This window comes from Kribbella speibonae (genome assembly GCF_004331375.1).
Lineage (GTDB): Bacteria > Actinomycetota > Actinomycetes > Propionibacteriales > Kribbellaceae > Kribbella > Kribbella sindirgiensis.
This window is the reverse complement of the sequence record NZ_SJKC01000001.1, coordinates 109,000-163,085: the sequence shown is the minus strand read 5'-3', so window position 1 is coordinate 163,085 and position 54,086 is coordinate 109,000. Positions and strand designations below refer to the sequence as shown.

The following is a 54,086-nucleotide window of genomic DNA, read 5'->3' as shown; positions in this document are numbered from 1 at the left end:
TCTCTCACCAGCTGCGCGACATCCATGCGTCGAACCTACGAACTGCGTCCAGCGATTTTCGGTCGGTTTCAGTCGTCCAGGTCCGACCAGGTGTCGACGTCGTTGCCTGCGTGGGTCGGGTCGGTCCACGCGAGGTCGAGCCCGGCAAGCGTCCGGCGTACCGACTTGTCCCTCGGATCGCCGACGTCCTGGATCGCCTGCGCCAACGCAGTACGCCGGTACGCGGCCGCGAGCTGCTGCTCCTGCCCGTCCGTGTCACGCAGCCCGAACCCGTCGCGGTCCCCAAGCCCCGCAACAAGCGCCGTCACGTCCTCCTCGGTGATCCACGGCAGATCACAGCTCACCACCACGACCACCGACGCCGTCCCAAACGTCAGCCCAGCCGCCAGCCCCGCCACCGGCCCACCCGACGGCGGGTCCTCCACCGTCCAGTCCACGTCCCGGTACGTCTTACGCACCGGCCCCACCACCACCGTCGAGGCGGCTCCCGCCGTCGCCGTCAACACCCGATCCAGCAACGACATCCCGTCCAGCACGAGCATCGCCTTGTCCACCCCACCGAACCGAGTGGACCCGCCCCCCGCCAGCACCACCGCGTCAAACTCCACTCACGCAGTCTCTCAACTCTTCGGAAGCAGCGCCTCTCGTGCCTGACGCATCCTCTCGAGCTCCTCCGGGCCCTGACCCGGCTTGCCGCCGCCAGCTGCTCCTCAACCAGCTCGAGCTGCGTGCGGATCGACGGTAGGTCCTCACGTCGTGTGAGGTTCAAGTTGTTGGGTTCTGCGGCACCATGGGGAGATGAGGATTGCCGTGGTGCAGACCGCCAGTAGCTATGACAAGGCTGCCAACCGGGACGCGGTCAGCCGTCTGGTCGCGGAGGCCGCGCAGGGCGGGCCGGACCTGGTCGTGCTGCCGGAAGCGATGATGTCCGACTTCGCGGTCGAGGGGGAGTCGGTGGCGGAGGCTGCCGAGGCGCTGGACGGCGAGTTCGTGACGACCCTCCGGAAGGCTGCGGTCGAGCACAGCGTGGCGATCGTGGCGGGGATGTTCGAACGCAGCTGTGACGAGCGCCGTCCCTACAACACACTCCTGGCTGTCGGCGCTGACGGCGTACTGCTCGGCGCCTACCGCAAGATCCACCTGTACGACGCCTTCGGGTACAAGGAGTCCGACCAGCTGACACCTGGTGACGTAGCCCCTGTCGTAGTCCAGATCGGCGACCACTCGGTCGGTCTGATGACCTGCTACGACCTGCGCTTCCCAGAACTCTCCCGCGCCCTCATCGACGCTGGAGCCGAGGTACTGGTCGTTCCGGCCGCCTGGGTCCGCGGACCGCTCAAAGAGCACCACTGGACCACGCTGCTCACCGCCCGAGCCGTGGAGAACACCTGCTACGTCGCAGCGGCCGCCCAGAACGGCAAGAAGTACTGCGGTCTCAGCCAGGTCATCGACCCGCAGGGCATCGCACTGGCGTCCGTGGGTGAGGCAGACGGACGTGCGTTCGCTGAGATCTCCGCTGAGCGGCTGGCCGACGTACGCAAGCGCAACCCCTCCCTGCGGAACCGGCGGTACTCAGTCACGCCCAGCTGAGTCACGCTCTGCTGACCAGTGCGCGGACCGGGCGGTCCGTAAGAGTCGCTGACCCGTTAGCCTCCTGGGCGTGGCGGATGGGTTTGATCTGGAGCATCACGGCGATCTCGAGGTCGGTGAGGGGCTGGTCGACCTCGCCGTCAACGTCCGCGCGGGCACACCCCCGCCCTGGTTGCTGGACGCGATCACGGCGAGCCTGACCGATCTGGCGGCGTACCCACGGCAGGACGCGGCCGTTGCCGCGGTCGCACACCGGCACGGTGTCGCGCCGGAGCGGGTGCTGTTGACCGCGGGGGCGGCAGAGGCGTTCGTCCTGGTCGCACGGGCGTTCCGGCCGCGGCACCCGGTCGTGGTGCATCCACAGTTCACCGAGCCCGAGGCGGCGTTGCGTTCGGCCGGCCACCTGGTCGACCGGGTGATCCTGCGGCCCGAGGACGGGTTCACGCTGGACCCGTCCGCCGTACCGGCTGACGCTGATCTCGTTGTCATCGGTAATCCCACCAACCCGACGTCGGTGCTGCACCGCGCCGACGACCTGCGCGAACTGGCGCGACCCGATCGGATCCTGGTCGTCGACGAGGCGTTCATGGACGCCGTACCCGGTGAGCCTGAGTCGCTCGCCGGCGCGTCCATCCCCGGGCTCGTGGTGGTGCGGAGCCTGACGAAGACCTGGGGACTCGCCGGTTTGCGGGTCGGGTACGTCATCGCCGGCGCGGGTCTGATCGAGCAACTGGCCGCGGTCCAGCCGCACTGGCCGGTGTCCACTCCTGCACTCGCGGCAGCAATTGCCTGCAGCAACGAGCGTGCCGTCGCGGAAGCGACTCAGGCTGCCCTCGACATCGAACGCCACCGTGTCCATCTGCTTGACAGTCTCGGAACAGTGAACGGACTTTCGACGTACGGCGTGGCGCGCGCGCCGTTCGTCCTCGTGCATGTGCCGGGGGCGGCGGAGGTGCGGGAATCCCTGCGTACACAGGGGTTTGCGGTCCGGCGCGGGGACACGTTCCCGGGTCTCGGGCCGGACTGGTTGCGGGTCGCCGTACGGCCTGAGGACGTGACCGACGGGTTCGTGAAGGTGCTGGCGGATCTGCTGCCGCGCAATCGAGTTGGCGCTGTAACGCGCGAGGGGTTTAGCTGAGGTCCAGTTTGCGCACAGGATGGCCAGTGCCCCCGGTGGTATGCCCCGGGCAACTTCTGGCCGTTCGCGAAGGGAGCAGCACAATGGGTCTCAACGATGACGACATGAACACTTCGTCCGTAGGTGGCACCGGCGAGTACGGAGGCTCGGGCGAAGGTAACGACACCACGGCGGGCGGCTCGACTGCTGCTCCCGGCGGCGGGGGTTCCGGGTACGGCGGGGAGTCGTCGGACGGCGGCGCGGATGGTGGAGCCGATGGCGGCGCGGGCGGGGCCGGCGAAGGTACCGCGGACGGCGGTGCGAACCCCAGCGGAACCGACGGCGGAGCTGACGGCGGCGCCGGAAACTACGGCGAAGGCACTGCGGACGGCGGCGCGAACGCAGGCGGGACCGACGGTGGTGCTGACGGCGGTGCCGGCGGGTACGGCGAGGGCTCGGGGTCTGGTGGGTCTGAGGGCGGCGAAGGCACTGCGGACGGCGGTGCGAACCCCAGCGGGACCGACGGCGGTGCTGATGGTGGCGCCGGTGGTGAAGGCTCGGGTTCTGGTGGATCCGAGGGTGGCTCTGCGGGTGGCTCTGATGGTGGGGCAGATGGCGGTGCAGACGGTGGCGCCGGCGGGAACTCCGGAAGCTGGTGACCACCGTGCCGGAGGCCGGGCCGTTCCCGCAGAACAACCATCCGGCCGAGCAGTCGTCGGCCGATGGCGGTGAGCAGTTGCGAGACGACCGCCCGGCACTCCGGCGCTGTGTGGCGGGGGATCTGGACGAGTTCGCGAACACCTACTGGGGTTCGCGAGCACTCCTGTCCCACGGCCCCGACCTCCCCGCGCCGTACGACGACCTGTTCAGCCTCGACGCCGTCGACGAACTCCTGTCCCGCCGCGGCCTACGGACCCCGTTCCTCCGGATCGCAAAGAACGGGTCGGTGGTCGGAGACAGCCAGTTCACCGGACCAGCCGGTGCCGGCGCCGAGATCGCGGACCAGGTCCGTGACGACAAAGTAGCCGCGCTGTTCGCCAGCGGGCACACCGTAGTACTGCAGGCCCTGCACCGAACCTGGCCGGCCTTGGTCGACTTCTCCACCCAGTTGTCCGCAGACGCGGGTCATCCGGTGCAGATCAACGCCTACATCACTCCGGCCGAGTCGCAGGGGTTCTCCGCGCACTACGACGTACACGACGTGTTCGTACTGCAAGTAGCCGGCGAGAAGCACTGGACCGTGCACGAGCCGGTCCATCTGGACCCGCTCCGCAACCAGCCGTGGACCGACCACGCGCAGGCTGTTGGTGAAGCGGCACGCGATCAGGCACCGGTGATCGACGAGGTACTGCGGCCCGGCGATGCGCTGTACGTGCCCCGCGGTTTCCTGCACTCGGCCAAAGCACTAGGTGGCGTGAGCGCACACCTGACCGTCGGACTCCACACCCTGACGCGCTACCTGCTCGTCCAGGAGTTGGCCGCACTGGCTGCGGATCAAGTGTCTCTGCGGACCGCCCTGCCTCTCGGCTTCGACCCTGGCGACCCAGAGCAGCTAGCCCAGGTCCTGCCGCAGGTGGTCGAACTCTTCACGCACGAGCTCCGCACGGCGACCCCGGAGGCACTGGCCGACCGTCTCAGGCGCCGTACCTGGTCCAGCAACCGCCCAGCTCCGCTCCCACCGCTGGCGCACGCCGCGTCCATCACCTCTCTGGCCGTCGGTACGACGGTCCGCCTGCGCGCCGGCCTCCGCTGCCGCCTCGTCCCCGGCGACCCGCTCGTCCTCCAACTCCCCGACCGAACCATCACCTTCCCGCCGGCCACGACCGCAGCCGTCACAGAACTCGTCTCAGGCGCCGACTGCAAGGTAGGAAACCTCCCCGGCCTCGACGACGCCGACCAACTCGTCCTCGTCCGCCGCCTGCTCACGGAGGCAGTCGTAGTCGCCACCGCGCAGTGACCATCGGTAGTTGAAGTCGGCAACCGTATCGTGAGGTGGCGTGGACCTCGGTGACGTCAGATACCGCCCGGAGACCGGCTGCGCAGCACAAGCCGACCTCCGTCACGACTCCCTGACCGCAACCGCCCCACCCGCCGAACGCTGGCTCCTCATCGAATCCCGCACCCCCTGGCCCCGCCAGGCCCTAACCGCCCTCCGGCGCGGCTCATCTGATCTGGGTGAGGTGGTTGCGCGGAGATGTCGTGAGCTGGGGATTCGGCCGGTGCTGATCCGCCGGTTCGGCCGTGTTGATCGGAGCGGCCCTCGGCGGTGGGGACTGGTGGACTGCCGCCCCGGGCGCGAACTGGTCCGCTGGGGCGACCTACCGACCGACGAACACCTACTCGAGGTCCTCGCAGGCAACGACACCGGGCAGGTGAGCACCGCGCCGGTCTACCTCGTGTGCACCCACGGACGACACGACGCCTGCTGCGCCGTCCGCGGACGCCCGGTCGCGGCCACCCTCACCGCCGCCTACCCAGAACGCACCTGGGAATGCAGCCACATCGGCGGTGACCGCTTCGCCGCAAACGTCGTCCTACTCCCGCACAGCCTGTTCTACGGGCAGGTCACACCAGCCCGAGCCGTCGAACTCGCCAAGCAGTACGACGAGCGCGCCGTCGTACCCGATCTCCTCCGTGGATCGGGTGCGTTCATCCCGCCCGTCCAAGCCGCCCAGCACTTCGCCCGCGCCGCCGGTCACTCACCCGCGGTCGACAACCTCCTCCCGCACACCGTTGCAGTTCTCGCCGAGCACCGCTGGCGAATCCTCCTCGCATCCACCAACGGCCTGATCACCGTCGAAGTCTCGGCCCACCTAGACACCGTCGACGCCCGCCTGACCTGCGCAGGTTCCTCCCCCGCCCAGATCCGCCGCTTCGAACTCCACAACCTGACCCCAGCCTGACGGGTCAGGTCGGGTCCACCGGGCGGTCCGCAGCGTGTTCGCCGTAGAACGCTGACTGGCGCGCCATGATGTCGCGCATCGGCGTACCGCGAGGGACGCCGTACACCGTGCCCGGGAAGTCCAGGTCGCGCTGGATCTGCCACAGCTCCTCGTGCCGGTCGGGGGAGAAGAGCTGGGCGGGGTCGCCGACGGCGATCCATCCGATCGGGAGGACCGTGCCTGCTTCCAGCCGCGAGTTCACGTGCAGCACGCTGTTGATCCGGAGCTCCGCGCCTGCGCCGGCGACAGAACCTGGGAACAACGCGGCGCCCGTGGCGATGAAGACTTCGTCCTCGACCGTGGCGCCGTTGACATGTGCATGGGGACCTACCAGGACCGCGTCGCCGATGAGCGCGGGATGATCGGCCCGGCCGCGCACCAGGGCGTTCTCCATCACCACACTGTTCTCACCGAGCCGGATCTCGCCGTTCTCCGCTGTCAGCACCGCACCGTGCAGAACCCTGCTGCCTTCGCCGAGGACGACGGCGCCGCAGAGTACGGCCGATGGAGCGACATACGCGGATTCGGGCACGACCGGTCGACGGCCGCGGTGTTCCAGCAGCATCTGCTGTCCTCTCGTCGCGTGATCACCTCGCTCCAGCTTGTACCACGATGGGTAGTAGTGCGGACTCTCCACAGCCCGGGTCCTCACAACCCGGGCGGCGGTGTCCTCCGGGCCGTCCACATCGGAGGTGGCAGGCTCGGTCCGTCGGACAATCCCGGTGGAGAACCGCGAACTGTGCCAACATTAGAACAGATGTTCGATCGGATGCAACGCATCCTGACAGATCAGGAACCGACCGCTCAGATGCGCTCGGAGCTGAGCCGGGGAGCTACCCGGGCGAGGATGTAGATCGTCAGACTCGCCACCAGTGCGAGCGCCGCGAGCGCCACCCACGGCAGCTCGTGATGCACCTCGAACAGCTGCGCGAAGAACGCCGGCGCCAGCACGCTCGAGAAGGTGAACGAGTACTGCCAGTACGACAAGTACTTCCCTCGGCCGACCGCGGGTGAGATCTCTGCCGAGAGGGCGTTATTCGTCGCCGCGTGCAGTACGTCGGCGAACGCGTAGCAGGCCGTGGCGAGCACCAGCACCGGCACGACCCACCCAGCCGCGATATGCACCTGCAGCGCCATCAGCAACGCCCACACGGCGTACGTGATCCCAGCGACCACCATGACGTTCGTACGCCGCCGCTGCTCGGTGTGCCGTACGACGAGCGTCTGACCGGTCGCCAGCACGACGGCCGTCGCCGCGATCAGTACGCCGACCAGCCACTTGGGCACTGTCAGCGCTTCAGTGACGTACACCGGTACGCCGACGCCGAGCATCATCGTGCAGAGCGCCAGCAAGGTGTTGGCGCCGATCAAGGCAAGGAACGTCTTGTCCTTGCGCAGCAAGGGCGCTGGGCCGCTGTCCTGGTTGGTCCGCTCGTGGTGCGACGGGTGGAGCCGCAGGAGGAGCAGCCCGGCGAGGTAGAACGTCACCGCGTTGAGTGCCATCGCGAACAGGAACGGTGCGTCCCCGCCGATTGCCAGCAGCCAGCCGGCCACCAGGGCGCCCAGAGCGAGGCCGCCGGCCTGCATCATCCCGCCCAGGCCGAACCACTTGTCCCGCTCGCCCTCGTCGGCGACGTCCGCGAGGAGGCTGAAGATCGCCGACCAGAACACCCGCTGGCCGGTTGTCATGACCAGTGCACACAGAAACAGCAGCCACATCGACCGCCCGAAGAAGAAGCCGGTGAACGCCAGACCCTGAGCGAACTGCGCACCTACGACAAGGTTCCGCGGACCGACGCGATCGACCACCAGACCCACTGCGGCGGGCGCCGCGATGGAGAACAGGGTCGCGACGGTCAGCATCACGCCGGCGGTCCCCAGTGGGATGCCGGCGACCTTGTTGAAGAACAGCAACAGGAGTGGTCCGGCGCAGCCGCCACCGAACGAGTCGATCGCCAGGCCGGCCAGGAGTGGGACCCGGCCGCGGACGTTCGGGAGGCCGAGTGACGCGGCTGCGGGCATGGCGGAGCGCTCCCATCGGGTCTTTTCGGCGGCTGGCGAACCGTAGCAAGCGCTCGCCAGCCGATTCCATCCGATTTCAGTCAGTTGCGCGCACTCGACGTACCGACACGTTCCGCAGGGGGCGCCAGGCGACCGCTGTCATCACCACCATTGCCACGAAGGCGATCGCGAACGGTGCAGCCAGACCGTACTGCTGCGCCAGTACGCCGCCAAGCGCGGAGCCGATCGCGGCGCCACCTACTGAGGCCAGTAGGTACACGCTGTTCACCCTGCCCATCAGAGCGTCCGGTGTGGCCAGCTGACGCGCTGTAGTCGACACGATGCCCCACACCACCGCGTGAACCCCGAACACCGCCATGGTCGCGCCGGCGACCCATGGGTTCTTGGTGAGCGCCAGTATGAGGTGGACCGTCGTCTCGATGACCAGGCCGGCGCGGAGCAGGGTCACGGGCCCTACGCGTGGCTCCAGGAAGTGGTACGTCGGCATACCGAGCACACCGCCCACGGCACCGACCGACACGAGCAGACCGAACTGTGTCTCGCTCAGTCCCAGCTGCTCGCGCGCGAACAGCACCCAGGTCGCGAAGGCCGCGCAAAAGGTGATGTTCATGACCAGGATCGACAGAGCGAGCGTCCGTACGCCGGTGTGGTGCCAGAGCCACCGGACTCCCTCGCGCACCTCGTGCAGTACGGCTGAGCGACTGGTGTGGTCGGGCAGCGGCGGCCGTACGGCGACGCGGGCGATCAGGGTCGCTGCGGCGGCGAAGGTGATGGCATTGAAGACCAGTGGAATGCCGGCGCCCGCAGCGAACAGCAGTGCGCCCAGTGGAGGCCCGCCGAGCTGCTGCAGCACGGTGCCGCTGGCGAACAGTCGAGCGTTGGCCTTGCCTAGGTGGTCCTTCGGTACGGCGCTCACCAGCAGCGCGCCGGATGCGTTATCTGCAAGCGTTTCCGCCGTACCGAGGAGGAACAGTGCGACGTAGACCGCCCAGAGCGGCGCAGTGTCGAGCAGTACGGCGAGACCGAGCGCGGCCAGGACGATCGCGCGAAAGGTGTCCGCGGCAACGATCATCAGCCGGCGGTCGAGCCGGTCGACGAGAACGCCGCTGAACAGAGCGAAGAGCAGCCACGGCAGTTGCTGCACGAACGCGGCGGCACCGACCGCCGCGGGTTCGGTGGTGATGGAGGCGACGAGCAACGGGCCGGCGGCGATCAGGGCGCCGTCGCCGAGGTTGGAGATGATCGCGGCCGGGAAGATCTTGCGGAAATCAGGTCCGAGTTCGGACGGGAACGCGTACGCACCGAGGGAACGCATGGGAACTCCTGAGGGCATGACGAAGCGATGGACGCCGGCTGTCCAGCCGGCCGGTTCGCCCGGTCAGAGCGTCAGCGCGCTGACCGGCCGGCGTGTGCGATGCCCTCGAACGACCGAGACATTGCTCCCACCTCCGTCCGTACCCTCCGCGGCAACCCGCCGCTGCGCCGACCCTACCGGCCCCTCCCCACCCCCGCACTCGGTTTCCACCCGGTATCCTCAACCCGCGGCGACAACCGCCAGGAGGGTTCGCATAGCGGCCGAGTGCGCTGGTCTTGAAAACCGGTATGGCGGGTGACCGTCATCGTGGGTTCGAATCCCACACCCTCCGCCAAACTCGGCGCAGAATCGTGCGCTGAGCTGCGGAAACACCATCCGCGACGGATCGGGACCGTGTCCGGCCGTCAGTGACTGTGTCCGACCAACACCGGCCATATCCGGCCATCTGTGCCCGTATCGTGCCCGCGCTGGACGAGGTAGTTTCGTCCCTCCGCGTGGGCGAAGCCGCTTGCTTGAGCCCCGCCGCCCCCCGTGTTTCAGCCCGTCCTGCCGTGCGAGGGCTGAAACACGGGGGGCTTGGACTCGGGACAGCTGGGACAGCCCTCGTCTGCTGCCGTCCCAGACATATCCGCAGGTCAGCACCGCTTCTGCGACAGTGGGACACCTGGGACAGCCTTGCGGGCCGGGGCAACATCGAAGTGCGTCACGTCCTACCGCTGCATATCTCCCGCACAACGACGCGCCCTTGTGACCTCGCGCTGGTGTGCGCGAACAGCCATCGGATGAGTTCATCGTGGCGTGGACTACTCCTCCAGCGCGCCGAACTTCTGCAAGCAAACGCCCGGCGACACGCCCGAATCTGCCACGTGAGATCGACCAGAGGAGGATTCAGTTAGCAGTCGGCATGCGCGATCGGCCACCCACGCCGTACGCCCACCGAATCGCGCGCTTCCGAGCGCGTCACTTCCGTGATAGGAAACGGTATGCAGATTGACTCGCTAGCCTTTGCTTCAATCAAGGGCTTCGATGCGCGCCAAGAGATAGGTTTGAAGAACCTGAATCTGATATACGGCGCCAACTCATCAGGTAAGAGCTCGATCTTTCAGGCGCTGCTCCTGCTGCAACAGAGTGCGCAACGAGCATACGGGGCTGACCGTGGTGTCCTAGAGTTCCGCGGAAGTTCCGTCGACCTCGGGGGGTATCGAACATTCGTTCATCGCCACGAGACCAAGCGGCCCTTTACAATTGAATTCGGTCTTAGTGATCAAGTTCGTCGACCCGACAACCATGGAACGATGTTCTTCACAGGCGAGATCCGGGTCGCCCTCACGTTCGGTATTCTGGGCGATGATCCGGAACCGGATGTAGTTGCTGTCCGAATCTCGGATGCGAAGAATGCCGTGTCGTTTAATCATGCCGGAGAACCCGGCATCCTTCGCCTGGCTGACAGCAGTTCCGCTCAGTCGATGATTCAGATATGGGCAAATAGTTGGGCGGAACGAGATAAGAACCCGTACGACCTTCCATCTCGCTACCGCAGATCTATAGGTGATTGGCTCATGAGGCAGGAGTTCAGCCTGCATGGTTGGTTCCCTGTCTTGCCTCTGGCGTTGATTCGCGGCCCTAAGAAGCGTGAGTCTAGCAAGGGTGATTCGTTCCGCGATGATCTGATCGAAAATCTGATATACCGCTGGTATCAGTGGCAGACCGATTTTGCATACGAGCTTTTCGAAGTGTTGGGCCGAATGATCTACGTCGGTCCATTGCGGGAGTTCCCGCGTAGAGTCGTGACGGAAGCTAGTAATGTCGAGGGTGTCGGGGTTCGTGGTGAGCGACTTGTTCTTCACCTGGCGCGCCGGCAGGATCTCATCGAGAGAGTGAACGACGCGTTTCTCGCACTTGACATCAACTATGAGCTTACCGTCGAGCAACTGAAGGCCTACGGCACAGAAGATGCACTTGGCGACGTTGCGATTGCGGTTCTGAAAGACAAAGTGACGGGTGTGTCTGTCAGCCCAGCCGACGTGGGTTTCGGATTGTCCCAGATCTTGCCGGTCGTTGTTCAGCTCGTCGGGAATACCAACAAGATTATCCTTGTCGAGCAACCTGAGATCCATCTGCATCCGAAAGTGCAGAGCAGGCTCGCAGATTTGCTGATCGCCTCAAGTGTTGAGAACAACAACACGATTCTCGTGGAGACTCACTCCGAGCACTTGCTTCTCCGAGCGCAGCGTCGTTTGCGAGAACGGTCCGTAAAGGGATTCACTCCCGCGAAGTTGGGGATCCACTACGTCAGCGCCGCGCGTGGGAAGCGCCTCGTTCAGACCCTGAGGATCTCTGATAACGGGAGTCTTGTCGATCCATGGCCAGAGGGATTCTTCGATGAGCGCATGGACGACCTATTCGCAGGGGTGTGATGAATGTTCGCGTTGGTGGGGGTCGTCTCCTTAGGTGATGAGCAACCCGAACAGAACTACAAGGTCTGGGGCTCGTTAGCTGAAAAGCTAATGCAGACCGCTCTAATTGTGAAACCAGCAGTGGCCGCTCAGAAAGAACTTGTCGGCATCTTGCAGCAAATGCCGCTGGATGTTCAGAGTAAGTGGTCGGAGCTCATCAAGTGCCGTCTGGTGCAGAGCCTAACGTTTCCATGTCAAAAGTGCTCCAGCCCGGCGCAGGTCAGTCTGGCGCTGGCTGCCGCAATTTCAGTGCAGTGTTCGACCTGCGGCGGTGATCTGGAGATTCCGGAGGATCTTCTCCATAATTCTTTCTTGGATATGGTGAGGCGTGAACAAGCGTCGGGAATGGCGGAGGGTACACCTTGCGCGACGCAGATGGACAAGGCATTCGGACTGCTTTGTCATGCAGCAGATACGATCCTCGTGATTGATCGCTATGCTATCTCAGACGCCTTTCGCCTCTTCTCGAACGGGAGTAATCGGACCGGCCTGCAGAGATTTATTCGCCTGGCGGACCGGAATAACGTCCAAGAGCTTCGACTGGTGACGAGTTCGGGGATGCAGGTTAATGGATCGACTCTCGGGCCCCGCGACGTGGAGGCGCGGCTACGATCGATTCTTGCTGCTACGCCTAGAAAGGCGATTCAGATCAAGCTTGATATTGTCAAGAAGCGCGTCGCGATGCAGCACATGCATGATCGATGGATCGGGTTCTCCTGGGGCACGGGAGGTGACGTGTCTTGGACGCTGGGGAAAGGTCTTGCGCAGTTCAACGGTCCCCGAGCGCGTACGGAATGTGCGATGGCGCGGCAGAACGATTCCTCAGCAAGCAAGCTCGCGACGTTTGTAGCAGCCGACATCGAGCACTCGGCGACTCTTTAGCGACTGCGCGACCGAGAGGTGGAGCGGTCAGGTCGGCAAGGCGGGGGAATCACGGTCTTACATGCCGACCTGACCGGACCTAGGACAGCTCCCTGCGGAGCTGGGTGGCAAGTTCCTGCACCTCGCTGCGGGCGATCGTTGATCCGAAACGCTCGGACAGAAGATCGTCAACCTGGGTGACAGCCATCGAGACCCCGCAATCGAAACCTTCGTCGTAGCCGCGCCGCCAGGGCGAGTGACGATCGAGCGGGCGACGTACTTGTCGGCGCATCAGTCGTCCAGCCATTCTGCGCCGATCTCGTCTCGGTGGTAGCCCTGGTGGTGTCCAAGGGTGCAGCTCCGGCCGGTGGTGGGGTTCTTCCCGTCGCAGTCGATTTCCTGTGCAGACCGCAGGAGTGGCCATCCGGCGGCATCCCTCTCTGGCCCCCGCGTCGTTTCGGTCATGCCCGGATCATGACCCACGTGGGTGCGCCGGATCGATCATTCCCGTGTATCCCTCGGCATCGGGAGACAGGGATACAAAGCGTGGGTGACACTGGGGTTATGTCGTTCGGGAGCCGTCTCCGGGAGTACCGCGACCATCGCGGGTGGTCGCTGGCCGACCTGGCACGCGCGACGCACTTCAGCCGGTCCTACCTGTCGAACGTGGAGAACGGCCGGAAGCCTGCGACCGACGACATTGCACGGGCGTGTGACGCGGCTCTGCGGGCGAAGGGCGAGCTGATTGCGGCGGCCCGCCACGATGCGACCGCGAAGCTCAATGACACGCCATGGCAGACAGCCGAGCTGGTGTCCCGGCTGCAGTCGTCGGACACGACACCGAACACCATCGAGGCGCTGCACTCGACCGTCGAGGAGTTGTGCTGCCAGTACAACCGCAGAGATGCGCTAGAACTGCGCCACGAGGCGCACGACTGGCTTCAGTACGTCGGCACCCTCCTGCGACGTCCCGTTGGACTCAGGGCGCATACAGACCTGCTGGTGGCCGGCGGGTGGCTCGCGCTGCTCGCGGGATGCGTTGAGTACGACCTCGGCATGGGGACCGCTGCGGAGTCCACACGCGTGGCCGCCGCCCAGCTCGGGGCGGAGGCAGGTCACCCGGAGATTGTTGGGTGGGGGCACGAGATGACTGCGTGGTTCGCGCTGACGCAGGGCAGGTTCCGGCAGGCCGTCGACGCGTCGAGGCGCGGGCAGGCAGTTGCTCAGGGCACCAGTGTTCAGGTGCAGCTCATCGCCCAGGAGGCGAAAGCGAGGGCTCGTCTCGGTGAGTCTGGGTTGTCGACCCTGCTTGAGTCTGGCCGTCACCTGCTCGGTGAGTTGCCGTACCCAGATCGGCCGGACAACCATTTCAAGGTAGATCCGGCGAAGTGGGACTACTACGCGATGGACGTGCACCGCATGGCACAGGACGACGCCCAGGCGAGCGAGTACGCGACGTCCGTCATCGGCGACAACATCGCGCCCGACGGTACCGAGCTGAGTCCGATGCGAATCGCTGAGTGCAGGCTAACGTTGGCGTTCGTCGCCGGGCGCGACGGTGACCTAGAGCAGGCTGTCGGCCTCGGCGTCGATGGTCTGAAGGATGGTCGGCAGAGCAAGGTGCACTTGCGGATGATCGCGAGCGAGTTGGACCAGGAGTTGCGGCGGCGGTTTCCCGGAGAAGAGACGGTGATCGGCTTGGAGGATGCTCTCCGAGCCGTCTGAGGACATGACATGACGGCTGCGTTTGTCCGGCACCCCGAGTTCGGCGCGCACTGCGCTGCGCCACTCAAGGCCCGCATGGCGGGTGACCGTCATCGTGGGTTCGAATCCCACACCCCCGCTCAAGTGGCCTCGAAGGTTGCTCTGAGCTGCGAAAACACAAGGCCGTAGCTCTGGAGCATGGCTGTCCGGCTGGTTCAAGCACCCGTGTGTTCCAGCCCTCGGGACCTGCCCGTGACGGTTGAGGCATACGGGTTAGATCGCGACGGTTAGGTAGGTGGCGGCGCGCTCCACTCCTGAGCGGCCCGAAGTTTGCATATGCCTTCCTTCAGTCTTTCGCTGTTCTGGGTGGTGTCAGTGGGTGTCGAGGGTGTCGAGGTCTCGGGTGGCGAAGCGGTAGTGTTCCCAGCCTTCTCCGAGGATTACGCGTAGGCAGGAGCCTGTGGTTTCGGGGGAGGAGCTGTGGGGGTTCTTGCGGGGTGTGTCCAGTTCGGCCGGGGTGACTGTGGCGAGGAGGTCGCGGACCATGCCGAAGCGGCTGGCGTGGGCTTCGAGGACCTCGGCGTACGGCGGGTGCTCGGTCGAGCCCGCTACGCCGTAGCTCAGGCCGAGTGGGTGGAAGTCTTCCCGTTCTAGGACCGAGCGACCGAGCCAGAGGTCGATGGCGTGGACCAGGTGCCGCAGTGTCTGGGCGAACGACCATTCGCCGCCGACCGAGACGTCAGCCGTGCCCGCGGGCATGTTCGCGACGCGCTCGAGCGCTGCGGCCCAGGTCTGCTCGACCGCGGCCCAGGCGGCGCGGAGACCGTCAGGATCCTTGGCCAGCCGCTCCGATCGGCCGGGGAACCGGCGGTTCAGCTCGTCGTCGACATACCCCGCGATCTCGACACCGTTGACCGTCAGGCTGCCGCCGGGCTCGACGATCCACGGCGCGTCGATGTCCGCGCCCTGGATGTCGACGCCGCGCATCACCACACCTCGCAGATCCGATTCGACGAACCGGGCGCCGCGCAGATTCGCCTCCACGAACTCGGCCCCGACCAGGTCATCGGACTCCCCGAACTTCGCCATTCCCACTCCCTCGGTAGATGTCCCGGCGAGCCTAACCGTGACCTCGGACACAAAAGTCGTGCACGAGACCTGCGGCCCGTGGTGAGGTCGAGGGAATGACCGAGCGCGGCGGAAGGAACTGGTTGTGGACGTTCTGAGTGCGGCGGAACGAGTGGGCTTCGCGAAGCGGGACCAGACGCGGTTCGAGGGTCTGGACGGCAAGACGGACCTACGGCTACCCGAGGACGCGGAGGAGTTGCTGGCGTACTGCGGTGTGCACCCGGCTGATCGTGACGCGATGCTGGCGGCGCGTCCGGACCCGGACCGCGACCCGGAATGGTGGGCGATCACTGCAGCGCTCGCAGGGGAGGTCGAGCGGGACCTGGATCTGGCACTGCCTCCCACTGGTTTCAAAGGCTGGCCCGCGGTGCCGGGCGATGCGTCGCCGGTGGGACTGTTCGCAGCGGCGTGGGCGTTGCTGGCCAACCTGCAACGCGTGCGTGAGCTGCAGGCGCAGCGGGGTGTGCCGGAGCCGGTGACCGTGTCTACCGTGGCGGCGCTGGGCGGGGTGATGCAGACGCACCGGCACATCTTCGGCTGTGCTGGTGTCGGGCTGATGCCGCTGTGGAGTCCGCCGCTGCGCTTCCGCGGTACCGACTACGAGATCGGCCGGCACGCGTTCACCCGTACCCAGTTGGGCATGGGCGATGGTGTGTCCGGTTATGTGCTCTCGCTCCACATCCCACCGAGTGGTCGGCTGGACGCACAGGAGTCGGAGGAGTCGGTCGCTACGGCGGTTGAGTCGTTCAAGCGCTGGTACCCGGAGGAGCCGATCGCAGGTCTCGTCTGTCACTCCTGGCTGCTGGACCCGCAGTTGGCTGAGTACCTGCGCCCGGACTCGAACATCATGCGTTTCCAGAGCCGCTTCGACATCCTCCCGCAGCTGCCATCAGAGGACCCGGCCGAGGGTGACCGCGAGCTGATGCGGCTAGGACTGCACCTACCGGTACCTGAGGATCAGCTGACCGACGAGGACCTCGACAACGTCCCGCAGGACACCACACTGCAAAGAGCCTTCGTCAAGCACCTGCGAGCGGGCGGGCATTGGTACGGGCGGACGGGCATGCTGAAGACATGGAGCTGACGATCCCGGTTGGACAGGACACCGTTTGGGCTGAGCATCTCGCTGGCGACGGTGTGCCGATAGTCCTGCTGCATCCGGGCATCGGGGACTCACATGCGTGGGACCTCGTGATGCCCGGGCTCAGCGGGCATCGGGTCCTTCGGTACGACGTCCGCGGGTACGGGCGTTCGCCGCGGCCGACACAAGAGTTCTCGCTGACCGAAGACCTGGAAACAGTCTTGGACCAGCTGAACCTGGAGCACGTGCTGCTGGTGGGCTGCTCGATGGGCGGCGGTACGGCGCTCAGCTTCGCGCTGGCCCACCCGGAGCGGGTCCGCGGCCTGGTGCTGTTGTGTCCGGGCGTCCCCGGCTTCCCGATGCCCGAGGAGCCCGAGCTGGACGCAGCGTACGCCGTACTGGAAGCGAACCGGGATGTGGAGGGGTTGGTGCAGTTCGGGCTGCGCCACTGGGCTGCGGCGGGTGCTGACGAGGTTGCGGTCAGCCAGCTGCGCGCGTCTGTTCCAGCGTGGTTTGACCAGAGCGAGTACCTGAAGCCGGATCCTCCTGTTTACGACCGGCTCCACGAGATCCAAACGCCGTCTGTCGTCATGGTTGGGGACAAGGACCGGCCGATCCTCGCAGCTGTGGCCGGCGGCACGTTCGCACGCATCCCCGGCTGCGAGTTCGTCTGGCTGCCTGGCGTTGACCACTTCCCGAGTCTCCGCGAACCGCAGGTGGTGACCGACACCATCCTGCGGTTCGCCTAGGCGTTCACCCAGCGGTCCAGTACAGCTGCTGCTCGGCCACTGTCCACAGCCTCCTGACAGCGCTCGAAGCAATCAGGCAGCTGGTCCAGGCCGGCCTCCAGTGACAGTGTCGCCAGGGCCGCGGCAGCGTTGAGCAGTACGACGTCCCGCACCGGGCCGCGCGCTCCGTCGACCAGTCCTCGCAACTGCCGCCCGTTGAATGCAGCATCGCCACCACGCAGCTCAGCCAGGGACGAGGGTCGTAAGCCCAGTGAACGCGGGTCGAACACCACCTCCGAGGCAGAACCGCCATGCACTACCCAGAGCCGCGAATACCCAGTAGTGGTGAGCTTGTCGAGCCCGTCGTCGCCGCGTGCGACCAGCGCGGACCGGCCACGCCGAGCTAGGGCGCTGGCCAGCACAGGCAGCATGCGCGGGTTTGCTACGCCAACGAGTTGGTGCTGCGGGTCAGCCGGGTTCAGCAACGGTGCGAGCACGTTGAACGCGGTGGGGACCGCCAGCTCACGCCGTACCACCGCAACTTGCCGGAGGGCCGGGTTGAAGCGTGGAGCGAACAGGTAGGTCAGTCCGACATCAGCAGCCATCCGGGCGGCGTCCGCAGCGGTCAGGTCGAGTGGAACGCCCAGATGCTCGACCAGGTCGCCAGAACCGGCTGCTGACGACGATGCGGCGCGTCCACCGTGTTTGACCACCGTGACACCGGCAGCGGCGGCAACCACGGCTGCCATCGTGGAGATGTTCGCTGCGCCGGTCCGGTCGCCGCCTGTGCCGACGATGTCCACGAACGGTCCACCGATCCGCACCGGTGTCGCGTGCGAACGCAGTACGTCGGCCAGCCCGTTGAGCTCGTCGGCGGTCTCGCCTTTCGCGCGCAGGGCGATCAGGAACCCGGAGATCTGGGACGGCGACGCCTCGCCCAGGACCAGTTGGTCCATCGCCCAGCCGGTGTCCGCCGTCGACAGGTCGGAGCCGGCCAGAAGCGCGGAGATCAGACCGGACCACGTCCGGAGTGTTGTTGTTGCCATCGGCATTCCTCAGGGTGCTGGTCGCCCACGAGGAGAACATGACAACGGCCGCCTCGCAGGAGACGGCCGGGTGGGTACGCGCGGATTCAGGCCGTCAGGTCGACGGCCCACCACATACTCGCGCGCTGGAACATGCCACCGACCTTAGCGCACCCGGATGTGGTCGACGACAAAGCTCGGGATGTGGTCCCGCCCGGACTGCTCCGGGAAGTCGAAGACCGCGAGCATCAGCTGCAGCGGGTACGTCGGCGCGCCCGCGCAACTCCGGATCGCGGCGCCGTCGACGGAGAACGTCGCCGTACCGGCGGACCATTCGACCGCGTACGTGTGGAGCTCCCGTACGTCGATCGGCAGCCGCACCGCCTCGAAGTCCTGCGGTACGGCGGGGTCGCGGATGGTCTTGAGCCCCATGCCCACCGCAGTGGAGCCGGGAGCCAAGGCGTCGCCGAACACCTCCATCACACAGATCTCGCCGCAGCGGTCGGGCTCGTCCTCCAACCCGACCATCCAGAGCGACACCATGGAGCCTGGAGCGATGTCGGCGCGGGCGCGGAGCTCGACGTACCCACTGTCCGGTGTCAGTCCCCAGAACGGCTCCTGCTCTTCCTGGACGAGCAGACCGTCACGGTACGGCTGCTGGCCGACCGTGCTGCCGACAGGACCCGAGTAGTTGCCCGACTGCACCCCTGAGACCCGCAGGTCCGGGTGGTGGTCGCCGGCGCACCACAGGTCCTGCTCCACGGGGATGCTCAGCGTGAGGCAGGAGTCGGCCAGCTGGTACGTCGCAGCGGAGGCGGCGCGGGAGCTCCACTGCGGCAGGTAGTGCGGCGACCAGACCGAGAGGTCCAGGGCCGGCCCGTCGAAGTTGTCCGCGAAGGCAGTCATGCCCCTATGATCCGCTGGCTTGTCACATCATGGTGGGCTGATCCGTCAGGGCGTTGAGGAGGTACCGGTGAACGAGCATGAGCAGCTGGCGCGGCGGTTCGAGGAGAACCGCGGGCACCTGCGTGCGGTCGCGTACCGGATGCTCGGATCGTTGCCCGAGGCCGAGGACGCCGTACAGGAGGCCTGGCTGCGGCTGAGCCGTACCGACGTGAGTGACGTCGGCAATCTGGCGGGCTGGCTGACCACGGTGGTGTCGCGGGTGTGTCTGGACATGCTGCGCAGCCGCAAGTCGCGGCGGGAGGACTCCCTCGACACATACGTGCCGGATCCGATCATTGGTGCGCCAGGGCCCGAGGACGAAGCGGTCCAGGCGGACGCGATCGGGCTGGCGTTGCTCGTCGTACTGGAGACGCTGTCGCCGGCGGAGCGGCTGGCGTTCGTGCTGCACGACATGTTCGGGGTCGGATTCGACGAGATCGCCACGATTGTGGACAAGTCGCCGGCCGCGACCCGTCAGCTGGCGAGCCGGGCGCGGCGGCGCGTCCAGGGCGCGCCGGCCAGTGATGGGGACGTCAGCAGGCAGCGGGTCATCGTCGAGGCGTTCATGGCTGCCTCGCGGGGCGGCGACTTCGAGGCGCTGCTGGCACTGCTGGATCCGGACGTGCTGCTGCGCGCGGACGCGGGCACGGCGACCGCGGAGTTCGCCGGACCGGCTGTGTCGAAGCTGGTCCGCGGTGCGCGGGCCGTTGTCGAGCAGGCACTGCTCTTCAGCCGCATGGCGCCGTACACCCAGCTGGCTCTGGTCAACGGGCTGCCCGGAGCGATCACCATCGTCAACGACCGTTTGATGGGCGTCATGTCGATCACCGTGACCGACGGCAAGATCACCGAGATCGACATCCTCGCCGACCTCGACCGCCTCGAGGTCATCCCGCTACCAGCCTGAGCACCCGCTGCGCCTGCGCCTCCGCGGTCCCCGGTGGATTGCGGTGCGCGCTCGGCCCGCCAGGCCCGATCAGCGTCAGCCAGAACCCGGCCCACAGGCAGCGCGCCGCCCGGAAGCGTTCGGGGTCGACGGAGAACCGGCGTACCAACGGGGTCGGGTCGGCCTGCCGCCAGGACAGGTGTTCGACCAGGTTCGCCAGCTCGACCGTGCGATCGCCCGACCCAGTGTCCTCGAAGTCGACGATGCGAACCTGAACGCCGTCCCACAGGTAGTTGGCGAGGTTGGGGTCGCCGTGCGCAACAACCGGGTCTTGTACGACGCTCAGGTCGGGGGGCTCGTTGTCGAGCCAGGTACGGGCGGCGTCCGCGATCACGTCGCCGCGGTCGGCCAGTGCGGTGAGGCCGGCTCGGGTGCGGTCGACCAGAGCGGTGAGATCGATCGGCTGGAGGTCGCCGAAGGGGGCTGACCAGAGGGTCTCGAGGGCGTTGCCCAGAGCTGTGGTCTGGGTGAGCGGGGCCTCGAGGGGGCGGCCGGGGATGAGGGTCATCGTGATCCACGGAGGGTCGGCCGTGGAGGACGTGAGAGGGATCGGGGTCAGGTCGGGCGCCGTTCGGGACAGGAGGGCGAGGGCGGCCCATTCGCGGGCCGGCTCGTCGCGCACCCAGGATGTGTAGCGCTTGGTGAGGGTTTGTCCGGAGATGTCGACCGTGTGAGTCATCGAGAAAAGTTTGGCGGACGTGTCGAGTCCCGGCGATCTCCTTCGACGTATGAGCAGGAAGCGGATACGGCGAAGGAGCGGGATCAGATGTCTACGCAGGCGATTGCAGCGGTTGCCAGTGACCTCGTGGCGGGACTGCTCGGGGCGGGTTTCAACGGCGCCGTCCGGCTGCCCGGAGAGCCGGAGTACGACGAGCAGCGGCGTTCCGTGATCCCGTCGGTGGACTCGCGTCCCCTCGTCATCGCCGAGGCGTACGGGCGGACCGACGTCCAGGCCGCGGTGCGGACCGCTCGCGAGTACGGCGTACCGATCGCCGTGCAGGCGACGGGACACGGCACGCGGGTGCCTGCTGACGGCGGGATCCTGGTGAAGACCACCCAGATGACCGGCGTACTGATCGACCCGGAGCGCCGGATCGCCAAGGTCGCGCCGGGTGCCCGCTGGGGTGCGGTGCTGGACGCCGCGCGGCAGTTCGGGCTCGCGCCGCTGTCCGGGTCGCACCGCGACGTCGGCGTCACCGGGTACACGCTCGGCGGCGGAGTGGGCTGGCTGGCCCGCAAGTACGGGTTCGCGGCCGACAGCGTGATCCGCGCCGAGGTCGTCACCGCCGACGGCCGCGCCGTCACCGCGAGCGCCGAGCAGCACCCCGATCTGTTCTGGGCGATCCGCGGCGGCACCGGCAACTTCGGCATCGTCACCTCGCTGGAGTTCCGGCTGTACCCGGTCCGCGAGGTCCACGCCGGCATCGTGTACTACGGCATCGACCGCGCCGCCGAGATCCTCCGCCGGTACCGCGACTGGACCGCCGCGATCCCCAACGAACTCAGCACCGCGGTCGTCCTGACCCGCGTCCCCGGCACCGAGCAGCGCGCCGTCGCGATCAAGGTCCTGTACGCCGGCCCGGCCGACCTGGCCGAACACCTGCTGAAGCCACTGTTCGAGGTCGCCGGCCCGCGGCTCGCCGGTGAGCTGACGACGATCGAGTACGCCGACGCCGCGATGGGCGGCACGCCCGCTCGCCATCTCGACTTCCTGGACACGCTGACCGACGAGGTGATCGACGGCGTCACCGAACTCGAGGACGCGACGGTCGAGATCCGCCACTGGGGTGGCGCGATGGCCCACCCGGGTCCCGGCGCCGGACCGATCGGTCACCGCGAGGCGCCGTACTCACTGATCATCGACCGCGAGGTCGCAATACCCACGTCGGGCCGGACCTTCGTGAACTTCCTCGGTGACCCTGGTCGGGCGGAGACGGCGTACGGCGCCGCAGAACTGCAGCGGCTGCGCGAGGTGAAGCGGGCCTACGACCCGACCAACTTCTTCCACCTGAACGCCAACATCAAGCCATAGAAAAGCGGCCCGGGTCCCCGCCCCGGGCCGCTCTCCAAGACAAGACCTCAGACCGTGCCGGAGTTCCCGTAGACGCTCACGTGCACGTGGTCGTAGTGGTTCGCGGTCGCGCCGCCGCGGTCCTCCATCGCGCGCCAGCCCTCGCTGCTGCGCTGGACCGTCCAGATGTGCTGCTCCCAGATCAGCTGGCTGACGCCGAGCTTCTTGTAGTTGGCCTTCAGCCAGTCCGCGACTTCCTGGCCCTCGGAACCGCTGACCATGATGTCGAGCGCACGGCCGCTGGAGTGCTCCGAGCCGCTGTCGCCGGACCGCAGACCGCCGTACGACGAGATGTCCGGGAACTTCGCGCAGATCGCCCGGTGCACGCGGATCGCGTCCTGGGTCAGGCCGTCCTCGACCGCCGAACCGGACTTGCAGGCCGCCTGCGAGATCGCCCCGGAAACAGTGGCGACCGGCTTGGTGGCGGACAGGTACTGCGCCTTCACCCAGCGGGACTTGCCGTCGCTGACGACCTCGGCGTACAGGCCGTCGACCTTGCCGGTGACCGAGACCTTGGTGCCCTTCGGCAGCACGTCCAGCAGCAGGCCGGTCAGCGGCAGCGACCAGAGGTTCACGTCGGTGGTGGTGTACTTCGTGCCGGTGGCCTTCGGTGCCGCGGCAATCTTCTCGGCCGCCCGGGTCTTCGCCGACGTCGGCTTCGGGATCGGCGCCTGCTTCTTGAGGTGCTTGGCCGTCGGGCTCGCCTTGGGCTTGGGTGCCGCGGACGGGGTCGTCGTGGGGTTGATCGGCGGACGCAGGGCGTCCCGGCTGATCGTGGCGTCGCGCGACAGCTGCAGGGACGAGCTGGCGATCGACGGGTCGAGCTGAACGTGCTGGCTGGGAAGTGCGGCGGCGGAACCGGTGGCAACCATCGCCACTGCCGCGCCCGGAATCGCTACCTTCACGAGACCCGGCTGGATCATCTTGGTGCGCGATTGCCGGTGCCGCGCCTGTCTATGCCGTCCTGCAGCCACTTGTCGAACCCAATCTGCCGAGACCAAAACGTTATCGACCGGAGGAGTCAAGCACACTTCGCCGCGCCGGTTCGAATCGGCCCCTCGTCTTAACGCATTACGAACATCCACCGGCGGGCGGCAGGCGTGATCTGCCCGCTATCCGGATGTGACCGTTCCGAGATTAAACGCTTGGTCGGCAGATCGCCGTCGTGATCGCGGTCGCCAGGTGGTCGCCGTAACGCTCCGGAGTCCAGCCGCGGAGCAGGACGAGTAACTCGTAGAGCTCGACGGAGATGTACGTCCACAGGACGTCGGCGACCTCGTCGACGGTGATGCCGGGGCGGAGGTCGCCGGTCTCGACCAGGTGGCGGCCGAACATCGTCATCCCGAGCAGCCGCTCGTCGAGGAGCGTCTGCCAGGTCTCGCGGAGCGTTTCGTCGCCGTGCCGCCCGTCGCGGATCAGGATCTGTACCCGTGCCGACCGCTGCTGGCGTTCCACGAGGGCGTCGACGTACCGCCGGACCTTCCGCCGTACGTCGGGTTCGGCCTGGACCGCGAGTGTTTCGGGGCGTTCCGCGATCGGGACCGGCTCGTCGTCGCCGGCGATGACGAAGTCGAAGACCGCCTTCGCGAGGGCCGCTTTGGTGCCGAAGCCCTTGTAGATGCTCTCCGGTGAGACGCCGGCGCGGCGGGCGACGGCACTGATCGTGGTCGCCTGGAAGCCGTCCGCGTCGAACAGCTCCTGTGCCGCGACGACGACGTCACGCCGCCGCAGCCGGGCGCGCTCTCGGCGCGAGGTCGCGTCGTAGTTCCTCTTGACTTCCGCCATCACCGGTCCGATCCTTTTGAGTACAGTCACACTGTATCTAATTGGGGGAGCTCATGAGTACGACGCCGCATCCAACAGCACAGGCTGGTGACATCGCCGTCCGCAGCATCCAGATCATGGCCGACGGGGAACGGTCCGACTTCGACGCCCTGATCCACCCGGAGGCGCGGAACCTGGAGGACGTGGTGGGCCCGCCGGGTGGCCGGACGCGGGGACCGGCCGCCTTCTACGCGACCGCGCAGTGGCTGCGCACCGCCTTCGATGGCCTGTCGTACGAGATTCACCATGTGGTTGCTGATGGCAACCTCGTCGCGGTGAACTCCACGATGAAGGGCCGCCACGTGGCGCCGTTCGTCACGTACGCCGACGACGGTTCGGTGGACACGGTGTTCCCGCCGACCGGCAGGACCTTCGCGGCCACCCAGTCGCACTGGCTGCGGATCGAGGACGGCCTGGTCGTCGAGCACTGGGCGAACCGCGACGACCTCGGCCAGGCCAAGGAACTCGGCTGGGTCCCCCCGACCCCGGTCTACCTGTTCCGGATGGCCCGCGCGAAGAGCCATGCCAAGAAGAACAGCCGCGCCAAGAAGATGTGATCCAGGGCGCGGCGGAACCGCGGCGGTTGCTGGTTGACTGCCCGCGTGGGATTTCGGATCGAGGGCGGGGCGGTCGCGCGGCTGGTGATCGATCGCGCGGCGAAGCGGAACGCGCTCACCCGCGCGATGTGGGCGGCCCTGCCCGGGCTCCTCGCCGACCTGGCGAGCGACGACGAGGTCAAGGTCCTGCTGGTGACCGGCGACGGCGCGAGCTTCTCGGCCGGCGCCGACATCCGGGAGTTGATCTCAGGCGCCGACCCGGCCGATCCGATGGACGAGCTGCGGGCGTCCAACCTGCAGGCCCAGGCGGCGTTGCGGGAGTTCCCGAAGCCGACGATCGCGGTCGTCCGCGGGCACTGCATCGGCGGCGGCCTGGAGATCGCGGTGAACTGCGACTTCCGGTTCGCCGCCCGGGACGCGAGCTTCGGCGTGACGCCGGCCCGGATCGGCGTCGTCTACCCGCCCGCCGCGATCAAGGTGCTGCTCGACCTGGTCGGTCCCGCGACCACGAAGTACCTGCTCTTCAGCGGTGAGTTGCTGACCGCGGATCGCGCCGAGCTGAAGGGCCTGGTCGACCGCGTGGAGGACGACCCGATGGCGGCGGCCGAGGCGTTCGCGGACACGCTGGTGTCGCGGTCGCAGCTGACGATCCGCTCGGCCAAGGAGTCGGTCAACGCACTGCTGGCGGGCGAGGACGCGGACGCGGCCGCCGTACGGCGGTATCGCGAGACGATCGCCTCGGGTGAGCTCGCGGAAGGGATCGAGGCCTTCACCCAGAAACGCTCACCGAAGTTCGTCTGGCATCCCCTCTGAGATCAGGGTGCCGCGGAGCTCGACCCGATCGGCGACCGCGACCGAAACCCGGCCGGCGATCTCCTGTGCGCGTTGGTCGTCGAGCGTGTCGACCAGGAAGAACCCGGCCAGTTGCTCCTTGGCCTCGCCGAACGGGCCGTCGGTGACCACCTGCTGACCGTCCCGGATCTGCACGATCCGGCCGTCCTCCGGCGGTCGCAGTCCCTCCGAGCTGACCAGCTCGCCGGACTCGGCGAGTTCCTGTTCGAGCCGCATCAAGCGGTCCAGGGCCGCGTCGTCGTCCGCGGTCCACACCCGGTCGACGCTCCGAAAGATCATCACGACGTACTTCATGGGCCACACGGTAACCACCCGCGCCGACAGAACCCCGCGGACGGATCCGCGGGGTCCTTGTGCTCGCGTCGATCAGTACCAGTGCCTTCGGCCGCCGACCGCGCGGCCGGTGGCTCCCAGAAGCCACAGGACCGCTCCGACCAGGAGCAGCACGATGCCGATGGTCCACAGGATCGAGATGTTCAGCACGAACCCGAGGATCAGCAGAATCAGTCCGAGGACCAGCATGGAACCTCCTTCAACTGGGCCGCCTGACGGTGACGGCCACGGATGTCCGGTGCCCACGTCCGGTCGTCCGAACCTCCAACGGTCGTTTGACGAGGAGGCAGCCGACTACGCCGATCACGAGGAAGATCCACACCGTCGCGAACGCGATCCGATAGCCGTGGGTGAGGGCGGCCGGCGAGACCCCCGACGTACCGGCAGTGGCGACGGCGGAGACCACGGCCACGCCGACGGCACCGCCGATCTGGAAGCTCGCGTTCTGCAGGCCGGACGCGACTCCGGCGTCCTCGCCCGCGACGTCGCTCAGCGAGGCGATCGAGCCGGCGACCGTACCCGCGCCCAGACCGGCGCCGAAGATCGTCAGCCCCCAGAAGGCGAGCTCGAAGTACCCAGAGGTCACGGTGACCTGAGTCATCAGCGTCGTACCGAGTCCTGCGATCAGCAGCGACACCAAGGCGACCCGACGCGGTCCGACTCGAGTGACGAGGTGCTGACCGACGATGGACGCAACGACAGCGGCTGCGGCGAGTACGGCGGACATGAAGCCGTAGCGGATCGCTGACACGCCCAGTGCGAGCTGTGCGTACTGCGTGTAGACGAAGTTGAGTCCGAACGCCGCTAGACCCCAGCTGATCGTGATGAGGTTGCCGCCGACCAGTGCGCGCGAGTGGAAGATCCGGAGCGGTACGAGTGGTGCAGCCGACCGCTTCTCCACTGCTACGAACAGTACGAACAGAGCGGCGGAGGCGAGCAGCAGGAGTACGGTCCGCGTCGCCGACGACTCAGGTGCCTCAATGACGGCGTACACGAGGACCATCAGTGCGGCGGTGACGCTGGCGGCGCCAGCCACGTCGAACCCCCGGCGTCCCGGTCCGCGGCTGTCCAGCAGCAGTACGGGCGCCAGTACGACGACCAGTACGCAGACCGGCACGTTGATGAAGAAGATCCACTGCCAGCCGAGTCCTTCCGTGACAGGTCCGCCGACGAGCGAACCCGCCGTACCGCCGACCCCACTGGTCGCGCCCCAGATCCCCAGAGCCTTGTTGCGATCCGGACCGGACGGGAAGGTGGTCATGACGATCGACAACGCGCTCGGAGCCAGTACGGCGGCTGCCGCGCCCTGGAGCCCGCGTGCGAGGACCAGAGCGTCCCCACTCCACGCGAGCCCACAGAGAAGAGAGGACCCGGCGAACAGCAGCAGTCCGGTGATGAAGACGCGCCGGCGCCCCAGCAGGTCGGAGATCCGGCCGCCGAGCAGCAGGAGGCCGCCGAACATCAGCCCGTACCCGCTGGGCACCCACTGCGCCCCACCGGTCGAGAAGGTCAGGTCACGCTCGATCGACGGCACGGCGACCAGCACGATCGACGCGTCCAGGATGATCATGAACCCGGTCAGACAGAGCAACGCCAGCGCGAACCAACGCTTCGAATGCGAAACCATCAGTCATCTCCAGTACGGCGGGACGCCCCGGCTGAGCGTCACTCGCGGGAGACGTCGGCGCCGACCGGGTGCATTTCGACATTCCGGATCTGTCGAAGTGCGGCGTACCTGCTTCGACGTACCTGTTAACTGGGGGTCACAGCGGCCTCCACTCGGGACAGGATGGTGACTGTGAAGTACATGCTGCTGATCTACAGCAACGCCGAGAGCTGGGCGAGCCTGTCTCCGGAGCAACGTGACGGCCTGACCACAGCGCACGAGGAGCTGTCGCGGGAGCTGACCGAGCAAGGTCTGCTGGTCAGTGCGGCCGGTCTGGCCGACCCCATCACCACACGGACCGTGCAGGTGCGTGACGACACCACGACCACGACGGACGGGCCGTACGCCGAGGCGAAGGAGCACCTGGCCGGGTTCTACCTGGTGGAGTGCGACAACATCGACCAGGCGATCGGGTACGCGGCCCGGATGCCGGACGCGGAGTACGTCGCCGTGGAGGTACGACCGGTCATGGACATGTCTGGGCTGGAGATGTGAGCGAGCGTAGCGAGCGAACAGTCGGGCAGAGCACGGGCTTCGAGTTGTTGCTGCGGGAGCAGGCGCCGCAGGTGCTCAGTGCGCTGGTCCGGCACTACGGTCACTTCGACCTGGCCGAGGAAGCGGTCCAGGAGGCTCTGCTCGCGGCGGCGCAGCAGTGGCCGACCGAGGGCGTGCCGGACAACCCGCGTGGCTGGCTGATCCGGGTCGGGTCGCGCCGGCTCACCGACCTGTTGCGCAGCGAGTCGGCCAGGCGGCGACGTGAGGAGAACGCGGCACAACTGGCCGCTCCGGAGGAGTTCGTTGCGTCCGGCCCGGAGATCGACGACCCGGGTGGTCGGGACGACACGCTGACGTTGCTGTTCCTCTGCTGCCATCCGGCGTTGTCGGCGGCGTCCCAGATCGCACTGACGCTGCGTGCGGTCGGTGGTCTGACGACCGCGCAGATCGCGGCCGCGTTCCTGGTGCCGGAGGCAACCATGGCGCAGCGGATCAGCCGGGCGAAGCGAAGCATCAAGCAGGCGGGCAGTTCGTTCGAGATGCCGCCTGAGGCGGAGCGGGACGAGCGGATGGGCGCCGTACTGCATGTGCTCTACCTGATCTTCAACGAGGGCTACACGGCGTCGTCCGGTACGTCGTTGCACAGTGCGGAGCTGACGACCGAGGCGATCCGGCTGGTGCGTGGTGTGCGGAAGCTGCTGCCGGACGACGGTGAGGTGGCGGGGCTGCTGGCGCTGATGCTGCTGACCGACGCACGACGGGCGGCACGGACCGGTGCGGACGGGACACTGATCCCGCTGGCCGAGCAGGACCGGTCGAAGTGGAACCGCGCCGCCATCGTCGAGGGGGAGGCGATGGTGAGCGATGCGCTGTCGCGGACCCAGCTGGGGCCGTACCAGGTCCAGGCGGCGATCGCCGCGGTCCATGACACGGCGGAGCGTGCTGACGACACGGATTGGCGGCAGATCGTCGCGTTGTACGACGTACTCGAGCAACTGGTCGACAACCCGATGGTGAAGCTCAACCACGCGGTAGCCGTGGGCATGGCGGTCGGCCCGAAGGAGGGCCTCGCCGTACTCGAGCCGCTCGAGTCCGACGACCGCATGAACCACCGACTCGAAGCTGTCCGCGCGCATCTACTCGAGATGTCCGGCGACACGGCCGCGGCGCGGGAGAGCTACCTCCTGGCGGCCCGTCGCACGACAAGCATGCCGGAGCGCAACTACCTACAGTCGAAGGCCGACCGCCTCTAGGCCTCGACAGGCTCGATCGACGCCAGAAACTCATCCCAAGAGTCCGCCAGTCGCTCGCGCACCACGGGATGGGAGACCCCGTCGTCGTCCTCTTCCAGTTCGCTGCTCTGGTACCAGACGGAACCTCGATCCTGAGCGGTCACGACAAGCAGGAAAAGACCACCGCCGGCGTCCGTGCCCACGGGTATCCAGCCGCCGGGAATCACGTCGCGCTCCTGCCCGAGGAGGTACCACAGGCTCGACCACTTGGGGACCTCTCCGATCCCGAGGATGATCTCGATACCGTGGTTGTTGTAGCCCTCGAGCGCACCGCCGTCCTGGGCGGCGAGGTACACGCGATAGGGCTCAGGAAGCCGGGCGCCCAGTTGCTCCTCCAACTCCGTCAACCTGCTCTCGGGAACGGCGGGGTAGGGCTCCCTGTAGGCCGGTGACGTCACTCGCAGCCGTCCTTTCACGTCGTCGTACGCCGAGTATGCCGCTCGCGCTGGACCGGTGGATGTGTCAGGTTGGAGGTGTGGATCTCACCAGGGCCTCACTCCTCCGGGAGATGCTGAGCGGCACCGAGCTGGGTAGCCGGACCACCGAGTTCGGCTATGCGCTGCGACGCTTCACCACCAGACGCAGCGGCCTGATGCTGTTCGGACCGGTCGATGACGAGCCCTGGCACCTGACCGCGCACCTGGACGACGAGCTGCACCGAGCCGGCGTTGAGGACCTGCGGCCGTCGCTGGTCCGCTGGGCGCCCCCGCCGGACGCACCACCGCACCTGGCGATCGGCCTGGACCGCCTCAAGGACGCAGGTCGTGGCGAGTCGCTGCTGGTCGTTGCCGAGGACACACCAGCCGACACGTTGCTGGAACGCATCGGCGACGTACGACGACGCGGCACGACGATCTTCAGCATCGGCAACGGTGACAACGAGCTAACGTCACTCAGCCACGAAACACTCGTCCCCGAACTGCTCGTACCGGAAGGCTTCGGCTGGACCAGTCGCCAGGTCCCCGAACCGCAAGCCGCCCTGACAGAGGTGGAGCCGCAGACCGCCGAGGGCTTCGAAACGGCCCAGCACCTGGTCAGCCTCGCAGCCGCCGACGAGGAAGCCGGCCGCGCCGGGTGGCGCCGCCGCCTCCGCAACGCAATCGAACGGCTGAGCGGCGAACCGGCCTAGACGTTCAGGTAGAGCACGGACAGCCGGTGGGAACGCCCGGTCCACGGCACCCGCCTGATCCGCAGCGAACGCGCCGGATCGCCGACGGAGTCGCGTGATCCGCGGCCGCATCCGTCTGATGAGCAGGCGAACCGGTCTGATGAGCAGCCGAACCGGTCTGATGAGCAGCCGAACCGGTCTGATGAGCAGGCGAACCGGTCTGATGTGTCGGCGAACCGGTCTGATGTGTCGGCAGGCAGCGTGGGCTGGCTCATGCCAGGTCGGTGTCGACTTCGAAGGCTGCCCTCGAGGTGTTGGGTGTGGATCAGAACGGTGGCGGGTCGCCCGGGGGACTGCTGGGAGATTTGGGTGTGCCGTCCTCTGGGGCGACGGGGCCGCGGGCTGGTGGGACGGTGGTGTAGCGGTGGCCGGTGGGTGCGGTGAGGGTGACGGAGCCGTCGGGATGGCTGGTGCTCGTCCAGCCCCAGGCGGGGGTGTCTTTCACGACGTGGTGGTACTCGCAGTACGGCACCATCCCGGTCAGGCTTGTCTGGCCGGATTGTGCGAACGGTGTGACGTGGTCGCGGTCGCATTCGCGTGAGGCGCGGTTGCAGCCGGGCCAGGCGCAGACCGGATGGCGCGCCAGCAGAGTCTCGCTGACCAGTGCGCCCGGGTCGTGGCGGTGAGTGGATGCCTCGAGAACGCTGCCCTTGACGGGGTCGGTGAGTAGTCGGCGCCAGGTGCCGTCACGCGCGATCCGGCGCGCCATGTCCGCCGGTACGGGTCCGTATCCGGTCAGGTCGCAGGGGTTGTCGTCCACCCCGAGGAGGGTGGTTACCGGGATCAGGATTTCGATGTGGGGTCGTCGTCGGTGACGGTCGGGTAGTCGGCGGCCGAGCCAGTCGAGGCCGTTGTGCAGCATGTACTCGAACACATCGGCCACCACATCGGCCCGCCGCTGCTCCGCGGTCCGCTCGTCGTTGCTCGACTCACCTGTGGCTCGGCCGGCTGAGGTGCTCGCCGACGTCCCACCAGTTGCTCCTGCCGGCGCCCCATCGGCAGCCTCGACCGGGACGGCGTGGGCTGCTGCTGGCGAGACGGCGCCAGTTCCTGCTGGCGGGACGGCACTGGTTGCTGTTGTCTGGGCGGTGCTGGTTGCTGCTGCCTTGGCGGCATCGGTGGAGTCGCTCGCGGCGGTCGCGGCGGTCGCGGCGGTCGTGGTGGTGGTCGTGGTGGTGGTCGTGGTGGTGGGTTGTGGGGTGCCGCGTTTGGCGAGGTCGGCCATGGCTTGGACGACGACCCACATCTGCTGGATCTTGTCGGCGGTGTGCACGACCCACAGGCCGGCCATGCCATCGGCCAGCGGGACGATCTTGCAGGTGCGTTCGGCGACGGCGGCACGATGCCGCTCCGCATCGTCGTACGAGGTGTGTTTGGCGACCTGACGGCGCAGAGATGCGTTCAGGTTGGCGTGGGTCTGGCCTGGGGCGCGGCGCAGCACGTGCGCCTCGACGGCTTGCGCGGCCGCGTCCGGGAGAGCGCGGGTGGCCTCGGAGATGGCGAGCGCCTTGGCAAAGGGCAGGGCACCACAGCGCAGCGCGGTATGGGTGGCCGACAGAGCTCCGGTCAGATGGAGTGCGGTGTTGATCTGCCGGACCGCGGTGTTGGTGGACAGGCGCAGCGCAGCGCCTACTTCGGCGGCCCAGGACCGCTCCGGATCGACCGGCCGGCCTGAGGAGTCGACCTGGGTGGGGCGGGGGATCTCGCGCGCTTGGGCCTTACGTTGCCGGTGGAACGACGCCATCGCGGCAGTCTTGATGGCTGCGGCCCAGGCTTCCATGCGGGCCGCGGCTTTCATTGCCTCGATCAACGCGACCGGCGACTCGCATTGTGGCCGCAGCTCCTCCAAGGCCGCTGCCAGTTCGGCACCAGGCGGCAGGAAGACCCACGCCGGGGCCTTCAGCCGAAGCATCTCCCGTTCGGCCTCGTCCTGCTCGACCCCGGCCCACAGCTCCCACTCCAGCCCATCCACACGTGACATCGGCGGCAGGTCGTCGTACCAATCCTCCTCGCCCAGATAACGCGGAGGATGTGGGTTCTCAGGGTCAGGCCAATCGTCAGGCGGCATCAGCGCACCAGCTGGCTCCACCGCGATTGTCGTCATGAACTCATATTAGAACACCTGTTCGAGAGAAACAAATCGGCGCATCATCGCCGATGCGTCGCGAATCCGCTGTGAGAGAAGGGCTTTCGCGTTCGCGCGAACGCGACTAGACGTTCAGGTAGAGCGCCGACAGCCGCGGGAGGCGGGCTTCCAGGTCCTCTTCGTCGTCGAAGTCGATCTCTTTGCCTGCCGGTAGATCCGGGGTGTCCGGGGCGTCGCGGTCGACGGCCTTCCAGTACGCCGGCTCGTCGCCTGTCAGGTTCTTGTAGGCGTGACTGCCGACGTACAGCATGCCTTCCCCGTCGAACCCTTCGAACCCCTCCGGCCGGTCCTCGTCGACGACGTCGGCGAGCGAGTCCGGTTCGGCCAGCGCCGCTTCCCACACCTCCCGGCCCTGGGCGAGCAGCCAGCCCCGGAACGAGTCGAACCCGTCCTCCGAAGCGCCGGAATTGATCAGGTACGCCGCCGCCCACAGATCCCAGCGGAACGACTCGACCTGCAACCGCGCGAGCTCGGTCCCGAACCCGACGATCTCCTCGGCCTCCGCCGTACCCAGCACCTTGGTCAGCGCGTCCGCAACCCCGTCCGGATCGGCCACGGTGTCATCCACCGAGGCCCGCGCATCCTCGACCAGACCCCAGAACGAATCCCTGTCCACCCACAAACCATCTCACCGATCCCGGGTCGAACGGGAGGGTCAGAACTACCAGACCTCGTCGAGTTGGCGGTGTTGTTCTGGCGTGAGGGTGAGGTGGGCGGCGGCGAGGGCGGTGGTGAGGTAGGTGGGGGTGCTGATGCCGACGATGGGGGTGATGGCGGGGGTGCCTGCGGTGAGCCAGGCGAGGACTACTGCGGAGCGGGTGGTGTTGAGGGTGGTGGCGAGGTCGGTGAGGGCCTCTAGGCGGCGGGTGGTGCCGGGGTGGTCGAAGGCTGGGTCGATGGGGCGGTCGGCGCGGTTCTCGTAGGCGCCGGACATCAGCGGGCTGTAGGCGAACAGCTGCTGCTCCGGGTTGTTCTGGGCGTAGTCGAGGACCTCGTCGGTGATCCAGCCGAAGCGGTGGTCGTGGGCGTGGTCACGGACGAACGGCCGCGGCTGCAGGTACGAGTAGCGCAGCTGCAGCGCACTCGGCGCCATCACACCCAGCTCACCCGCCAGGCCGCGCATCCGCTCGGCCCGCCACAGTGCGTAGTTCGACAGCCCGAGGCGCCCGATGGTGCCGGCCGTGGCGTGCTTGCCGAACGCGGCGACAGTCTCCTCCTGCGGAGTGGACCTGTCGTCGCGGTGCGCCCAGTAGAGGTCGATGTGGTCGACACCGAGACGACGGAGCGATGTCTCGAGCGCAGCGTCGATTGCCTTCGCGCCAAGGCCTTCCGCGTGCTCGGGGTAGCTACCGGGCCAGAGCGGCTCGCACCCGACCTTGGTTGCCAGCTTGACCCGGTCCCGTACACCGGGCCGCTGTGCGAACCACCGCCCGAGCAGCTCCTCGCTCTGTCCACCGTGTCCGCTCGGGTCCTGCCAGAACGCGTAGCAGTTCGCGGTGTCGATCCACTCCCCGCCGGCGTCCACATACGCATCCAGCAACCGGAACGAGGTCTCTTCGTCGATCCGCGTCCCGTACTCCATCGCGCCCAGCGCAAGATTCAGCATGCGCATGATCCAACAATCTGGAGTGCGCTTCAGGTCAAGTCCGCGAACTCCCGCAATACCGGCGCTAGCGTCGCCGCCTCGGTCCCGTGGTTCTCGCCGGGGATCGCCCGCAACGTCGCGGTCGGCAGGTGCTTGGCCACGGCAATGGCGCCGGCGGACAGCGCGGGCCAGGTCTTGTCGCCGTACAGCACCAGGACGGGTACCTTCACGTCGGCCCAGCGGTCCGCAGGCAGCGGGTTGCCCGACATCGTGGTCCCCATGATGCGGCCGTCGTACGCGATCGTGTGCGCGATCTCCTCGACCGGCGCCCAGTACGGCGACTGCTTCATCCCCGGGATCGCTTCGGCGGGCATCATGGCGGCCGCGGTCATGAACAGCTCGGCGGCCTTGTCGCGACGCCCCTCGGCGACGAACGCGTCCAACTGCTCGACGTAGTCGGACGGCAGCGGCGGCCGTACGTCGTCGACGACGACCGGCGGCTCGAACAACACCAGCCCCGCGATCGGCAGCCCCGCGGCCGCGGCGTCCAGGGCCAGCAGACAACCCGACGACCAGCCGAAGAGGATGGCCGGCTGGCCGGCGTCGTCGATCAGGGCGGCGAGGTCCTCGATCTCCCGCTGGATCGCGTACGGCGCGGTGTCGGTGCTCGCGCCGCGGCCCCGCCGGTCGTACGCGTACGTCCGGAAGCTGTCCGTCAGCAGCTCGCCGACCTCGCCGTTCAGCGGGTTCACGGCGCGGTGCGCGGTCGCTCCGTCGATCAGGATCAGCGGTCTGCCCTCGCCGTATGCGTCGAAGTCGATGGTGGTGCCGTCGGCCGAAGTCACGGTGCTCATGGTCTTCTCCTCACTGGATGGGAACTAGACCGTACAGTACTAGCCAGAGAACTGGACTGTCTAGTATGATTTTCCGCATGGACCAGGAAGAGGGCAGGACTCCCCGCAAGCGCCGCGCGATCCTGACCGCGGCGACCGAGGTCTTCCTCAGCCACGGGTACCTCGGCGCGAGCATGGACGAGGTCGCGGCCAAGGCCGGCGTCTCCAAACAGACCGTCTACAAGCAGTTCGAGAACAAGGAGCGCCTGTTCGCCGAGATCGTCCTCGGCACCAGCGATCAGCTACTGGACGGCCTCCACCAGGCGTACGTCGACACGCTCGAAGGAGCCGCCGACGCGCGCGAAGCCCTGCGTGCGTTGGCGCATCGCCTGCTCCAAAGCCTCACGGCCGACAGTGTCCTGCAGCTCCGCCGGCTCGTGATCGCCGAGGCGGACCGGTTCCCCGAGGTGTGCGGCGCCTGGTTCAACAGCGGCTTCGAGAAGTCCCTCGACGCACTCGGGCAGGCGCTGACCCGCCTGAGCGACCGCGGTCTGCTGAAGCGGCTCGACGACCCGACGCTGGCGGCGTACCAGTTCGCCGGGCTGGTGATGTACAAGCCGATGAACCGCGCGATGTTCGCGGGCACCCGGCAGCGGCCGAAGCCTGGCGAGCTGGAGGACCTCGCCGACCGCGCGGTCGACGTCTTCTTGGCGGCGTACGGGTCAGAGAGTCCCGCGCGTTGACGTGCGGACCACCAGTTCCGGCGTGAACGTCACGCGCTGGTGCTCGTGGTCCGGGTTCGACGACTCGTCCAGCAGCAACTCGGCGGCCGTCCGGCCGAGCAGCTGCCGCGGCTGACGTACCGAGGTCAGCGGTACGGCGGCCGCCTCCGCGAACTCGATGTCGTCGTACCCGACGATCGCGAGATCCTCCGGTACGCGCAGCCCGAGGCTCACGCACTGCTGCAGTAATCCCAACGCCAGCAGGTCGTTCGCGCAGAACGCCGCCGTCGGCCGGCGATCCGCCGGGAGTCCCGCAAGTCGTTGCCCTGCGCCCCTACCTTCGGCGACCGTGAGCGCGCCGGTGGTCAACTCGATCAGGTCCGCGGTCGGCTTCCCGGCAGTCCGCAGGGCGCGCCGGGCACCGTCGCGACGGTCGATGACCTGTCCGATCGTGTTCGGTCCGCCGACGTACGCGATCCGCTCGTGGCCGAGCTCGAGCAGATGTGAGATCGCGAGCTCACCGCCGAGGATGTCGTTCACCGCGACCGAGCAGTGCGAGGCGTCGTCGAGCGCTCGGTCGACCACGACCACGGGCGTACCGCGGGAGGGCAGTTTGCGCAGCCGGGACGAGTTCTGGTCGATCGGCGTGATCAGGATGCCCTGGACGCGCTGCTGCTCGAGCAGATCGAGGTACGCCGCCTCGCGGTCGGCGTCCTCGCTGCTGGTACACAGGAACACCGACAGGCCGGCCGCCTGCGCCGCTTCCTCGACGCCCTTCGCGACATCGGTGAAGAACGGGTTGCCGGCGTCGAGCATCACGTACGCGAGGATCCGGCTGGAGCCGGCTCGCAGTTGGCGCGCCGATTCGTTCCGGACGAAGCCGAGCGAGGCCATCGCCGCCTCGACCTTCGCCCGGGTCAGCGGGCTGACCACCTCGGGACGGTTCAGGACGTTCGACACGGTCCCGAGCGAGACGCCGGCGGCCGCCGCGACCGCCTTCACCCCGGCCGCGTGCGGCTTCGGCGTACGGCGTCGCCGGGTGCGCTCGGGCAGGGCTTCCGCATCGTCGACCGACACGAGAACCTCCCTCCGCACCTGAAGCACGCTGGCAGCACTTGAAACGTCTTAGCGGCGGCAGAATACCCGCTCCGCGCGGATTCCCCGCAGCACGAGTCCAGGATCGGCCGCAAAACCTGGGCGGGCTCTTGACGGCCCCTGGGGTGCGAGCTTAGCGTCAGGGCACTCTCTTGAAACCTTTCATCCAAACTCCTGGCCCGGGACGGAGGTGACCATGCCCGACGGTTCCCCGATCTTGCGGGTGCGAGAGGTATCGAAGTCCTTCGGAGCGGTCGCCGCGGTCCGGGACGTCTCCTTCGACCTGTACGGCGGTGAGGCGCACGCCCTGGTCGGCGAGAACGGGGCCGGGAAGTCAACGATCGTGAACATGCTGGCCGGCGTGCACCGCCCGGACGCCGGCACGATCGAACTGGACGGCCACCCGCAGGACCTGAGCACCCCGGCCGCCGCCAAGGCCGCCGGGATCGCGGTCATCTACCAGGAGCCGACGCTCTTCCCGGACCTGTCCGTGGCCGAGAACATCGCGATGGGCCGCCATCCGCTGGGTCGTTTCAACACCATCGACCGGACCGCGATGGTCCAGCGGGCCGACCAGATGTTCGGCCGCCTCGGCGTGTCGATCGACCCGAACCGCCCCGCCCGCGGCCTGTCGATCGCCGACCAGCAGCTGGTCGAGATCGCGAAGGCGATCTCCGCCGACGCCCGGGTCGTGGTGATGGACGAGCCGACCGCGGCGCTCACCGCCGTCGAGGTCGAGCGGCTGTTCAAGGTCGCCCGCTCGCTGCGCGACGGCGGCGCCGCGGTGATGTTCATCTCGCACCGGTTCGAAGAGGTCACCGCGCTCTGCCAGCGGGTCACGATCATGCGCGACGGCCGGCACGTCTCGACCGATCTGCTGAGCGACCTGACCGTCGACGCGATGGTCCGCAAGATGGTCGGTCGCGACCTCGGCGCTCTCTTCCCCAAGCAGGACGTCGAGCCGGGCGAGGTCGCCGTCAGCGTCCGCAACCTGACCCGCGACCCGGTGTACGCCGACGTGTCGTTCGAGGTCCGCGCCGGCGAGATCGTGGCGCTGGCCGGTCTGGTCGGATCCGGCCGGTCCGAGGTCGTGCAGTCGATCTTCGGCGTCGATCCGCGGGACTCCGGCACGGTCGAGGTGGGCGGCCGGATCCTCCCGCCGGGTTCACCGAAGCGGGCGATGGCGGCCGGTGTCGCGCTCGTCCCGGAGGACCGTCGCCAGCAGGGTCTGCTGATGGAGCTGTCGATCGAGCGCAACGTCACGTTGCCCCGGTCGCGATCGCTGTCGCAGCTCGGTTTCCTGACCGGCAGCCGGGAACGACGGTCCGCGAAGGAATGGACCGAGCGGCTGAAGACGAAGTACGGACGACTCTCCGACGAGGTCGGGACGCTGTCGGGCGGTAACCAGCAGAAGGTCGTGCTGGCCAAGTGGCTCGCCACGAAGCCCAAGGTGCTGATCGTCGACGAGCCGACGCGGGGGATCGACGTCGGCACGAAGGCCGAGGTCCACCGGCTGATGTCGTCGCTGGCGGCCGACGGTGTCGCGGTGCTGATGGTGTCGTCCGAGCTGCCCGAGGTGCTCGGGATGGCGGATCGCGTCCTGGTGATGCGCGAGGGCCGCCTGGTCGCGGAGCTGAGCCGCGCCGAGGCCACCGAGGAAGCGGTCATGTTCGCCGCGACCGGGCAGGAGGCGGCCTCATGACCACTGTCGAACTGCCGGTCCCGCGGCGCTCTTCACTCGACGTCGTACTGCGTGCCCGTGAGCTCGGCATCGTCATCGCGCTGGTGGTTCTGGTCGCGGTGACGGCGATCTCCAACTCGCGCTTCCTGTCCGGGCAGAGTATCCGCGACATCCTGCTCAACACCGCGATCCTGGCCGTTCTGGCGGTCGGCCAGGCCGTGGTGGTGATCACCCGCAACATCGACCTCTCGGTCGGCTCGGTGCTCGGTCTGAGTGCATTCACGGTCGGCACGTTGCTGCAGAGCAACGACCTTCCGGTGGTGCTCGCCCTCCTGGTCGGCGCCGGAGTCGGTGTCGTGTGCGGCGGACTCAACGGGGTTCTGGTCCGGTACGGCAACGTCCCCGCGCTGGTCGTCACCCTCGGAACGCTCTATGTGATCCGCGGCGTGACGTACTTCTGGGCGGGCGGCAGCCAAATCAACGCCGACGAACTCCCGTCCGGGTTCCTCGACTTCGGCAACGCCACGGTGATCGGGATCCCGTACCTCGTGCTGCTGGCGGTGCTGGTGCTCGTGGTGACCGGCGTCGTCCTGCGCAGCTACCGGACAGGCCGCGAGCTGTACGCGATGGGCTCGAGCCCGCACGCCGCGCGGCTCGCCGGCATCCCGGTCGGCCGCCGTACGGTCGGCGCGTTCGTCGTGAGCGGCGGGCTCGCCGGACTCGCGGGCGTGCTGTTCGCCGCGCGGTTCGGCACGATCGACGCGGCGGCCGGCACTGGCTACGAGCTCAACGTCGTCGCGGCCGTCGTGGTGGGCGGTGTCGCGGTCTTCGGCGGCAGCGGGACCGTCTGGGGCACCGCGCTCGGGGCACTCCTGCTGACCACGATCAGCAGCGCGCTCGCGGTCCTCGAGATCAACCAGTTCTGGCAGCAGGCGATCGTCGGCGCGCTGATCCTGCTGGCGATCGGCGCCGACCGCCTGGTCGCCGTCCGGGTCGCGGCGAGCCTGAAGAAGCGGGGCTCCCATGTCAGCTGAGCTCACGGCTACCCGGGTCGCACGGTTCGCGAACTGGAACGTCGCGATCATCGCGATCACCGTCCTGGTGCTGATCGTCGCCGCCGCGACCGTCGACAACTTCGGCACCTCGCAGAACTTCGGCTTCCTGGTCCTCGACGTGCTGCCGATCGCGATCATCGCGCTGCCGATGACGCTGATCATCGTCACCGGCGAGATCGACCTGTCGGTCGCGAGCACGCTCGGCCTGTCGAGTGCGGTGCTCGGCTACCTGTGGAACGCGAACCAGCCGATCGAGACGATCATCCCGCTCTGCCTGCTGCTCGGCGCGGTCCTCGGGGCGGTCAACGGCTTCTTCGTCACGGTCCTCGGACTGCCGTCGCTCGCGGTCACGATCGGCACGCTCGCGCTGTACCGCGGCCTGGCCTTCGTCGTCCTCGGCGACAGTGCGGTGGCCGACTTCCCGCCGACGTACACCGACTGGGTGACCGGCACGATCGGGAGTACGCCGTTCCCGAACGTGCTGATCGTCATCGTGGTCCTGGCCGTCGTGTTCGGCGTGGTCCTGCACGCGACGCCGATCGGCCGGGCCGTGTTCGCGGTCGGCGCGAGTGAGCAGGCCGCCCGGTTCGCCGGGGTCAACCCGGGCCGGCTGAAGTTCTGGCTGTACGTCGCCTGCGGGCTCGTCTCGGGTCTCGCCGGGGTGCTGTGGACGCTGCGCTACTCCAGCGCCCGCGCCGACAACGGCGCCGGCCTGGAACTCGCCGTGGTCGCCGCTGTCCTGCTCGGCGGCGTCTCGATCTTCGGTGGCAAGGGCGCGCTCCCCGGCGTGATCGCCGGTGTCGTGCTCCTCGGCTCGCTGCAGAACGCACTGCGGCTGTCCGACGTGTCCAACGAGGCCCTCAACGTGGTGACCGGCGTACTGCTGATCGCCTCGGTCCTCGGTCCCAACCTCGCCAACCGACTGCGCCGTACCTGAAAGGACGAACCATGCGAAAGAAACTGGCAGTTCTGGCTGTTCTCGCCCTCGCGGTGACGGCATGCGGCGGTACGACGAAGTCGAGCACCGAGGGCCAGAACACGGCAGCCCCGGCGACCACCGCGGGCAAGGCGGATCCGAACGCCGCGCTCAAGGAGGGCCTGAAGATCGCCTATCTGCCCAAGCAGCTGAACAACCCGTACACCGACGTCGAGGTCGGCGGCGGCAAGGTCGCGGTCGGCGAGCTCAAGGGCGAGTACAAGCTGGTCGGCCCGAACGACGCCAGCGCCTCGTCGCAGGTCAGCTACATCAACACGCTCATCCAGCAGCAGCAGAACGTGATCGTGGTCGCGGCCAACGACCCGAACGCGGTCTGCCCGTCGCTGAACCAGGCCCGCAAGGCCGGGATCAAGGTCGTCACGTTCGACTCCGACGCCGCCAAGACCTGCCGGGACGCGTTCATCAACCAGGCCACCACGCAGGGCATCGGCGAGAGCCTGGTGAAGATGGCCAGCGAACTGGCCGGCGGTGCAGGTGAGATCGCCATCCTGTCCGCGACGCCGAACGCCACGAACCAGAACTCCTGGATCGAGGTGATGAAGACCGAGCTGGCCAAGCCGGAGAACGCCAAGCTCAAGCTGGTGAAGATCGCCTACGGCAACGACGACGACCAGAAGTCGTTCACCGAGGCGCAGGGCCTGCTGCAGTCGTACCCGAATCTCAAGGTGATCGTGTCGCCGACCACGGTCGGCATCGCGGCCGCCTCCCGCTACGTGAGCGCGTCGAACTACAAGGGCAAGGTGGCCATCACCGGTCTCGGCCTGCCGAACCAGATGCGCAAGTTCGTCAAGGACGGCACCGTGAAGAAGTTCGCGCTCTGGAACCCGGCCGATATCGGGTACCTGGCCGCGTACGCCGGCGCCGCGCTCAGCTCCGGTCAGATCACCGGCGCCCAGGGCGAGAAGTTCAAGGCCGGGAAGCTCGGCGAGTACACCGTCGGCGCCGACGGCGAGATCGTCCTGGGCCCGCCGACCGAGTTCACCGCCGCCAACATCGACCAGTTCAACTTCTGAGGGCTCCTTCGTGAATCGCTACTGCTTCTGCCTCCAGGTCCGCCCGGACCGCCTCGACGAGTACGTCGAACGGCACCGCGACGTCTGGCCCGACATGCAGGCCGCGCTGCGGGACTCGGGCTGGCACAACTACTCGCTCTTCCTCCGCGACGACGGCCTGCTGATCGGGTACGTCGAGTCCGCGGACCTGGAGGCGGCGCAGAAGGCAATGGCGGCGACCGACGTCAACACCCGCTGGCAAGCCCAGATGACCGAATTCTTCACCGGTATAGACGGCAGGCCGCCGGACGAGTCGTTCCTGCTCCTGCCCGAGATCTTCCATCTGAAAGAGGACCCCCAATGACGACCGAAGCCGTGAAGGCCGCCCTCAGCCGCCAGGAGATCGAGCTGCCCTCGTGGGCGTTCGGGAACTCCGGCACCCGGTTCAAGGTGTTCAGCCAGCCCGGGGTGCCGCGGTCGCCGGAGGAGAAGATCGCCGACGCGGCCGTCGTCCACAAATACACCGGCGTCGCGCCGAGCGTCGCGCTGCACATCCCCTGGGACAAGGTCGACGACTATGCGGCGCTGGCGGCGTACGCGAAGGAGCAGGGCGTCCGGCTCGGGGCGATCAACAGCAACGTGTTCCAGGACGACGACTACAAGCTGGGCAGCGTCACGAACCCGGATCCCGCGGTCCGCCGGAAGGCCACCGACCACCTGCTCGAATGTGTCGACATCATGGACGCGACCGGGTCCCGCGACCTGAAGCTGTGGTTCTCCGACGGCACCAACTACCCCGGCCAGGACGACATCCAGGACCGGCAGGACCGGCTCGCGACCGCGCTGAAAGAGGTCTACGACCGGCTCGGCGACGACCAGCGGATGCTGCTCGAGTACAAGCTGTTCGAGCCGGCCTTCTACACCACGGACGTGCCGGACTGGGGTACGTCGTATGCGCACTGTCTCGAACTGGGGCCGAAGGCAACCGTCTGTATCGACACCGGGCACCACGCGCCGGGGACGAACATCGAGTTCATCGTGGCGTTCCTGCTCCGGACCAAGAAGCTCGGCGCGTTCGACTTCAACAGCCGGTTCTACGCCGACGACGACCTGATGGTCGGGGCCGCGGATCCGTTCCAGCTGTTCCGGATCATGAACGAGATCGTCCGCGGCGACGCGCTCGACCCGGACCGCGGGATCGCGTTCATGCTCGACCAGTGCCACAACATCGAGGAGAAGATCCCCGCGATCATCCGCTCGGTGATGAACGTCCAGGAGGCCACCGCGAAGGCGCTGCTGGTCGACCGCGACGTCCTGCGGGCCGCTCAGCAGTCGGGCGACGTCCTCGGTGCGAACGCGGCGTTGATGGATGCGTACAACACCGACGTCCGTCCGTTGCTCGCCGAGTTGCGCGAAGCGCAGGGCCTGGATGCGGACCCGGTCGCGGCGTACAAGCGCAGCGGCTACTTCGAACAGATCACCAAGGACCGTGCCGACGGTCAGCAAGCCGGATGGGGAGCATGAGAGTGAGCGACACGTCAGCCGAGCTCGTTGCGCGTAGCAACCGACTGGGTGCCGATCCACGCAACACGAACTACGCGGGCGGGAACACGTCCGCGAAGGGCACGGAGACCGATCCGGTCACCCGGCAGTCCGTCGAACTGGTGTGGGTGAAGGGGTCCGGCGGCGACCTCGGTACGCTCACGTCCAAGGGTCTCGCAGTACTTCGGCTCGACCGGTTGAACGCTCTGGTCGACAGCTACCCGGGCGTGGACCGTGAGGACGAGATGGTCGCCGCGTTCGACTACTGCCTGCACGGGAAGGGCGGTGCGGCGCCGTCGATCGACACCGCGATGCACGGGCTGGTCGACGCCCCTCATGTCGACCATCTGCACCCGGACTCCGGGATCGCGCTGGCGACCGCGGCGGACGGCGAGAAGCTGACCGCGGAATGCTTCGGCGACCGTGTGGTGTGGGTGCCGTGGCGGCGGCCCGGTTTCCAGCTCGGGCTGGACATCGCTGCGGTCAAGCGAGAGAACCCTGCCGCGATCGGCTGCGTGCTCGGTGGCCACGGGATCACCGCGTGGGGCAACACGTCCGAGGAGTGCGAGGCCAACTCGCTCGAGATCATCCGCACGGCGGAACGCTTCCTCGCCGAGAACGGTAAGGCCGAACCGTTCGGCGCGGTCGTCGAAGGCTTCGAGGCACTGCCGGCCGACGAACGGCGCGCCCGGGCCGCTGCACTTGCGCCAGTCATCCGCGGTCTCGCGTCGACGGACAAGCCGCAGGTCGGGCACTTCAACGACTCCGACGTGGTGCTCGAGTTCACCGCCCGGGAGAAGCTGCATTCGCTCGCCCAGCTGGGCACTTCGTGCCCCGACCACTTCCTCCGTACGAAGGTCCGACCGCTCGTCCTAGATCTTCCGCCGTCGGCCTCGGTGGAGGACGCGGTGGCGCGGCTGAAGGAACTGCACGAGGCCTACCGCGAGGAGTACGCGGCGTACTACAACCGGCACGCCGAGCCGGACAGCCCGGCGATGCGGGGTGCCGACCCGGCGATCGTGCTGGTCCCGGGCGTTGGAATGTTCAGCTTCGGGAAGGACAAGCAGACCGCGCGGGTGGCCGGCGAGTTCTACGTGAACGCGATCAATGTGATGCGGGGCGCCGAGGCGGTGTCGACGTACGCGCCGATCGACGAGCGGGAGAAGTTCCGGATCGAGTACTGGGCGCTGGAGGAGGCGAAGCTGCAGCGGATGCCCAAGCCGAAGCCGCTCGCGACCCGCGTCGCCTTCGTGACCGGTGGCGGGTCGGGGATCGGCAAGGCTATCGCGCAGCGGCTGGCCGCCGAGGGTGCGTGCGTCGTCGTCGCGGACCTCGACCAGGCCGCGGCCGAGGCGGTGGCGAAGGAGATCGGATCCACCGACGTGGCCGTGGCAGTCGGCGCGGACGTGTCGTCGGCGGCGGCGGTCGAGGCCGCGCTGCGCGAGGCGGTGCTGGCGTTCGGCGGTGTCGACCTGATCGTCAACAACGCCGGGTTGTCGATCTCGAAGTCGTTGCTGGAGACAACGGATCGCGACTGGGACCTGCAGCACGACGTGATGGCGAAGGGCTCGTTCCTGGTCTCGCGGGCGGCCGCGAAGGTGCTCATCGACCAGGGCATGGGCGGCGACATCGTCTACATCTCCAGCAAGAACGCCGTGTTCGCCGGCCCGAACAACGTCGCGTACGGATCCGCCAAGGCCGACCAGGCGCACCAGGTCCGGCTGCTCGCGGCCGAGCTCGGCGAGTACGGCGTCCGCGTCAACGGCGTGAACCCCGACGGTGTCGTGCGCGGATCCGGGATCTTCGCCGGCGGCTGGGGCGCGAAGCGGGCCGCGGTGTACGGCGTACCGGAGGAGGAGCTCGGTGCGTACTACGCGCAGCGGACCCTGCTGAAGCGTGAGGTGCTGCCGGAGAACGTCGCCGCCGCGGTGTTCGCGCTGACCGGCGGGGACCTGACGCACACGACCGGTCTGCACGTCCCCGTCGACGCCGGCGTGGCCGCCGCCTTCCTGCGCTAGGAGACGCGGATGCTCGAGCGGATCGACTCACGCAAGACCAGGATCGGCCTGGTCGCGGGCGGCTTGGGTGCGTACTGGCCGCAGTTTCCCGACCTGCTGCCGCAGTTGCAGGCGTCCGCGCGGCGGGTGTCCGAGCGGTTCGCGGCGCTGGACTGCGAGGTGGTGGACGTCGGGTTCATCTCCGACGCGCAGGAAGGTGCGGCGGCCGCGGAGAAGCTGCGGGCCGCGGACTGCGATCTGATCGTCGGCTTCCTCACGACGTACATGACCGCGTCGATGCTGGTCCCCGTTGCCCAGCGGAGCGGGGCGCCGGTGCTGTTGCTGAACCTGCAGCCGACCGAGGCGATGGATCACGCGACGTTCGACACCGGCGCCTGGCTCGCGTACTGCGGCGCGTGCCCGCTGCCGGAGATGGCCAACGCGTTCGAACGGTGCGGCATCGACTTCCGGTCGGTATCCGGCTACCTGGAGGACGAGCGGGCCTGGGCGCGGATCGACCGGTGGATCCGCGCCGCCGGTGTCCGCGCGGTACTGCGGCACGGACGGCACGGCCTGCTCGGGCATCTGTACCCCGGCATGATGGACGTGATCACCGACCCGACGCAGGTGTCCGCGCAGCTCGGCGGACATGTCGAGATCCTGGAGATCGACGACCTCCGGGTCCGGGTGGAGAAGGTCACCGACGCGGAGACGGCGGCCAGGATGGAGCTGGCCCGGGAGATCTTCACCCTCGACGATTCGGTGAAGGAGGAAGACTTCCGGTGGGGCGCCACGGTGTCGGTCGCCCTGGACCGCCTCGTCGAGGACTTCTCCCTTGATTCGTTGGCCTACTACCACCGTGGCCTGGACGGCGAGACCCACGAGCGGGTCGCGGCCGGCATGATCCTCGGCGCTTCGTTGCTGACGGCAAGGGGTGTGCCGGCGGCCGGGGAGTACGAGCTGCGGACGTCGCTGGCGATGCTGGTGATGGACAAGCTCGGAGCCGGCGGGTCGTTCACCGAGCTGCAGGCGCTCAACTTCCGCGACAACGTCGTCGAGATGGGGCACGACGGGCCTGCGCATCTCGCGATCTCGGCGCGCAAGCCGTTGCTGCGCGGGCTCGGCGTGTACCACGGCAAGCGCGGGTGGGGCGTGTCGGTCGAGTTCGACGTACAGCAAGGGCCGGTGACGTTGTGCGGTCTGGGACAGCGGCGGGATGGGTCGTTCAACCTCATCGCTTCCGAGGGGACCGTCGTCCCTGGACCGCTGCTGCAGATCGGGAACACGACGTCGCGGGTGGACTTCGGCTGTGATCCCGGGGAGTGGACCGACGCGTGGTCGGCGTCCGGGGTCGCGCATCACTGGGCCCTCGGGACCGGGCACCGGGCCGCTGATCTGGCCGCGGTCGCCGATCTGATGCACCTCGACCTCACGGTGGTCGCGCCGTGAAGCGGGTCGCGGCAGTGGATCTCGGGGCCTCGAGCGGGCGGGTGATGCTCGGCGAGGTGGGCGCTGACGTCCTCGAACTGCGTGAGCTGAACCGCTTCTGGAACGGTCCGGTGCGCGCTCACGGCACGCTGTACTGGGACCTCCTGCACCTCTACCGCTCCACACTCGATGGTCTCGCCTTGGCGGGCCCGATCGACGGTATCGGCATCGACTCCTGGGCCGTCGACTACGGACTGCTTGACGACGCCGGCCGTTTGCTCGGCAACCCCGTCCACTACCGCGACTCCCGCACCGACGGCGTGATGGAACGCGTCCTGTCGACGATCCCCGCGGCCGAGCTGTACGCCGTCACGGGTCTCCAGCAGCTGCCCTTCAACACGATCTACCAGCTTGCCGCCGAGGAACTCCCGGTCGACGCCGCCACCTTGCTGATGATCCCTGACCTGCTGGCGTACTGGCTGACGGGCGAGATCGGGGTGGAGCGGACCAACGCCTCCACCACCCAGCTGTACGACGTGTTGGCCCGCGACTGGAGTGATGAGCTGATCGCGCGCGCCGGGCTGCCGCGGCCGGTGTTTCCTGCACTGCGCGAGCCCGGCGAGGTGATCGGGAGCGTGCCGCCCGATGAGACCGGGCTGGCGGCGGGGACTCCGGTGATCGCTGTCGGGTCGCATGACACGGCGTCGGCTGTAGTCGCTGTGCCCGCGGTGGGTGAGCGGTTCGCGTACATCTCCTCCGGCACGTGGTCGCTCGTCGGACTCGAACTCGACGCGCCCGTACTGACCGACGACGCGCGCGAGGCGAACTTCACCAACGAAGGCGGTGTCGACGGGCGGACCCGGTTCCTGCGGAACGTGATGGGACTGTGGATCCTCCAGGAGTGCCAACGGGTCTGGGGCGCCGACCTGGACGAGCTGCTCCGCGCGGGCGCCGATGCCCCGCCGTTCGCCGTCCTGATCGATCCCGACGCGCCCGAGTTCCTTGCTCCCGGCAACATGCCGGCGCGGATCGACGAACAGTGCCGCCGGACAGGTCAGGAGCCACCGCAGAACCGTGGCGCAGCGGTGCGTTGCATCCTCGAGAGCCTCGCGCTCGCGTATCGCCGGACATTGCGGGCCGCGCAGACGATCGCCGACCGAGAGGTCGACGTACTGCATGTGATCGGCGGTGGTTCGCAGAACGAGCTGCTGTGCCAGCTCACCGCCGACGCGTGCGGCGTACCGGTCTTCGCCGGGCCCGTCGAGGCGTCCGCGCTGGGCAATGTCCTCGTCCAGGCTCGCGCTCTCGGCGAGCCCCTATCGGACCTGAGCGCGATGCGCGCGCTGGTCCGATCCACACACTCTCCGCGGCGCTACGACCCGCAGGGAAAACCGGCCGACTGGGACGCCGCCGAGTCCCGGGTGTTCGGAACAAGGTGATCAGCATGACCGTCCTCCCCCAGGAACTTCGACCACTCGCGCGACGGGTGCCGCCGCGCGAGATCAGCCACGACGACCTGCAACTGCTCCGGTTGCTCGCCACCGGCCTCCCGGTCGACGGCGTCGCCCGGCGCCTCGATCTGTCCGAACGCACCGTCCGCCGGCGTACCCGGCTGATCTGCGACCGCCTCGGCTTCAGCACCGCCATCGAAGCCATCGTCTGGGCCGCCCGCCGCGGCCTGGTCTGAGAGGGCGTCTGCGGCGGAGTTAGGCGGCGACGGCTCCGGGTACCGGGGGTTCTGATCATCGAGCCGAGGAGGACCGATGGACGGAATGACCATTGTCTGGATCGTCGTCGCGATCGCCGTACTGGTCATCGTGGTCGCACTGATCGCGAGCGCGATGTCGCGCAAGTCGCAGCATCGGGCCGAGCAGGAGGCGTACGAGCACGAACAGCAGGCACGAGCCAGCGCGACCCAGGCCGAGAAGCAGCGCGCGGTCGCCGACGAGGTGGACGCGCGGGCCCGCAAGGCGCAGGCCGCCGCCGACGAGAAGACGGCCGAGGCGCGCCGGCTGTCGGCGGGTGCGACCGAACGCCGCGACGCCGCCCAGAACGCCCGTGCGGAATCGGACGAGCACCGCAGTCAGGCCCAGAATCTCTGGCCGGACGACGGTTCCCAGAACCGTGAGGGCCAGCCGGTCGATCCGGACTGGGACGACGGCCGGCATCCGCACGATCCGCGCAACCCGAAGCGCACGCGGGGTTGAGCAACGTCAGATCAGGTACCTGAATTCTGGTGAGTTCGGGTTGATGCGTTCGATGTCGAGCGGGGCGGCCTCCATGCGGGACAGCAGCAGCGGGAGGTCGTCCCGGGAACTGATCTCGATCCCGACCAGGGCGACACCGGTCTCCCGGTTGTTGCGCTTGACGTACTCGAACAGCGTGATGTCGTCGTCGGGGCCGAGCGTCTCGTCGAGGAACGCGCGCAGGGCGCCGGGCTCCTGCGGGAACGTCACCAGGAAGTAGTGCTTCAGGCCTTCGTACACCAGCGAGCGCTCGAGAATCTCGCCGTACCGGCTGACATCGTTGTTCCCGCCGGACAGCAGACAGACCACGGTCTCGCCCGGACGCACGTCGAGACCGTTGCCCAGGGCACTTGTCGACAAAGCGCCCGCCGGCTCCGCGATCAGGCCGTCGGTCTGGTAGAGCGCGAGCATCTCCGAGCACACGAGCCCTTCGGGCACGGACATCAGCTCGACGCCGGCCTCCTGCACGAGCGGCAGGGTCGCGTCACCGACCCGGCGTACGGCGGCACCGTCGACGAAGCTGTCCAGCTGCGGCAACGTCACCGGTTTGCCGGCCGCGATCGCCGCGGCCATGCTCGCCGCGCCGGCCGGCTCCACGCCGACGATGCGTACGCCGGGATGCCGCTCGGCGATCCAGGTTGCAACCCCTGCAACGAGACCGCCGCCGCCGACCGGAACCACGAGTACGTCGGGAGCGTGGCCGAGCTGCTCGACCAACTCGATCGCCACGGTGCCTTGGCCTGCAACGGTTCTGAGGTCGTCGAACGCCGGGACCATCGTCGCGCCGGTCGCGGTGCTTTCCGCGATCGCTGCGGCGGCCGCGTCGTCGTACGTGTCGCCGGTGACGATCACCTGGATCTGCTTGCCGCCGAGCGCCGCGATCCGGTCCCGCTTCTGGCGCGGCGTGGTCCGCGGCACGTACACCTTGCCGTGGACGCCGAGGATGTGGCACGAATACGCCAGCCCCTGCCCGTGGTTGCCGGCGCTCGCGCACACCACGCCGGCGGCCTTGGCCGCGTCGTCGAGCTGCGCGATCAGGTTGTACGCGCCGCGCAGCTTGTAGGAACGGCCGATCTGCAGGTCCTCCCGCTTCAGCCAGACCTGGGCGCCCGTGCGCTCCGAGAGACGGAGATTGCGCTGCAACGGTGTACGGACTGCGACGCCGTCCAAGCGCTTGATGGCGGCCTCGATCGCTTCGGCGTCAACCGTTGATCGAGTGCCTGAACCACTGCCGTGCATGACGTTCCTTCCCGTGCATTTGCACGATCTTCGCCGATTCGCTCGCTGCACAAGACGATTCGCGTCCACAGTCCGGACCGGCGGATACCCATTGCGTATCAGACTCTTGCACCATGCGTGAAACGGCTCTTCACTGGGCAGTCTAGTTTTCATACGCTCACTCGGTGTAACGGCCAGGGCCTTGAAAGGGATGAGCCGTGTAAAGCCGGTCAGTGAGGACTGGAGGGCACATGGAACTGATTCCGTTCAGTCTGTGGGGCGACGCATTGTGGTGCGGTCAGGAAGTCGTGCGGGAGGCCCCGCACGAGCAGGCGATCCGAAGCCTCTTCCCGGACCCCATCCCCGCGCGCGGCGCAGATCTGGACACCGAGGCGGACCTCGTCCCGGAACCGCACAACCGTTTCGACCCGCGGTCGATCGCCGTCCGGGTGCAGGGCAAGGTTGTCGGCTATCTGCCGAGGGACGACGCGCACCGGTACCACCCGGTGCTGTCAGAGCTGGTGGCACAGGGCCTGCAACCGCAGGTCCCCTGCCACCTGTGGGTCAGCGAGTGGGAGCCGGCGGACTGGGACGGTAAGGGCACCCAGGGCACCGAGTTCCACGCCAGTGTCGCGGTCGCCCTCGGGCAGCCGCACATGCTCATGCCGGTGAACCTGCCCCCGCCAGGCAGTTTTCACCTGCTCCCGCCCGGCAGCGGCATCGTCGTACCGGGCAGTGAAGTGCATCCCGACGTACTGGCGCCGTTCTTCCGCGCGGAAGGCGAGTGCTGGGCGTACGCCACCATGCACGCGATCGAGGAGGAGGACAGTTTTCAGGACCGGCACCGGATCGTGGTCGAGGTCCGGCTCGACGACGAACCCGTCGGCCGGCTCAGCGCGCGACTGAGCGCCGAGTTCCTGCCCGCCATCCATTACCTCGCCGACATGCGGGCCGAGACCGCCGCCCGGGTCGCCGTCCGCGGTGACCGTTGCGCATCGGAGGTGATCCTCTACGCGGCGCGGAGTCACGACCTGCCGGCCACCTGGCCGGACGGGCTGGCCCGCTCCCCAGTCGCTTCCCCGCAATGGCACTACTGGGCAACAAAAGAGGCCAATTAGGCGGCTGCGCAGTACTGACCATGCCTCACCAGGCCGGCACTGCGGAGCTACTTGGTTTCACGACGCCGGGCACCTCTCCTCGGAGAGCTGCCCGGCGTTCTCCGTGCACCACGCGGAAAACGTGTTCGGCGACCTTCCGGTAAGCCGCCGTACGACGTCTGTCCGGAGGCCGATCGTGTCGGCGCGCATGAGGGTCAGGCCCTCGATCAGCGCGGCCGCCAACTCCGCCGGAGCTCCTTCTGGATAACGGAACCGCACCGCCTCCTCGGGGGTCGCGATCGGACGTACGTCGAGTGCCCGCCCGATCGCCGCGCCGAGGATCGCGACCTGCTCGGCCACCGTGAACGCCTCGGATCCTGTCAGCGTGTACGCCTGGTTCCCGTGTCCGTCCTCCGTCAGCACCGTCGCCGCGACCGCCGCGATGTCGGCCGGGTCGATCGGCGCCATCCGTCCGGGACCGATCGGGTCGAGCACGTACCCGCCGGCGCGGATCGTCGGCAGCCAGTCGAGCGTGTTGGTCATGAACCCGGTCGGCCGCAAGAACGTTGCCGCAATCCCCGAATCCGCGATCAGCCGCTCACGCTCGTGGTGCCACCGTCCCATCGCGGGGATCGGGTCGCCGAGTACGGCGTACGACGACAGGTACACGATCTGCCGGACACCGGCCCGACGCGCGGCCGCGACGAGATTGGCCGTGTGCTCTAGACCGGTGCCGGGCACGAGCAGGAACACCTTGTCGACTCCGCGCAGGTCGAGCGGGCCGCCGAGGTCCCCGACGACCTGCTCGGCGGGCAGGTCAGGCCGCGCGCTGCGGACGAGGGCGCGAAACTCGGCGCCTCGCCGGCCGAGTTCGCCGACGAGCGCGCGGCCGACGTGTCCGGTGGCGCCGGTGATCAACAACATGGCAAACTCCTTTACCGGTTAATGAATTCTCGAAAACGTTAACCGGTAAACGATTTCATCGTCAAGGAGTCTGCCGATGCCCGAGTTCCTGGAGTTGCACAGCAAGACCTCCAAGTTGCTGCGGGCCGCCGCGGACGCCGCCGTCCAGCGGCACGGGCTCCGGCTCGGGCAGGACCATCTGCTCGCCGCGCTGTGGGCCGAGGACGGCCGGACGCCGGGCGAGATCGCCGCCGCGGTGAACGTCACCACGCCCGCAGTCACCAAACTCGCCACCCGCCTGGGCGAGTCAGGCCTGCTCGAACGCCGGCCCGATCCGCGCGACAACCGCCTCGTGCGGCTGTGGCTGACACCGGCCGGGCGCGCGCTGCAGGGTCCCATCGAGGCCGAGCGCCAGCAGCTCGAGGACCGCATCACCGCGACACTCACGCAGACCGAACGGACCCAGCTGATGAAGGCGCTCGCGAAGATCAATCAGGTGCTGGTGGACGGGGCGTGACGTACCTTGGCGGTATGGCGAATGTGCCGGTGTGTCCGGTTTGCGGGGAGCGGGGAGTGCCGATCCTCTACGGCCTGCCCACGCCCGTCGCGCGCGAAGCCGCCGCGGCCGGCCGGGTCCGCCTGTTCGGCTGCGTCATCCCACCCGAACCGGACAACTGGACCTGCGCACAGAACCACACCTGGCAGGCAGACGACGACCAGGTGCTGTCCGCCGCCATCGACGCCGCGCTGCACCGAGAATGAAGCAGGTCCACGCCGCAGACGCAGACCTGCTCGCACGTGCGGTGCGGACCTTCATGAACGCGGACGCCGACGCCGGCTACCTGGAAACACCAGGCACTCTGGCCTTCGTGGCCACCGCTGCCGACGACATCACCGGCTGGTGCTGGGGCTACCAGCTCGCGCGGCCCGACGGCGCTTGCATGCTCTATCTGCACCAGTTGGAGGTCGTTGAATCTCATCGTGGGCAGGGCATCGGGCGGGCTCTGATGGGTGCGTTCATGGCCGCGGGACGGTCCGCTGGGGCGGGGAAGATGTTTCTCACCACCGGGGCGGCGAATGCTCCTGCGCGGGCTCTGTACGACTCGCTCGGCGGTGGGCTTGCCACTCAAGGGGCGACGGTCAACTACTGGTTCCTCCTCTAGCTGCTGTTTCGGCGTCCCAGGTGGAGAGGCAGAAGGGGTGGCCGACGGGGTCGGCGTACACGAAGCAGTGGTCGGAGTTGGGTTGGTAGTCGAGGAGTTTGGCGCCGGCTTCGAGGACCCGGGCGCCGGTCGCCTCGAGGTCGTCGACGAGGAAGTCGAGGTGCATCTGCATGGGTACGTCGTTGCCGGGCCACTCCGGTGCCCGGAAATCCTCGACCTGCTGGAAGGACAGGACCCCGTTGGGACCCGTGACGGACGCCCAGTGTGATGTGCCGCTGGCGGTTCCGCCGGTGATCTCGGCGTAGAAGTGGGCGAGCTCGAGGGCATCGGGCGCGTTCACCGTGGTGCCCTCCAGCTTGATGCGGTCAGACATCGGTCTGCCGGTACGCCGGGGTGAGTTCGGTCCAGCGCGCGTGCCAGGCCGGGGCGGGTGTCTCCGCCGACCACCTGCTGTCGTGCGCGGGACCGTCGTTCGCCAGTGACCGGCCGAGGTCCTCCAGGTGGACCTGCCAGCCGGCGCCGTGGAAGTGCAGCGAGCCGACCGGCAGCCCGCGCTCTTCAACCACCAGCTTGGTCCGCGAGCCCACCGGGGTGAGCCAGGCCTCGAGTTGGCCTTCGTCCTCAGTGCCCGGCTCGGTCGTGAGCAGGAGATGGTGCGGCGCCTCGCAGACCTCGATCCGCACCGGACCGCTCCACGTGCTGGTGAAGACGGCGTCGACCGTCCCGCCTTCCTGCAGCGTGCCGGACACCTGCGCGAGCCAGCGCTCGAGTCGCTCGGGCGTTGTGCAAGCCGCCCACAGGTCCTCGATATCCGTGTCGTACACGTCCTCGACGCGCACCGCGCCCCGCGTCTCGTCGAGGGCCCGCATCGTCCCGAGAATCTTCATGACCGTGCCTTCTTTCCGCGAGCGACCTCTGTGTGCAGCGCGTCCAACCGGTTCCGCCACAGCGCGCGGTACCCCTCCAGCCACTCGTCCACCTCGACGAGCGCCTCCGGCCGCAAGCTGTAGATCCGCCGCTGCGCCTCCTGCCGTACGTCGACCAGCCCGGCCTCCCGCAACACCCGAAGATGCCGTGACACCCCCGGCCGCGCAATCGGCAACGCATCAGCCAACTCACCAGCCGTCGCAGGATGATCCCGCAAAATCCCCAACACCGTCCGCCGACTCCCATCCGCCAACGCCTGCAACACCACATCCATGACGCTGAATGTACCCAACTGGGTATGTAACCGCAAGGGTACGTAAGGCACCCGCTGGCGGGATATG

58 protein-coding genes, 1 tRNA gene and 1 pseudogene (1 of these 60 running past the window's edge) are annotated in these 54,086 nt (G+C 67.9%); 34 read left to right on the top strand and 26 right to left on the bottom strand.

Annotated elements, in window-relative coordinates; all coding sequences use genetic code 11:
* Window positions 1-26, bottom strand: the start of a protein-coding gene (locus E0H92_RS00875; protein WP_131495064.1) for a phosphotransferase family protein. The gene continues 835 nt to the left of window position 1, outside the view; the window shows 26 of its 861 coding nt (coding positions 1-26); the start codon lies at window positions 24-26; its stop codon lies beyond the left edge, outside the window.
* Between the two features lie 42 nt (window positions 27-68).
* Window positions 69-608 carry a molybdenum cofactor guanylyltransferase gene (gene mobA, locus E0H92_RS00870; RefSeq protein WP_131495063.1) on the bottom strand — a complete coding sequence of 180 codons (540 nt, stop codon included), beginning with the start codon at window positions 606-608 and terminating at the stop codon, window positions 69-71.
* Window positions 609-798: 190 nt separating this feature from the next.
* Between mobA and E0H92_RS00865 the strand changes: the two genes are divergently transcribed.
* The 5 genes and pseudogenes from E0H92_RS00865 to E0H92_RS00845 all read left to right on the top strand — a co-directional run bounded on the left by E0H92_RS00865 (window position 799) and on the right by E0H92_RS00845 (window position 5,610).
* Window positions 799-1,590 carry a carbon-nitrogen hydrolase family protein gene (locus tag E0H92_RS00865; RefSeq protein ID WP_131495062.1) on the top strand — a complete coding sequence of 264 codons (792 nt, stop codon included), beginning with the start codon at window positions 799-801 and terminating at the stop codon, window positions 1,588-1,590.
* An 85-nt stretch (window positions 1,591-1,675) separates the two neighbouring features.
* Window positions 1,676-2,728: pseudogene (gene cobC / locus E0H92_RS00860) on the top strand (Rv2231c family pyridoxal phosphate-dependent protein CobC); the annotation flags it as partial.
* A gap of 104 nt (window positions 2,729-2,832) precedes the next feature.
* The gene (locus tag E0H92_RS00855; RefSeq protein WP_202873486.1) at window positions 2,833-3,366 is read left to right on the top strand and encodes a hypothetical protein; all 534 of its coding nucleotides are present in this window, start codon (window positions 2,833-2,835) and stop codon (window positions 3,364-3,366) included.
* Window positions 3,363-4,664: a cupin domain-containing protein gene (locus tag E0H92_RS00850; protein WP_238153292.1), complete on the top strand. Its 1,302-nt coding sequence runs from the start codon at window positions 3,363-3,365 to the stop codon at window positions 4,662-4,664. The genes E0H92_RS00855 and E0H92_RS00850 overlap by 4 nt, the downstream gene beginning before the upstream one ends.
* A 40-nt stretch (window positions 4,665-4,704) precedes the next feature.
* Window positions 4,705-5,610 carry a sucrase ferredoxin gene (locus tag E0H92_RS00845; protein WP_131466843.1) on the top strand — a complete coding sequence of 302 codons (906 nt, stop codon included), beginning with the start codon at window positions 4,705-4,707 and terminating at the stop codon, window positions 5,608-5,610.
* Between the two features lie 4 nt (window positions 5,611-5,614).
* Here the strand turns inward: E0H92_RS00845 and E0H92_RS00840 are convergent, their stop codons facing one another.
* From E0H92_RS00840 to E0H92_RS00830, 3 genes are all read right to left on the bottom strand, one after another.
* Entirely contained in the window at window positions 5,615-6,214 is a 600-nt protein-coding gene (locus tag E0H92_RS00840) for a gamma carbonic anhydrase family protein (RefSeq protein WP_131466842.1), read from the bottom strand.
* A 239-nt stretch (window positions 6,215-6,453) separates the two neighbouring features.
* On the bottom strand, window positions 6,454-7,671 hold the full coding sequence (locus tag E0H92_RS00835; protein WP_131495060.1) for an MFS transporter: 1,218 nt from the start codon (window positions 7,669-7,671) through the stop codon (window positions 6,454-6,456).
* Window positions 7,672-7,747: 76 nt separating this feature from the next.
* Complete coding sequence (locus tag E0H92_RS00830; RefSeq protein WP_131495059.1) at window positions 7,748-8,986, bottom strand: MFS transporter; 1,239 nt, start codon at window positions 8,984-8,986, stop codon at window positions 7,748-7,750.
* A gap of 242 nt (window positions 8,987-9,228) precedes the next feature.
* Here E0H92_RS00830 and E0H92_RS00825 point away from each other — a divergent pair.
* The 3 genes from E0H92_RS00825 to E0H92_RS00815 all read left to right on the top strand — a co-directional run bounded on the left by E0H92_RS00825 (window position 9,229) and on the right by E0H92_RS00815 (window position 12,324).
* Window positions 9,229-9,320 (top strand) — tRNA-Ser (locus tag E0H92_RS00825).
* A 649-nt stretch (window positions 9,321-9,969) separates the two neighbouring features.
* A complete protein-coding gene (locus tag E0H92_RS00820; RefSeq protein WP_131495058.1) occupies window positions 9,970-11,403 on the top strand; it encodes a DUF3696 domain-containing protein in 1,434 nt (477 codons plus the stop codon).
* A gap of 3 nt (window positions 11,404-11,406) precedes the next feature.
* The gene (locus E0H92_RS00815) at window positions 11,407-12,324 is read left to right on the top strand and encodes a hypothetical protein (RefSeq protein ID WP_131495057.1); all 918 of its coding nucleotides are present in this window, start codon (window positions 11,407-11,409) and stop codon (window positions 12,322-12,324) included.
* Between the two features lie 79 nt (window positions 12,325-12,403).
* Here E0H92_RS00815 and E0H92_RS00810 read toward each other — a convergent pair whose 3' ends face one another.
* A complete protein-coding gene (locus tag E0H92_RS00810) occupies window positions 12,404-12,610 on the bottom strand; it encodes a hypothetical protein (protein ID WP_131495056.1) in 207 nt (68 codons plus the stop codon).
* A gap of 257 nt (window positions 12,611-12,867) precedes the next feature.
* Between E0H92_RS00810 and E0H92_RS00805 the strand changes: the two genes are divergently transcribed.
* Window positions 12,868-14,028, top strand: coding sequence for a helix-turn-helix domain-containing protein (locus E0H92_RS00805; protein ID WP_131495055.1), 1,161 nt, complete (start codon window positions 12,868-12,870; stop codon window positions 14,026-14,028).
* A gap of 351 nt (window positions 14,029-14,379) precedes the next feature.
* Here E0H92_RS00805 and E0H92_RS00800 read toward each other — a convergent pair whose 3' ends face one another.
* On the bottom strand, window positions 14,380-15,096 hold the full coding sequence (locus E0H92_RS00800) for a DinB family protein (protein ID WP_131495054.1): 717 nt from the start codon (window positions 15,094-15,096) through the stop codon (window positions 14,380-14,382).
* 124 nt (window positions 15,097-15,220) lie between these two features.
* Here E0H92_RS00800 and E0H92_RS00795 point away from each other — a divergent pair, with 124 nt between their 5' ends.
* Both E0H92_RS00795 and E0H92_RS00790 read left to right on the top strand, forming a co-directional pair.
* The gene (locus tag E0H92_RS00795) at window positions 15,221-16,219 is read left to right on the top strand and encodes an acyltransferase domain-containing protein (RefSeq protein ID WP_131495053.1); all 999 of its coding nucleotides are present in this window, start codon (window positions 15,221-15,223) and stop codon (window positions 16,217-16,219) included.
* A complete protein-coding gene (locus tag E0H92_RS00790; protein ID WP_131495052.1) occupies window positions 16,210-16,965 on the top strand; it encodes an alpha/beta fold hydrolase in 756 nt (251 codons plus the stop codon). Before E0H92_RS00795 ends, E0H92_RS00790 begins: the two co-directional genes overlap by 10 nt.
* Here the strand turns inward: E0H92_RS00790 and trpD are convergent.
* Window positions 16,962-17,990, bottom strand: coding sequence for an anthranilate phosphoribosyltransferase (gene trpD, locus E0H92_RS00785; protein WP_202873485.1), 1,029 nt, complete (start codon window positions 17,988-17,990; stop codon window positions 16,962-16,964). The genes E0H92_RS00790 and trpD overlap by 4 nt on opposite strands.
* 144 nt (window positions 17,991-18,134) lie before the next feature.
* Window positions 18,135-18,875, bottom strand: coding sequence for a glycoside hydrolase family 16 protein (locus E0H92_RS00780; protein WP_131495050.1), 741 nt, complete (start codon window positions 18,873-18,875; stop codon window positions 18,135-18,137).
* 67 nt (window positions 18,876-18,942) lie between these two features.
* On the opposite strand from E0H92_RS00780, the gene sigJ reads away from it, so the two are divergent.
* Window positions 18,943-19,821 (top strand): RNA polymerase sigma factor SigJ, encoded by an 879-nt coding sequence (gene sigJ / locus E0H92_RS00775; RefSeq protein WP_131495049.1) that lies wholly within the window; start codon window positions 18,943-18,945, stop codon window positions 19,819-19,821.
* Here the strand turns inward: sigJ and E0H92_RS00770 are convergent.
* The gene (locus tag E0H92_RS00770) at window positions 19,802-20,539 is read right to left on the bottom strand and encodes a phosphotransferase family protein (protein WP_131495048.1); all 738 of its coding nucleotides are present in this window, start codon (window positions 20,537-20,539) and stop codon (window positions 19,802-19,804) included. The genes sigJ and E0H92_RS00770 overlap by 20 nt on opposite strands.
* A gap of 87 nt (window positions 20,540-20,626) precedes the next feature.
* Here E0H92_RS00770 and E0H92_RS00765 point away from each other — a divergent pair, with 87 nt between their 5' ends.
* Complete coding sequence (locus E0H92_RS00765; RefSeq protein ID WP_131495047.1) at window positions 20,627-21,892, top strand: FAD-binding oxidoreductase; 1,266 nt, start codon at window positions 20,627-20,629, stop codon at window positions 21,890-21,892.
* A gap of 47 nt (window positions 21,893-21,939) precedes the next feature.
* On the opposite strand, the gene E0H92_RS00760 is transcribed toward E0H92_RS00765, so the two are convergent.
* Window positions 21,940-22,836: a VldE C-terminal domain-containing protein gene (locus E0H92_RS00760; protein WP_238153291.1), complete on the bottom strand. Its 897-nt coding sequence runs from the start codon at window positions 22,834-22,836 to the stop codon at window positions 21,940-21,942.
* Window positions 22,837-23,068: 232 nt separating this feature from the next.
* Window positions 23,069-23,716 carry a TetR/AcrR family transcriptional regulator gene (locus tag E0H92_RS00755; protein ID WP_131495046.1) on the bottom strand — a complete coding sequence of 216 codons (648 nt, stop codon included), beginning with the start codon at window positions 23,714-23,716 and terminating at the stop codon, window positions 23,069-23,071.
* Window positions 23,717-23,769: 53 nt separating this feature from the next.
* On the opposite strand from E0H92_RS00755, the gene E0H92_RS00750 reads away from it, so the two are divergent.
* Window positions 23,770-24,312 (top strand): ester cyclase, encoded by a 543-nt coding sequence (locus E0H92_RS00750; protein ID WP_131495045.1) that lies wholly within the window; start codon window positions 23,770-23,772, stop codon window positions 24,310-24,312.
* 45 nt (window positions 24,313-24,357) lie between these two features.
* Window positions 24,358-25,125, top strand: coding sequence for an enoyl-CoA hydratase/isomerase family protein (locus E0H92_RS00745; RefSeq protein WP_202873484.1), 768 nt, complete (start codon window positions 24,358-24,360; stop codon window positions 25,123-25,125).
* Here E0H92_RS00745 and E0H92_RS00740 read toward each other — a convergent pair.
* The 3 genes from E0H92_RS00740 to E0H92_RS00735 form a co-directional block, all read right to left on the bottom strand.
* Window positions 25,096-25,458 carry a YciI family protein gene (locus E0H92_RS00740; RefSeq protein ID WP_131495043.1) on the bottom strand — a complete coding sequence of 121 codons (363 nt, stop codon included), beginning with the start codon at window positions 25,456-25,458 and terminating at the stop codon, window positions 25,096-25,098. The two genes, E0H92_RS00745 and E0H92_RS00740, sit on opposite strands and share 30 nt — an antisense overlap.
* A gap of 72 nt (window positions 25,459-25,530) precedes the next feature.
* Entirely contained in the window at window positions 25,531-25,686 is a 156-nt protein-coding gene (locus E0H92_RS43980; RefSeq protein WP_165546417.1) for a DUF6131 family protein, read from the bottom strand.
* Window positions 25,687-25,696: 10 nt separating this feature from the next.
* A complete protein-coding gene (locus E0H92_RS00735; protein ID WP_131495042.1) occupies window positions 25,697-27,124 on the bottom strand; it encodes an MFS transporter in 1,428 nt (475 codons plus the stop codon).
* Between the two features lie 180 nt (window positions 27,125-27,304).
* On the opposite strand from E0H92_RS00735, the gene E0H92_RS00730 reads away from it, so the two are divergent.
* Both E0H92_RS00730 and E0H92_RS00725 read left to right on the top strand, forming a co-directional pair.
* Window positions 27,305-27,658, top strand: coding sequence for a YciI family protein (locus tag E0H92_RS00730; protein WP_238153358.1), 354 nt, complete (start codon window positions 27,305-27,307; stop codon window positions 27,656-27,658).
* The gene (locus E0H92_RS00725; RefSeq protein WP_131495041.1) at window positions 27,655-28,911 is read left to right on the top strand and encodes an RNA polymerase sigma factor; all 1,257 of its coding nucleotides are present in this window, start codon (window positions 27,655-27,657) and stop codon (window positions 28,909-28,911) included. The genes E0H92_RS00730 and E0H92_RS00725 overlap by 4 nt, the downstream gene beginning before the upstream one ends.
* Here the strand turns inward: E0H92_RS00725 and E0H92_RS00720 are convergent.
* Window positions 28,908-29,348: an SMI1/KNR4 family protein gene (locus E0H92_RS00720; protein ID WP_165549658.1), complete on the bottom strand. Its 441-nt coding sequence runs from the start codon at window positions 29,346-29,348 to the stop codon at window positions 28,908-28,910. The genes E0H92_RS00725 and E0H92_RS00720 overlap by 4 nt on opposite strands.
* A gap of 77 nt (window positions 29,349-29,425) precedes the next feature.
* Between E0H92_RS00720 and E0H92_RS00715 the strand changes: the two genes are divergently transcribed.
* Entirely contained in the window at window positions 29,426-30,079 is a 654-nt protein-coding gene (locus E0H92_RS00715) for a hypothetical protein (RefSeq protein ID WP_202873483.1), read from the top strand.
* 304 nt (window positions 30,080-30,383) lie between these two features.
* On the opposite strand, the gene E0H92_RS00710 is transcribed toward E0H92_RS00715, so the two are convergent.
* The 4 genes from E0H92_RS00710 to E0H92_RS00695 all read right to left on the bottom strand — a co-directional run bounded on the left by E0H92_RS00710 (window position 30,384) and on the right by E0H92_RS00695 (window position 34,703).
* Window positions 30,384-32,222, bottom strand: a complete 1,839-nt coding sequence (locus tag E0H92_RS00710; protein ID WP_131495039.1) for an HNH endonuclease signature motif containing protein — start codon at window positions 32,220-32,222, stop codon at window positions 30,384-30,386.
* 106 nt (window positions 32,223-32,328) lie between these two features.
* The gene (locus tag E0H92_RS00705; RefSeq protein ID WP_131468613.1) at window positions 32,329-32,880 is read right to left on the bottom strand and encodes a DUF4240 domain-containing protein; all 552 of its coding nucleotides are present in this window, start codon (window positions 32,878-32,880) and stop codon (window positions 32,329-32,331) included.
* A gap of 45 nt (window positions 32,881-32,925) precedes the next feature.
* Entirely contained in the window at window positions 32,926-33,870 is a 945-nt protein-coding gene (locus E0H92_RS00700; protein ID WP_238173254.1) for an aldo/keto reductase, read from the bottom strand.
* 29 nt (window positions 33,871-33,899) lie between these two features.
* A complete protein-coding gene (locus E0H92_RS00695) occupies window positions 33,900-34,703 on the bottom strand; it encodes an alpha/beta fold hydrolase (protein WP_131495037.1) in 804 nt (267 codons plus the stop codon).
* A gap of 77 nt (window positions 34,704-34,780) precedes the next feature.
* On the opposite strand from E0H92_RS00695, the gene E0H92_RS00690 reads away from it, so the two are divergent.
* The gene (locus tag E0H92_RS00690) at window positions 34,781-35,425 is read left to right on the top strand and encodes a TetR/AcrR family transcriptional regulator (protein ID WP_131495036.1); all 645 of its coding nucleotides are present in this window, start codon (window positions 34,781-34,783) and stop codon (window positions 35,423-35,425) included.
* Here the strand turns inward: E0H92_RS00690 and E0H92_RS00685 are convergent.
* Window positions 35,405-36,481: a LacI family DNA-binding transcriptional regulator gene (locus E0H92_RS00685; RefSeq protein ID WP_238151555.1), complete on the bottom strand. Its 1,077-nt coding sequence runs from the start codon at window positions 36,479-36,481 to the stop codon at window positions 35,405-35,407. The two genes, E0H92_RS00690 and E0H92_RS00685, sit on opposite strands and share 21 nt — an antisense overlap.
* Before the next feature lie 214 nt (window positions 36,482-36,695).
* Here E0H92_RS00685 and E0H92_RS00680 point away from each other — a divergent pair, with 214 nt between their 5' ends.
* From E0H92_RS00680 to E0H92_RS00630, 11 genes are all read left to right on the top strand, one after another.
* Window positions 36,696-38,201 carry a sugar ABC transporter ATP-binding protein gene (locus tag E0H92_RS00680; protein ID WP_131495035.1) on the top strand — a complete coding sequence of 502 codons (1,506 nt, stop codon included), beginning with the start codon at window positions 36,696-36,698 and terminating at the stop codon, window positions 38,199-38,201.
* Window positions 38,198-39,214, top strand: a complete 1,017-nt coding sequence (locus E0H92_RS00675) for an ABC transporter permease (RefSeq protein ID WP_131495034.1) — start codon at window positions 38,198-38,200, stop codon at window positions 39,212-39,214. The genes E0H92_RS00680 and E0H92_RS00675 overlap by 4 nt, the downstream gene beginning before the upstream one ends.
* A complete protein-coding gene (locus E0H92_RS00670) occupies window positions 39,204-40,172 on the top strand; it encodes an ABC transporter permease (RefSeq protein WP_131495033.1) in 969 nt (322 codons plus the stop codon). The genes E0H92_RS00675 and E0H92_RS00670 overlap by 11 nt, the downstream gene beginning before the upstream one ends.
* Window positions 40,173-40,183: 11 nt before the next feature.
* On the top strand, window positions 40,184-41,245 hold the full coding sequence (gene rhaS / locus E0H92_RS00665) for a rhamnose ABC transporter substrate-binding protein (RefSeq protein ID WP_131468627.1): 1,062 nt from the start codon (window positions 40,184-40,186) through the stop codon (window positions 41,243-41,245).
* 10 nt (window positions 41,246-41,255) lie between these two features.
* A complete protein-coding gene (locus E0H92_RS00660; protein ID WP_131468629.1) occupies window positions 41,256-41,588 on the top strand; it encodes an L-rhamnose mutarotase in 333 nt (110 codons plus the stop codon).
* Window positions 41,585-42,748, top strand: a complete 1,164-nt coding sequence (gene rhaI / locus E0H92_RS00655; RefSeq protein WP_131468631.1) for an L-rhamnose isomerase — start codon at window positions 41,585-41,587, stop codon at window positions 42,746-42,748. The genes E0H92_RS00660 and rhaI overlap by 4 nt, the downstream gene beginning before the upstream one ends.
* Window positions 42,745-44,784 (top strand): bifunctional aldolase/short-chain dehydrogenase, encoded by a 2,040-nt coding sequence (locus E0H92_RS00650; RefSeq protein WP_131495032.1) that lies wholly within the window; start codon window positions 42,745-42,747, stop codon window positions 44,782-44,784. Before rhaI ends, E0H92_RS00650 begins: the two co-directional genes overlap by 4 nt.
* Before the next feature lie 9 nt (window positions 44,785-44,793).
* Window positions 44,794-46,212, top strand: coding sequence for an L-fucose/L-arabinose isomerase family protein (locus E0H92_RS00645; protein ID WP_131468635.1), 1,419 nt, complete (start codon window positions 44,794-44,796; stop codon window positions 46,210-46,212).
* Window positions 46,209-47,630, top strand: coding sequence for a rhamnulokinase (locus E0H92_RS00640; RefSeq protein ID WP_238173253.1), 1,422 nt, complete (start codon window positions 46,209-46,211; stop codon window positions 47,628-47,630). The genes E0H92_RS00645 and E0H92_RS00640 overlap by 4 nt, the downstream gene beginning before the upstream one ends.
* Before the next feature lie 5 nt (window positions 47,631-47,635).
* Window positions 47,636-47,878 carry a helix-turn-helix domain-containing protein gene (locus E0H92_RS00635; RefSeq protein ID WP_130386717.1) on the top strand — a complete coding sequence of 81 codons (243 nt, stop codon included), beginning with the start codon at window positions 47,636-47,638 and terminating at the stop codon, window positions 47,876-47,878.
* Window positions 47,879-47,954: 76 nt separating this feature from the next.
* Window positions 47,955-48,398: a hypothetical protein gene (locus E0H92_RS00630; protein WP_131468637.1), complete on the top strand. Its 444-nt coding sequence runs from the start codon at window positions 47,955-47,957 to the stop codon at window positions 48,396-48,398.
* 6 nt (window positions 48,399-48,404) lie between these two features.
* Here E0H92_RS00630 and ilvA read toward each other — a convergent pair whose 3' ends face one another.
* The gene (gene ilvA, locus E0H92_RS00625) at window positions 48,405-49,676 is read right to left on the bottom strand and encodes a threonine ammonia-lyase IlvA (protein ID WP_131495031.1); all 1,272 of its coding nucleotides are present in this window, start codon (window positions 49,674-49,676) and stop codon (window positions 48,405-48,407) included.
* Between the two features lie 230 nt (window positions 49,677-49,906).
* Between ilvA and E0H92_RS00620 the strand changes: the two genes are divergently transcribed.
* Entirely contained in the window at window positions 49,907-50,773 is an 867-nt protein-coding gene (locus E0H92_RS00620; RefSeq protein ID WP_131495030.1) for an HIRAN domain-containing protein, read from the top strand.
* Between the two features lie 57 nt (window positions 50,774-50,830).
* Here the strand turns inward: E0H92_RS00620 and E0H92_RS00615 are convergent, their stop codons facing one another.
* The gene (locus E0H92_RS00615; protein ID WP_131495029.1) at window positions 50,831-51,676 is read right to left on the bottom strand and encodes an NAD(P)H-binding protein; all 846 of its coding nucleotides are present in this window, start codon (window positions 51,674-51,676) and stop codon (window positions 50,831-50,833) included.
* Between the two features lie 76 nt (window positions 51,677-51,752).
* On the opposite strand from E0H92_RS00615, the gene E0H92_RS00610 reads away from it, so the two are divergent.
* The 3 genes from E0H92_RS00610 to E0H92_RS00600 are packed head-to-tail and all read left to right on the top strand — an operon-like array spanning window position 51,753 to window position 52,818.
* Window positions 51,753-52,172: a MarR family winged helix-turn-helix transcriptional regulator gene (locus E0H92_RS00610; RefSeq protein ID WP_131495028.1), complete on the top strand. Its 420-nt coding sequence runs from the start codon at window positions 51,753-51,755 to the stop codon at window positions 52,170-52,172.
* Window positions 52,173-52,228: 56 nt separating this feature from the next.
* The gene (locus E0H92_RS00605; protein ID WP_202873482.1) at window positions 52,229-52,417 is read left to right on the top strand and encodes a hypothetical protein; all 189 of its coding nucleotides are present in this window, start codon (window positions 52,229-52,231) and stop codon (window positions 52,415-52,417) included.
* On the top strand, window positions 52,414-52,818 hold the full coding sequence (locus tag E0H92_RS00600; RefSeq protein WP_131495027.1) for a GNAT family N-acetyltransferase: 405 nt from the start codon (window positions 52,414-52,416) through the stop codon (window positions 52,816-52,818). The genes E0H92_RS00605 and E0H92_RS00600 overlap by 4 nt, the downstream gene beginning before the upstream one ends.
* Here the strand turns inward: E0H92_RS00600 and E0H92_RS00595 are convergent.
* From E0H92_RS00595 to E0H92_RS00585, 3 genes are read right to left on the bottom strand one after another with little or no spacing between them, the layout of a single operon-like run.
* Entirely contained in the window at window positions 52,796-53,191 is a 396-nt protein-coding gene (locus tag E0H92_RS00595; protein WP_131495026.1) for a VOC family protein, read from the bottom strand. The two genes, E0H92_RS00600 and E0H92_RS00595, sit on opposite strands and share 23 nt — an antisense overlap.
* On the bottom strand, window positions 53,184-53,705 hold the full coding sequence (locus E0H92_RS00590; RefSeq protein WP_131295092.1) for an SRPBCC domain-containing protein: 522 nt from the start codon (window positions 53,703-53,705) through the stop codon (window positions 53,184-53,186). The genes E0H92_RS00595 and E0H92_RS00590 overlap by 8 nt, the downstream gene beginning before the upstream one ends.
* Window positions 53,702-54,019 carry an ArsR/SmtB family transcription factor gene (locus E0H92_RS00585; protein ID WP_131295093.1) on the bottom strand — a complete coding sequence of 106 codons (318 nt, stop codon included), beginning with the start codon at window positions 54,017-54,019 and terminating at the stop codon, window positions 53,702-53,704. Before E0H92_RS00585 ends, E0H92_RS00590 begins: the two co-directional genes overlap by 4 nt.
* Between the last annotated feature and the right edge of the window lie 67 nt (window positions 54,020-54,086).

What these genes read in the sequence shown, in the direction of transcription:
- E0H92_RS00645 (WP_131468635.1), top strand. Translation starts at nt 44,794, where the DNA reads ATGCTCGAGCGGATCGACTCACGCAAGACCAGGATCGGCCTGGTCGCG.
- E0H92_RS00835 (WP_131495060.1), bottom strand. Translation starts at nt 7,671, where the DNA reads ATGCCCGCAGCCGCGTCACTCGGCCTCCCGAACGTCCGCGGCCGGGTC.
- trpD (WP_202873485.1), bottom strand. Translation starts at nt 17,990, where the DNA reads ATGGCAACAACAACACTCCGGACGTGGTCCGGTCTGATCTCCGCGCTT.
- E0H92_RS00610 (WP_131495028.1), top strand. Translation starts at nt 51,753, where the DNA reads ATGCCCGAGTTCCTGGAGTTGCACAGCAAGACCTCCAAGTTGCTGCGG.
- E0H92_RS00815 (WP_131495057.1), top strand. Translation starts at nt 11,407, where the DNA reads ATGTTCGCGTTGGTGGGGGTCGTCTCCTTAGGTGATGAGCAACCCGAA.
- E0H92_RS00780 (WP_131495050.1), bottom strand. Translation starts at nt 18,875, where the DNA reads ATGACTGCCTTCGCGGACAACTTCGACGGGCCGGCCCTGGACCTCTCG.
- E0H92_RS00600 (WP_131495027.1), top strand. Translation starts at nt 52,414, where the DNA reads ATGAAGCAGGTCCACGCCGCAGACGCAGACCTGCTCGCACGTGCGGTG.
- E0H92_RS00670 (WP_131495033.1), top strand. Translation starts at nt 39,204, where the DNA reads ATGTCAGCTGAGCTCACGGCTACCCGGGTCGCACGGTTCGCGAACTGG.
- rhaS (WP_131468627.1), top strand. Translation starts at nt 40,184, where the DNA reads ATGCGAAAGAAACTGGCAGTTCTGGCTGTTCTCGCCCTCGCGGTGACG.
- E0H92_RS00735 (WP_131495042.1), bottom strand. Translation starts at nt 27,124, where the DNA reads ATGGTTTCGCATTCGAAGCGTTGGTTCGCGCTGGCGTTGCTCTGTCTG.
- E0H92_RS00585 (WP_131295093.1), bottom strand. Translation starts at nt 54,019, where the DNA reads ATGGATGTGGTGTTGCAGGCGTTGGCGGATGGGAGTCGGCGGACGGTG.
- E0H92_RS00805 (WP_131495055.1), top strand. Translation starts at nt 12,868, where the DNA reads ATGTCGTTCGGGAGCCGTCTCCGGGAGTACCGCGACCATCGCGGGTGG.
- E0H92_RS00740 (WP_131495043.1), bottom strand. Translation starts at nt 25,458, where the DNA reads ATGAAGTACGTCGTGATGATCTTTCGGAGCGTCGACCGGGTGTGGACC.
- E0H92_RS00635 (WP_130386717.1), top strand. Translation starts at nt 47,636, where the DNA reads ATGACCGTCCTCCCCCAGGAACTTCGACCACTCGCGCGACGGGTGCCG.
- E0H92_RS00615 (WP_131495029.1), bottom strand. Translation starts at nt 51,676, where the DNA reads ATGTTGTTGATCACCGGCGCCACCGGACACGTCGGCCGCGCGCTCGTC.
- E0H92_RS00590 (WP_131295092.1), bottom strand. Translation starts at nt 53,705, where the DNA reads ATGAAGATTCTCGGGACGATGCGGGCCCTCGACGAGACGCGGGGCGCG.
- E0H92_RS00855 (WP_202873486.1), top strand. Translation starts at nt 2,833, where the DNA reads ATGAACACTTCGTCCGTAGGTGGCACCGGCGAGTACGGAGGCTCGGGC.
- E0H92_RS00755 (WP_131495046.1), bottom strand. Translation starts at nt 23,716, where the DNA reads ATGGCGGAAGTCAAGAGGAACTACGACGCGACCTCGCGCCGAGAGCGC.
- E0H92_RS00650 (WP_131495032.1), top strand. Translation starts at nt 42,745, where the DNA reads ATGAGAGTGAGCGACACGTCAGCCGAGCTCGTTGCGCGTAGCAACCGA.
- E0H92_RS00800 (WP_131495054.1), bottom strand. Translation starts at nt 15,096, where the DNA reads ATGGCGAAGTTCGGGGAGTCCGATGACCTGGTCGGGGCCGAGTTCGTG.
- E0H92_RS00820 (WP_131495058.1), top strand. Translation starts at nt 9,970, where the DNA reads ATGCAGATTGACTCGCTAGCCTTTGCTTCAATCAAGGGCTTCGATGCG.
- rhaI (WP_131468631.1), top strand. Translation starts at nt 41,585, where the DNA reads ATGACGACCGAAGCCGTGAAGGCCGCCCTCAGCCGCCAGGAGATCGAG.
- E0H92_RS00620 (WP_131495030.1), top strand. Translation starts at nt 49,907, where the DNA reads ATGGAACTGATTCCGTTCAGTCTGTGGGGCGACGCATTGTGGTGCGGT.
- E0H92_RS00790 (WP_131495052.1), top strand. Translation starts at nt 16,210, where the DNA reads ATGGAGCTGACGATCCCGGTTGGACAGGACACCGTTTGGGCTGAGCAT.
- E0H92_RS00680 (WP_131495035.1), top strand. Translation starts at nt 36,696, where the DNA reads ATGCCCGACGGTTCCCCGATCTTGCGGGTGCGAGAGGTATCGAAGTCC.
- E0H92_RS00675 (WP_131495034.1), top strand. Translation starts at nt 38,198, where the DNA reads ATGACCACTGTCGAACTGCCGGTCCCGCGGCGCTCTTCACTCGACGTC.
- E0H92_RS00630 (WP_131468637.1), top strand. Translation starts at nt 47,955, where the DNA reads ATGGACGGAATGACCATTGTCTGGATCGTCGTCGCGATCGCCGTACTG.
- ilvA (WP_131495031.1), bottom strand. Translation starts at nt 49,676, where the DNA reads ATGCACGGCAGTGGTTCAGGCACTCGATCAACGGTTGACGCCGAAGCG.
- E0H92_RS00710 (WP_131495039.1), bottom strand. Translation starts at nt 32,222, where the DNA reads ATGACGACAATCGCGGTGGAGCCAGCTGGTGCGCTGATGCCGCCTGAC.
- E0H92_RS00810 (WP_131495056.1), bottom strand. Translation starts at nt 12,610, where the DNA reads ATGGCTGGACGACTGATGCGCCGACAAGTACGTCGCCCGCTCGATCGT.
- E0H92_RS00830 (WP_131495059.1), bottom strand. Translation starts at nt 8,986, where the DNA reads ATGCGTTCCCTCGGTGCGTACGCGTTCCCGTCCGAACTCGGACCTGAT.
- E0H92_RS00690 (WP_131495036.1), top strand. Translation starts at nt 34,781, where the DNA reads ATGGACCAGGAAGAGGGCAGGACTCCCCGCAAGCGCCGCGCGATCCTG.
- E0H92_RS00700 (WP_238173254.1), bottom strand. Translation starts at nt 33,870, where the DNA reads ATGCTGAATCTTGCGCTGGGCGCGATGGAGTACGGGACGCGGATCGAC.
- E0H92_RS43980 (WP_165546417.1), bottom strand. Translation starts at nt 25,686, where the DNA reads ATGCTGGTCCTCGGACTGATTCTGCTGATCCTCGGGTTCGTGCTGAAC.
- E0H92_RS00695 (WP_131495037.1), bottom strand. Translation starts at nt 34,703, where the DNA reads ATGAGCACCGTGACTTCGGCCGACGGCACCACCATCGACTTCGACGCA.
- E0H92_RS00765 (WP_131495047.1), top strand. Translation starts at nt 20,627, where the DNA reads ATGTCTACGCAGGCGATTGCAGCGGTTGCCAGTGACCTCGTGGCGGGA.
- E0H92_RS00750 (WP_131495045.1), top strand. Translation starts at nt 23,770, where the DNA reads ATGAGTACGACGCCGCATCCAACAGCACAGGCTGGTGACATCGCCGTC.
- E0H92_RS00595 (WP_131495026.1), bottom strand. Translation starts at nt 53,191, where the DNA reads ATGTCTGACCGCATCAAGCTGGAGGGCACCACGGTGAACGCGCCCGAT.
- E0H92_RS00770 (WP_131495048.1), bottom strand. Translation starts at nt 20,539, where the DNA reads ATGACTCACACGGTCGACATCTCCGGACAAACCCTCACCAAGCGCTAC.
- E0H92_RS00730 (WP_238153358.1), top strand. Translation starts at nt 27,305, where the DNA reads ATGCTGCTGATCTACAGCAACGCCGAGAGCTGGGCGAGCCTGTCTCCG.
- E0H92_RS00840 (WP_131466842.1), bottom strand. Translation starts at nt 6,214, where the DNA reads ATGCTGCTGGAACACCGCGGCCGTCGACCGGTCGTGCCCGAATCCGCG.
- E0H92_RS00865 (WP_131495062.1), top strand. Translation starts at nt 799, where the DNA reads ATGAGGATTGCCGTGGTGCAGACCGCCAGTAGCTATGACAAGGCTGCC.